We start from the raw sequence: 41,034 nt of genomic DNA on the forward strand, positions 1-41,034 counted from the left end.
GGTCGTGATCAGCGTCTCGACGGCGACCCGGGAGGTCGGGTCCTCGCGCAGGAGCGCGTCGAGAATGGTGTCGCTGATCTGGTCAGCGATCTTGTCGGGGTGACCCTCGGTCACGGACTCCGAGGTGAACAGGCGACGGGACACAACGCTCCCTGGGGTTGCAGCGGCTGCTGGCTGATCATTGGCGGACGACACGGGGAGCTGCGCCCGGCATCGTCCGAGAACAGTTTATCGGTCGTACCCTGCCCCAGGCCCACCTGTCTCGACACTCGGAAGGGCTGTGACCTGCGGCACGGGCATTCTGCCCAATGGGCGGCGGCGTTGAACAGAGCCCCCGCACCCTAATGTGGCGGGCGGGAAAGTTGACGGACGGCCGGAAAAAGTTAACCCAATCGGGCCGCGGCCAGATCCCACACGATGTCGGCCAGGGCCTCCTTGGGCCCGTGCGGCACCGGTGTCTCGCTGCCGTCGGCGCCGAGCACCACGGCCTCGTTCTCCTCGGAACCGAAGGTCTTGCGCTCGCCCACCTCGTTCACCACGAGCAGGTCGCAGCCCTTGCGGGCCAACTTCGCGCGGCCGTTGGCGAGGACGTCGTCGGTCTCCGCGGCGAAGCCGACGATCACCTGTCCGGGCCGCGCCCGATCGGCCGAGATCTCCGCGAGAATGTCCGGATTCCGCACCAGGGCGATCGGCTCGGGCTCCTGGCCGTCCTTCTTCTTGATCTTCCCGGTCGCGTAGACCGCGGGGCGGAAGTCGGCGACGGCGGCGGCCATGACCACGGCGTCGGCGTCGGCGGCCGCCTTCAGCACGGCCTCCCGCAGCTGCACGGCGGTGCCGACCGGGACGACGTCCACGCCGGCCGGGTCGGGCAGGCCGGTGGTGTTGGCGGCGACCAGCGTCACCCGGGCGCCACGCGCGGCGGCCGTGCGGGCGAGGGCGTAGCCCTGCTTGCCGGAGGAGCGGTTGCCGAGGAAGCGGACCGGGTCGAGGGGCTCGCGGGTACCGCCGGCGGAGACGACGACATGGCGGCCGGCCAGGTCGGGCTCGCGCACGCCGCGCGCGAGGACGCGGCGGCAGACCTCGAAGATCTCGGCCGGGTCGGGCAGCCGGCCCTTGCCGGTGTCGACGCCGGTGAGCCGGCCGACGGCCGGTTCGACCACGACGGCGCCGCGGCGGTGCAGGGTGGCCACGTTCTCCCGGGTGGCCGGGTGCTCCCACATCTCGGTGTGCATCGCGGGCGCGAACACGACCGGGCAGCGGGCCGTGAGGAGGGTGTTGGTCAGCAGGTCGTCGGCGAGGCCGTGGGCCGCCTTGGCGAGCAGGTCGGCGGTGGCGGGGGCGACCACGACCAGGTCGGCGTGCTGGCCGATCCGGACGTGCGGGACCTCTTCGACGTCGTCCCACACCTCGGTGGAGACGGGGTGGCCGGAGAGCGCGGACCAGGTGGCGGCGCCGACGAAGTGCAGCGCGGAGGCGGTGGGCACGACCCGGACGTCGTGGCCCGACTCGGAGAACCTTCTCAGCAGCTCGCAGGCCTTGTAGGCGGCGATCCCGCCGCTGACCCCCAGGACGACCTTCGGCTTGTCCACGTCACTCCCCGCACTCGGCTCCCGCACGCCGCCTTCGGCGTACGACTCCATCACACACCACAGGCCCGGCAGTCGGCCGCCGGGCCTGTGGATAAGTCAACCGCGATGCGAAGGTACTACTGCGCCGGGCCCTCGATGGCCTCGGAGGTCAGCAGACCCGCGTTGATCTCGCGCAGGGAGATGGAGAGCGGCTTCTCGTGGACGTGGGTGTCGACGAGCGGACCGACGTACTCCAGGAGACCCTCGCCGAGCTGCGAGTAGTACGCGTTGATCTGGCGGGCACGCTTGGCCGCGTAGATCACGAGGCTGTACTTCGAGTCGGTGGCCTCGAGGAGCTCGTCGATCGGAGGGTTGATGATGCCCTCGGGCGCGGTGATGGAAGAGGACACGCTCTGCCTTCCGATGGATGGAAAAGATTCAGTCTGAATGATCAGCGACGATCACACAACGTCCATCAAGGCTAGCAGCTCTCGCGCCACGTCCTCGACGGAGGTGTTGACCAGCGTCTCGTCGAACTCCGGCTCCGCGGCGAGTTCGATCTTCGCCGCGGCCAGACGGCGTTCGATCACCTCGGGCGGCTCGGTGCCCCGTCCGGTGAGCCGGCGCACCAGCTCCTCCCAGGAGGGCGGGGCCAGGAACACGAGCCGGCCGTCCGGCATGGACTCACGGACCTGGCGGGCGCCCTGGAGGTCGATCTCCAGCAGCACCGGCACACCGGACTCCAGGTGCTCCAGCACCGCCTGGCGCGGGGTGCCGTACCGGTTGCCCGCGAATTCGGCCCACTCCAGGAGTTCGCCGTTGGCGATGAGCTTGTCCATCTCCTCGTCGGAGACGAAGAAGTACTGCACTCCGTGCTTCTCGCCGGGGCGGGGCTTACGAGTGGTCGCGGACACCGAGAGCCAGACCTCGGGGTGTTCCTTGCGCATATGGGCGACGACCGTGCTCTTGCCGACCCCGGAGGGGCCGGAGAGCACGGTCAGCCGCGGACGTACGTCCGGGGGCTCGGGGGTCGTCCCCCGGAATGTTGCAGCCATGCAGCGATTATTCCAGCAATCGCGGACTGCCCGGGACGTCCGTCCCGGACTGCCCGGTGATCAGGAGCCGGTGCTGCCGAACTCGCGCTCAAGGGACGCGATCTGGTTGGAACCGAGACCACGCACCCGACGGCTCTCGGAGATCCCGAGTCGCTCCATGATCTGCTTGGCGCGGACCTTGCCCACGCCCGGGAGGGACTCGAGCAGGGCGGAGACCTTCATCTTGCCGATGACGTCGTTTTCCTGGCCCTGCTTGATGACCTCGTGGAGAGAGGCGCCGGAGTGCTTCAGTCGATTCTTGACCTCGGCCCGCTCCCGGCGAGCCGCGGCGGCCTTTTCGAGCGCGGCTGCGCGCTGTTCAGGGGTAAGGGGCGGAAGAGCCACGCCTACGTCACCTCGGATGTCGATCTGTCGGATACGGACCGGTGAGGAACCTAGTCGCCCCACACCTGGGGAGCTACGAGCAACACGCTTGCCCGTGACTCTGCTCGGAGACTAGCGGGCAAGTCCGCCGGAGTCAGCGAGAACAGCGGAAAAGTCCTGGTCAGCCTCCGTGAGGCCAGACTTTTCGGACATACTGCCCCGGATTTGAGGGTGTATTCACGCTCGGCGAAACACCGGAGCGCTCGCCGAGCCCCTCCTCCCCGTCCTCATCCACCTGCGACGACGTTCCTGATCTCGGCCGCGAACCGCTCGGCGGCCGCCCTGAGGGCCCCGGCATCGGGACCGTGACGCAAAACACCTCGGCTCACGTTTGGAACTACGTTGCGCACCGCCGCACCGAACACCGCGGGAAGGTCCGCCGCCGTCGCGCCCTGCGCTCCGACGCCCGGCGCGAGCAGCGGACCGTTGATGTCGAGGTCGTACGACGAGAGGTCGCCGACCGTGGCGCCGACCACGGCGCCGAAGGAGCCCAGCGGCTCCTCCCCGGTGTTCTCGGCGGCCAGGTGGGCCAGCATGGTCGCGCCGACCGTCCGGCCGTCGCCGCGCACCGCGTGCTGCACCTCCGCTCCCTCCGGGTTCGAGGTCAGCGCCAGCACGAAGAGGCCGGCCCCGCTCTCCCTGGCCAGGGCGACGGCCGGGCTGAGCGATCCGTAGCCGAGGTACGGCGAGACCGTCAGGGCGTCGGAGAACAGCGGCGCGTCCTTGCTGAGGAAGGCCTCCGCGTACCCGGCCATGGTGGAGCCGATGTCGCCCCGCTTGGCGTCCATGACGACCAGCGTCCCGGCGTCCCGTGCCTCCCGCACCACCCGCTCCAGGACGGCCACCCCGCGCGAGCCGAACCGCTCGAAGAACGCGCTCTGCGGCTTCATGACCGCGACCCGGTCGGCCACGGCCGCCACGACGGTGCGGCTGAACCGTTCGAGTCCCGCCACGTCGTCGTTCAGACCCCACGCGGAGAGCAGCGAGGCGTGCGGGTCGATGCCGACGCACAGCGGACCGCGCTCGTCCATGACGCGGCGCAGCCGGGCGCCGAAGGGCTCCAAGGGGCTCATACGGTCTTCCTCACATCGGCGCCGACCGCGTCGGCGAGCGTGGCGTACGGGCTGGTGCGCAGGCGGGCGGCCAGCCCCTTGTGGACGGCGCGGCACCAGAACGGCCCCTCGTAGACGAAGGCGCTGTAGCCCTGGACCAGCGTGGCACCGGCCAGGATGCGCTGCCAGGCGTCCTCGGCGCTCTCCACGCCGCCGACCCCGACCAGGACGATCTCCTCGCCCACGCGCGCGTACAGCCGCCGCAGCACCTCCAGGGACCGCGCCTTCAGCGGCGCCCCCGAGAGTCCCCCGGTCTCCCCCACCAGCTCGGCGCCGGAGCGCAGCCCGAGGCCCTCGCGCGCGATGGTGGTGTTGGTCGCGATGATGCCGTCGAGTCCCAGCTCGACGGCCAGGTCCGCGACGGCGTCGACGTCCTCGTCGGCGAGGTCCGGCGCGATCTTCACCAGCAGCGGCACCCGGCGGTTGGCCGCGACCCGGTCGGCCGCCTCGCGCACCGCCGTCAGGAGCGGACGGAGGTGGTCGACGGCCTGGAGGTCGCGCAGGCCGGGCGTGTTCGGCGAGGACACGTTCACGACCAGGTAGTCGGCGTACGGCGCGAGCCGCTCGGCGGACTTCACGTAGTCGCGGACCGCCTCGGCCTCCGGTACGGCCTTGGTCTTGCCGATGTTGACGCCGACGACGGTCCTGAAGACGGGCTCACGGGTGGCCAGGCGGGCGGCGACGGTGAGCGAGCCGTCGTTGTTGAAGCCCATGCGGTTGATCAGCGCCCGGTCGGCCACCAGCCGGAACAGGCGCTTCTTCGGGTTGCCGGGCTGCGCCTCGCCGGTGACGGTGCCGATCTCGACGTGGTCGAAGCCGAGCATCGACATCCCGTCGATCGCGACGGCGTTCTTGTCGAACCCGGCCGCGAGCCCGAACGGCCCGTGCATCCGCAGCCCGAAGGCCTCGGTGCGCAGCTCCTTGTACCGGGGCGCGAGCGCGGCGGCCACGAAGGTGCGCAGCACCGGGACGCGGGCGGCGAACCGGATCCACCGGAAGGCGAGGTGGTGGGCCCGCTCCGCGTCCATCCGCTTGAAAACGAGGTTGAAGAAGATCTTGTACATGAAGTCCTCACGCGAAGGGGGACACCGACGTACGGTGCCCCCCATGCCGACAGACGGGCAACGCGCCCCCAGGGGCGCGGGGAACTGCGCGACCAGCCGCAACCGGCCCGCAGCCGACAGACGGCCGGTCAGTCCCTCGCGGCCGTCAACGTCTCCGCGTGCTCCTGGAGCGACCGCACCCCGACGCCGCCGTGATTGAGCGCGTCGATCCCCTGCACGGCCGCCGCCAGCGCCTGAACGGTCGTCAGGCAGGGCACCGAGCGGGCGACCGCGGCCGTCCGGATCTCGTACCCGTCCAGGCGACCCCCCGTGCCGTACGGGGTGTTGACGATGAGGTCGACCTCGCCGTCGTGGATGAGCTGGACGATCGTGCGCTCTCCGTCGGGCCCGATGCCGTCGGACTGCTTGCGGACCACCGTCGCGTTGATGCCGTTGCGCTTGAGCACCTCGGCCGTGCCGGAGGTGGCCAGCAGCTCGAAGCCGTGGGCGACCAGCTCGCGCGCCGGGAAGATCATCGAGCGCTTGTCGCGGTTGGCGACCGAGATGAAGGCGCGCCCCTTGGTCGGCAGCGGGCCGTAGGCACCGGCCTGCGACTTGGCGTAGGCCGTGCCGAAGACGGAGTCGATGCCCATGACCTCGCCCGTGGAGCGCATCTCAGGGCCGAGCACGGTGTCCACACCGCGTCCCTGGATGTCCCGGAACCGCGACCACGGCATGACGGCCTCCTTGACGGAGATCGGCGCGTCGAAGGGCAGCTCGCCGCCGTCGCCGTGAGCCGGCAGCAGTCCCTCGGCACGGAGTTCGGCGACGGTCGCGCCGAGCGAGATCCGGGCCGCGGCCTTCGCCAGCGGCACCGCGGTCGCCTTGGAGGTGAAGGGGACGGTGCGGGACGCGCGCGGGTTGGCCTCCAGGACGTAGAGGATGTCCCCGGCCATCGCGAACTGGATGTTGATCAGGCCGCGGACCCCGACGCCCTTGGCGATGGCCTCCGTCGAGGCCCGCAGGCGCTTGATGTCGAAGCCGCCCAGGGTGATCGGCGGCAGGGCGCAGGCCGAGTCGCCGGAGTGGATGCCGGCCTCCTCGATGTGCTCCATGACGCCGCCGAGGTAGAGCTCCTCGCCGTCGTAGAGGGCGTCGACGTCGATCTCGATCGCGTCGTCGAGGAACCGGTCGACGAGGACCGGCCGGGACGGGCTGATCTCGGTCGACTCGGCGATGTAGGAGGCGAGGCGGGTCTCGTCGTAGACGATCTCCATGCCCCGGCCGCCCAGGACGTACGACGGCCGCACGAGCACCGGGTAGCCGATCTCGTCGGCGATGGCCTTGGCCTCGGCGAAGGTGGTGGCGGTGCCGTGCTTGGGCGCCGGCAGGCCGGCCTCCGCGAGGACCCGCCCGAAGGCGCCCCGGTCCTCGGCCGCGTGGATGGCCTCGGGGGACGTGCCGACGATCGGCACGCCGTTGTCCTTCAGCGCCTGCGCCAGGCCCAGCGGGGTCTGTCCGCCCAGCTGCACCACCACGCCGGCGACCGGTCCGGCCTGCTGCTCGGCGTGCACGATCTCCAGCACGTCCTCCAGGGTGAGCGGCTCGAAGTACAGCCGGTCGGAGGTGTCGTAGTCGGTGGAGACGGTCTCCGGGTTGCAGTTGACCATCACGGTCTCGTACCCGGCGTCCGACAGCGCGAAGGAGGCGTGCACGCAGGAGTAGTCGAACTCGATGCCCTGGCCGATGCGGTTGGGCCCGGAGCCGAGGATGATGACGGCCGGCTTCTCGCGGGGCGCGACCTCGGTCTCCTCGTCGTAGGAGGAGTAGAAGTACGGCGTCCGCGCGGCGAACTCGGCGGCGCAGGTGTCGACCGTCTTGTAGACCGGGCGGACGCCGAGCGCGTGCCTGACCTCGCGGACGACGTCCTCGCGCAGGCCGCGGATCTCGCCGATCTGCTGGTCGGAGAAGCCGTGCCGCTTGGCCTCGGCGAGCAGGACGGGGGTGAGTTCGGCGGCGGCCGCCAGCTCGTCGGCGATCTCCTTGATCAGGAACAGCTGGTCCACGAACCACGGGTCGATCTTCGTGTACGCGAAGACCTCCTCGGGCGTGGCACCGGCGCGGATGGCCTGCATGACGGCGTTGATCCGGCCGTCGGTGGGCCGCACCGCCTCGCGCAGCAGGGTCTCCTTGTCGCCGGGCTCGCCGACGAACGTGAACTGGCTGCCCTTCTTCTCCAGCGAGCGCAGCGCCTTCTGGAAGGCCTCGGGGAAGTTGCGGCCGATCGCCATCGCCTCGCCGACCGACTTCATGGTCGTGGTCAGCGTGGAGTCGGCCTGCGGGAACTTCTCGAACGCGAACCGCGGGGCCTTGACGACCACGTAGTCGAGCGTCGGCTCGAAGGAGGCCGGGGTCTCCTGCGTGATGTCGTTGGGGATCTCGTCGAGGGTGTAGCCGACGGCGAGCTTGGCGGCGATCTTGGCGATCGGGAAGCCGGTCGCCTTGGAGGCGAGCGCGGAGGACCGCGAGACCCGCGGGTTCATCTCGATGACGATGACCCGGCCGTCCTCGGGGTTCACCGCGAACTGGATGTTGCAGCCGCCGGTGTCCACGCCGACCTCGCGGATCACGGCGATGCCGATGTCCCGCAGGATCTGGTACTCGCGGTCGGTGAGCGTCATGGAGGGGGCGACGGTGATCGAGTCGCCGGTGTGGACGCCCATGGGGTCGAAGTTCTCGATGGAGCAGACGACCACGACGTTGTCGTTCTTGTCGCGCATCAGCTCCAGCTCGTACTCCTTCCAGCCGAGGATGGACTCCTCCAGGAGCACCTCGGTGGTCGGCGAGAGGGTCAGGCCCTGGCCGGCGATGCGGCGCAGCTCCTCCTCGTCGTGGGCGAAGCCGGAGCCGGCGCCGCCCATGGTGAAGGAGGGCCGCACCACGACGGGGTAGCCGCCGCCGAGTTCCTCGACGCCCGCGATGACCTCGTCCATGGTGTGGCAGATGACCGAGCGGGCGGACTCGCCGTACCCGATCTTGCGGCGGACCTCCTCCACGACCTCCTTGAACAGGTCGCGGTCCTCGCCCTTGTTGATGGCCTCGACGTTGGCGCCGATCAGCTCGACGCCGTACTTGGCGAGGACGCCGTTCTTGTCGAGCGAGATGGCGGTGTTCAGGGCCGTCTGGCCGCCCAGGGTGGGCAGCAGGGCGTCGGGGCGCTCCTTGGCGATGATCTTCTCGACGAACTCGGGCGTGATCGGCTCGACGTACGTGGCGTCGGCGATCTCCGGGTCGGTCATGATCGTCGCCGGGTTGGAGTTGACGAGGATGACCCGCAGGCCCTCGGCGCGCAGCACGCGGCAGGCCTGGGTGCCGGAGTAGTCGAACTCCGCGGCCTGGCCGATGACGATCGGGCCGGAGCCGATGACCAGGACGGACTGGATATCGGTGCGCTTAGGCACGCTGGCCCTCCATCAGAGAAACGAAGCGGTCGAACAGGTAGGCGGCGTCGTGCGGGCCGGCTGCCGCTTCGGGGTGGTACTGGACGGAGAAGGCCGGCTGGTCGAGCAGTTGCAGCCCCTCCACGACGTCGTCGTTCAGGCACACGTGCGAGACCTCGGCGCGGCCGAACTTCGTCTCGCTGACCTGGTCGAGCGGAGCGTCCACGGCGAAGCCGTGGTTGTGCGCGGTGACCTCGACCTTGCCGGTCGTACGGTCCTGGACCGGCTGGTTGATGCCCCGGTGGCCGTACTTCAGCTTGTAGGTGCCGAAGCCGAGCGCGCGGCCGAGGATCTGGTTGCCGAAGCAGATGCCGAACAGCGGGGTCCTGCGCGCGAGGACGGCGGTCATCAGGGCCACCGGTCCCTCGGCCGTGGCCGGGTCGCCGGGGCCGTTGGAGAAGAACACGCCGTCCGGGGAGAGCGCGTACACGTCCTCCTCGGTGGCGGTCGCCGGCAGCACGTGCACCTCGATGCCGCGCTCGGCCATCCGCTGCGGGGTCATGCCCTTGATGCCGAGGTCGACGGCGGCGACGGTGAACCGCTTCTCGCCGACCGCGGGGACGACGTACGCCTCCTTGGTCGCGACCTCCTCGTAGAGGCTCGCGCCCTTCATGTGCGGCTGGGCCTGCACGCGCGCGACCAGTTCGGCGTCGGCGGCGATCGCCTCGCCCGAGAAGATGCCGGAGCGCATCGAGCCGCGTTCGCGCAGGTGGCGGGTGAGAGCGCGGGTGTCGATCCCGGAGATGCCGACCACGCCCTGGGCGACCAGCTCGTCGTCCAGGGAGCGGCTGGCGCGCCAGTTGGACGGCACGCGCGCGGGGTCGCGCACGACGTAGCCGGAGACCCAGATGCGGCCGGACTCGTCGTCCTCGTCGTTCCAGCCGGTGTTGCCGATCTGCGGGGCGGTGGCCACCACGATCTGGCGGTCGTAGGAGGGGTCGGTGAGGGTCTCCTGGTAGCCGGTCATACCGGTGGAGAACACGGCCTCGCCGAAGGTCTCCCCCACGGCCCCGTAGGCGCGGCCGCGGAAGATGCGGCCGTCCTCCAGGACGAGTACGGCGGGAGCCTGGCCGGCTCCCCTGGTGGAGGTCGTCATCGTTCGGCGCCTTCCGTGCTGGGTGTCTTGATCATGGAGTTGATGGCGTCGACCCATTCGGTGTGCTCGGCCGCGTGGTCCGAGCGGAATCCGGAGTCGATCAGCCGGTCGCCGTGCTGCCAGGTCACCACGAGCAGTCCGCCCTCGGTGAGGACCTTGCCCGCGATGCCCTTGCCGAGCAGGGCCTCGCGCAGCGCGGCGGCGGGGATGAAGAAGTCGTCCGCCCCGGGGCGTACGACGTCCAGGCCCGCGTCGGTCAGGGTGAGCTCGGCCCGGCTGCGGGAGCCGAGGCCGCGGGCCACGATGCGGTCCAGCCACTGCCCCGCGGTGGTGGAGCCGTGGTAGCGGCCGCTCATCGTCAGTCTCGCCGGGCCCGGGTCGTCCGGCGCGGTGGGCAGCTCCGGCAGGTCGCCCTGGAGGGTGCCGCGCCATTTCCAGCCCTCGCGCATCAGCCAGTAGACGAGCGCGACGAACAGGGCGAGGCCGACCAGCCAGCCGATGCGGGCGGACCAGTCGGTGACCGCGGCCGACTTCTTGTCGTCGGCCAGCAGGATCAGAGGTGTCACGTCAGCTTCCCGTCCACGAGCGTCGCCTTGCCCCGCAGCCACGTGTGGGTGACACGGCCCGGCAGCTCGCGTCCCTCGTAGGGAGTGTTGCGGCTGCGCGAGGCGAAGCCCGCGGGGTCCACCCGGCCACGGTATTCCGTGTCGACGAGGACGAGGTTGGCGGGCTCACCAGCCGAGACGGGACGGCCGTGACCGGCGGCCTGCCCGATGACGGCGGGCTTGAAGGACATGCGGTCGGCGACGCCGGCCCAGGTCAGCAGGCCGGTGTCCACCATGGTCTCCTGGACCACCGACAGCGCGGTCTCCAGGCCCACCATGCCCATGGCGGCCGCGGCCCACTCGCAGTCCTTGTCCTCGTGCGGGTGCGGGGCGTGGTCGGTGGCCACGATGTCGATGGTGCCGTCGGCGAGCGCCTCGCGCAGGGCCAGGACGTCGCGTTCGGTGCGCAGCGGCGGGTTGACCTTGTAGACCGGGTTGTAGGACCGCACCAGTTCGTCGGTGAGGAGCAGGTGGTGGGGGGTGACCTCGGCGGTGACGTCGATGCCGCGGGACTTGGCCCAGCGCACGATCTCCACCGAGCCGGCGGTCGAGAGGTGGCAGATGTGGACGCGGGAGCCGACGTGCTCGGCGAGCAGGACGTCCCGTGCGATGACCGACTCCTCGGCGACGGCCGGCCAGCCGCCGAGTCCCAGCTCCGCGGAGACGACGCCCTCGTTCATCTGGGCGCCCTCGGTCAGCCGCGGCTCCTGCGCGTGCTGGGCGACGACTCCGCCGAACGCCTTCACGTACTCCAGGGCCCGGCGCATGATCACGGCGTCGTCGACGCACTTGCCGTCGTCGGAGAAGACGGTGACGCCCGCGGCCGACTCGTGCATGGCCCCGAGTTCGGCGAGCTTCCTGCCCTCCAGGCCGACGGTGACGGCGCCGATGGGCTGGACGTCGCAGTAGCCGTGCTCCCGGCCGAGCCGGTAGACCTGCTCGACCACGCCGGCGGTGTCCGCGACCGGGAAGGTGTTGGCCATGGCGAACACGGCCGTGTAGCCGCCGCTCGCCGCCGCGCGGGTGCCGGTCAGGACGGTCTCGGAGTCCTCGCGGCCGGGCTCGCGCAGGTGGGTGTGCAGGTCGACCAGGCCCGGCAGCAGCACCTTGCCCGCGGCCTCCACGACCTCGGCGCCCTCGGCGGACAGCCCGTCGCCCACCGCCTCGACGGTCTCGCCGTCGATCAGGACGTCCTGCGGGTCACCGCCGAGCACCTTCGCACCACGGATCAGGATCTTGCTCATGGGTGTTACTTCTCCTCGGTGGTGCGGGCGGGGCTGACGGCGGGCTCGTTGCCGCCGAGCAGGAGGTAGAGAACGGCCATCCGGATGGAGACTCCGTTTGCGACCTGCTCGACCACGGTGCAGCGGTCGGAGTCGGCGACCTCGGCGGTGATCTCCATGCCGCGGACCATCGGGCCGGGGTGCATCACGATGGCGTGCTCGGGCATCCGCGCCATGCGCTCGCCGTTCAGGCCGTACCGCCGCGAGTACTCGCGCTCGGTGGGGAAGAACGCGGCGTTCATGCGCTCGCGCTGGACGCGCAGCATCATCACCGCGTCGGACTTGGGCAGGACGGCGTCGAGGTCGTACGACACCTCGCAGGGCCAGTTCCCGACGCCGACCGGCACCAGGGTGGGCGGGGCGACCAGGGTGACCTCGGCGCCGAGGGTGTGCAGCAGGTCGACGTTGGAGCGGGCGACCCTGCTGTGCAGGACGTCGCCGACGATCGTGATGCGCCGGCCGGCCAGGTCCTGCCCTATCCCGGCGTCCCGGCCGACGAGCCGGCGGCGCATGGTGAAGGCGTCCAGGAGGGCCTGGGTGGGGTGCTGGTGCGTGCCGTCGCCCGCGTTGATCACGGCGGCGTCGATCCAGCCGGAGTTGGCGAGGCGGTAGGGGGCGCCGGAGGCGCCGTGCCGGATGACGACGGCGTCGACGCCCATCGCCTCCAGGGTCTGGGCGGTGTCCTTCAGGGACTCGCCCTTGGAGACGCTCGACCCCTTGGCGGTGAAGTTGATGACGTCCGCGGACAGCCGCTTCTCGGCGGCCTCGAAGGAGATCCGGGTCCGGGTCGAGTCCTCGAAGAAGAGGTTGACCACGGTGCGGCCGCGCAGGGTCGGCAGCTTCTTGATCGGCCGGTCGGCGACCCGGGCCATCTCCTCGGCGGTGTCGAGGATCAGGACGGCGTCGTCGCGGGTGAGGTCGGCGGCCGAGATGAGATGACGCTGCATCTGTCAGGCTCCGTAGGGAAGTTCACATACCGGGAGATTACGGGCGAGGGTGGACGCACCGGTGCGGTGCGGGTCCGCGGGCTCGCTACTGGGCCGGCTTCGCACCGAGCAGCACGGTGTCGCGACCGTCCTCCTCGGCGAGCAGGACCTTGACCGTCTCCCGCAGCGACGTGGGGAGGTTCTTGCCGACGTAGTCGGCGCGGATGGGCAGTTCACGGTGGCCGCGGTCGACGAGGACCGCGAGCTGGACCGCGCGCGGGCGCCCGATGTCGTTCAGGCCGTCCAGGGCGGCGCGGATGGTGCGGCCGGAGAACAGCACGTCGTCGACGAGGACGACCAGTCTGCCGTCGATGCCGTCACCGGGGATCTCGGTGCGGGCCAGCGCACGCGGCGGATGCATGCGCAGGTCGTCGCGGTACATGGTGATGTCGAGCGAACCGACGGGCACCTTGCGGTCGGTGATCTCCTCCAGCTTGGCGGCGAGCCGCCGGGCGAGGAAGACACCGCGGGTCGGGATGCCGAGGAGCACCACGTCGTCGGCGCCCTTGGCGCGCTCGACGATCTCGTGGGCGATGCGGGTGATCACCCGCGCGATGTCGGGCCCTTCGAGAACGGGCCGGGCGTCGGATGCCTGAAGCTCAGGCTTGACCTGCTTGTCCATACGAAACGGACCTCCTTCTCCGCCTCACGGGACGGACCTTAAAGGACGTCGGATTTGCGCCATCCACCGTATCAGGTGCCGTACGGGCCTCTCGTCACCCCCTTGGCCCAATCGGCCCCCGCGACCATGGAAGAGTCGGTGCGGACCATTCGGCTTGACGCGAGAGAGTAACGCTGCGTAACCTCACAGTGAGTTACCAGCCGCGCGGCGGGAACCCAAGGCCGGCCGCGTCGACACAGTGTCCGGGGAGCTATATGTCCAGCGAATACGCCAAACAGCTCGGGGCCAAGCTCCGGGCCATCCGCACCCAGCAGGGCCTTTCCCTCCACGGTGTCGAGGAGAAGTCCCAGGGTCGCTGGAAGGCCGTGGTGGTCGGTTCGTACGAGCGCGGCGACCGTGCCGTGACCGTGCAGCGCCTTGCCGAATTGGCGGATTTCTACGGGGTGCCGGTGCAGGAGCTGCTTCCGGGCACGACCCCCGGCGGTGCCGCCGAGCCCCCGCCGAAGCTGGTCCTGGACCTGGAGCGGCTGGCCACCGTGCCGGCCGAGAAGGCGGGCCCGCTCCAGCGCTACGCGGCGACGATCCAGTCCCAGCGCGGCGACTACAACGGCAAGGTGCTGTCGATCCGCCAGGACGACCTGCGCACGCTCGCCGTCATCTACGACCAGTCCCCCTCGGTCCTGACCGAGCAGCTGATCAGCTGGGGCGTCCTGGACGCGGACGCGCGCCGCGCGGTCGCCACCCACGAGGACGCCTGACCCCGCAGCGCTTGAGCAGAAACGTGCCGCCGGGGCGGCCGGAACTCGATGGTTCCGGTCGCCCCGGCGGCTTTTCCGCCTTCAGGGCGCGCGGGGCGGGCGACCGCGGGACCTCCTGGGGCGGGAGAGAAGCCCCTGGGGGCGCGGGAGAGCCCGTGGGGGCGCGAGAGGGGGCGCGGACAGGCCGCAGGAGCCCCGCTGGCGCCCTCCCGGCGCATCACCGGCCCCACTGGGCACACGCATGCCGGAGGGCCCGCAGCAGGCGCGCTGCGGGCCCTCCGGCATGGTGTCGGCTCACGCCTCCCGGCGCAGCGACGGCTTCAGCTCCTTCAGCCGTCCCAGCAGTCCGTTCACGAACGACGGCGACTCGTCCGTCGAGAACTCCTTCGCCAGCTGCACCATCTCGTCGAGGACGACCGCGTCCGGGGTCTCGTCGACCCAGATCAGCTCGTACGCCCCGAGGCGCAGGATGTTCCGGTCGACGACCGGCATCCGGTCGAGCGTCCAGCCGACCGCGTACTGGGCGATCAGCTCGTCGATCCGCCGCACCTGCTCGGCGTAGCCCTCGACCAGCTGCATCGTGTACTCGCTCACCGGCGGCTGCCGGGTGTCCTCCCGGGAGAGCCGGATCCAGTCGGCGAGAACGGTCAGCACGTCGGCTCCGCGCTGGTCGCCCTCGAAGAGGATCTGGAAGGCGCGCTTGCGGGCCGTGTTGCGGGCAGCCACGGTTAGCTGTTCACCCGGCCGAGGTAGTCGCTCGTACGGGTGTCGACCTTGATCTTCTCCCCGGTGGTGATGAAGAGCGGGACCTGGATCTGGTGACCGGTCTCCAGGGTCGCCGGCTTGGTGCCGCCGGTGGAGCGGTCGCCCTGGACGCCCGGCTCGGTCTCCTGGATGACCAGCTCGACGGCGGCCGGCAGCTCGACGAAGAGCACCTCGCCCTCGTGGCGGGCGACGGTGGCCTCGAAGCCCTCGATCAGGAAGTTCGCGGCGTCGCCGACGGTCTTCCGGTCGATGTGCAGCTGGTCGTAGGTCTCCATGTCCATGAAGACGAAGTACTCGCCGTCCATGTACGAGAACTGCATGTCGCTCTTGTCGACAGTGGCCGTCTCGACCTTGACGCCGGCGTTGAAGGTCTTGTCGACCACCTTGCCGGACAGCACGTTCTTCAGCTTGGTGCGCACGAAGGCCGGGCCCTTGCCGGGCTTGACGTGCTGGAACTCGACGACGGACCAGAGCTGGCCGCCTTCGAGCTTGAGCACCAGGCCGTTCTTGAGGTCGTTCGTGGAAGCCACGGTTGCGGAATCTCCTGGACTGACGTACGACCCCGGGTCACGCGCTACAGCGCGAGCAGCTCCTTGGTCGTGATGGTGAGTAGCTCGGGTCCGCCGTCCGCCTCAGGGCGTACGACGAGCGTGTCATCGATCCGGACACCGCCCCGGCCCGGGAGGTGGACCCCCGGTTCGACGGTGACCGGCACGCAAGCGTCCAGTTTACCCATGGACGACGGGGCGAGCTGCGGGTCCTCGTCGATTTCGAGTCCCACCCCGTGTCCCATGCCGGGCTCCAGCCCCTCGGCGTAGCCCGCGGAGCGCAGCACCTGGCGGGCCGCGCGGTCCACGTCACGGTAGGCGGCCCCGGGTACGAGACCTTCCCGGCCGGCCCGCTGAGCGGCGAAGACGAGGTCGTAGAGCTCGATCTGCCAGTCGGCGGGAGAGGTCCCGATGACGAACGTCCGGCCGATCTCGCACCGGTAGCCGTGGTAGGCGGCTCCGAGGCAGACGGAGAGGAAGTCGCCCTCCTCCACCCGCCGGTCGGTGGGACGGTGGCCGCGGCGGCCCGCGTGGGGGCCGGTCGCCACGGAGGTGCGGAAGGCCGGGCCGTCGGCGCCGTGGTCGACCAGGCGGCGCTCCAGCTCCAGCGCCAGGTGGCGTTCGGTGCGGCCGACGAGGATCGACTCCAGCAGCTCGCCGAGGGCCTGGTCGGCGATCTCGGCGCCGATCCGGAGGCAGGCGATCTCCTCCTCGTCCTTCACGACCCTCAGCTGCTCGACGGCGCTGCTCAGGTCGGTGAGGCGCAGGCGGGGCGCCACCGAGGACAGGGCGCGGTGCCGGGTCACCGTGAGGTGGTGCTCCTCGACGGCGAGGACGTCGGCGTCCTGGGCGGCGGCGAGGTCGGCGGCGGCGACGGCGGGGTCGCCGCCGGGTCCCTCGAGAAGGTGCTGGCGCAGGGAGTCGTCGGGACGGACCCCCTGGGAGCGGTCGTCCTGCGGACCCGGGCTGACGAGCAGGTCCTCGCGTCTGCCGAGCAGCAGGACGGAGCCGGCGGGAGCGGCGCCGGCGAGGTACCTCACGTTGGCGGGACGCGAGACGAGGGCGGAGGCGCTGCCGCTGGCTTGGCAGCGGTCCCGTAGGCGGGCTCGGCGGGTGGCGTACACCTCTGACATGAGTCGAGCGTAGGAGTCGCGGGCGATGTCCGCCGGTTGGAGAGGGCCGAGTGGGGTGGCGGCGGGGTCCTCCCCCGGCTTCCGGCGGGCGCGGACCGGGCGGACGCCTCGCCCCGTCCCGCGGCTGTCGGAACCCGGGAGCCGCGGGACGGCCGCTGTCACCAGTTCGGCGGGCTCGCTATCGCCCGTGCCAGCACCTCGTCCAGCACGCGGGCGGTGCTCGGCACGTCCAGCTGGGAGTTGTCGATGATCGGCAGGCCCGAGCCGTACCAGCCCGCCATGCGCCCGTGGATACGGGCCACCTCCTCGTCGGTGAGGCGGCGGTTGCCCGAGCGTTCGGCGTTGCGCTCCAGGACGACGTCGAGTCCGGGGAGCAGGACGACCGGGAGCAGGCCGGGGCCGACATGGCGCTTCCAGCCGCCGAGGCCGACGACCGGGCGGTCGGGGAAGACCGCGTCGTCGAGGATGCAGGAGATGCCGTTGGCCAGGAAGTTGCGCGCGGCGAAGCCGCAGGTGCGGCGGGCCAGGCGGTACTGGGCCTCGGAGTTGTCGTTCCAGCCGGACTGGGGGTCGGCGAAGCCGGAGCGGACCCATTCGCGGACGTCGTCGAGGCTGATGTGGGCGGTGGGGACCCTGCGGTGGTCGGCCCAGTACTTGGCCACGCTGGTCTTGCCCGCGCCGGCCGGGCCGATGAGCAGGACGGCCAGGGTGGTCCCGGTCGGGTCGGGCGCGGTGGCCGCGGCCGGGGGTGCCGCGGGGATGCCCACCGGGGCGCCCGGCGGCAGCGGGACATGGCCCGTGGCGTCGGCGGGCGGCGGAGCCGTGGGCAGCGGCGGTGGGGGAACCGGCGGGGGCGTGCCCGGCGGCGGCGGGACGGGGGCAGGCGCGGGCGCGGGGCCCTGCGGCGCTCCCGGGTGCTGTGCGGCCGGCGGCCAGCCGGCCGGTTGCTGCCCCGGCTGATGGGGCGGCGGCAGCGGAGATCCCACTGCGTGCTGCATCCGGTGCCACTCCGTCTCGTCATGTTCGGCTGCGCTCGTTACCGAACGGTACCGCCCCCGGTCGTCGTTTGGTGAAACGGCCGGAGGCGGTACGAAGTGCCCGTGCCGGGAGGCGAATCGGGCGAAGGGATCAGGTGCGGACCTACTGCCCGACCTCGCCGTAGGCGGCGAGCAGCACGGCCGGGTCCGGCCCCTCCAGGACGGTGGGCTTGGCGAGGCCGTCCAGGACGATGAAACGCAGCAGGTCCCCGCGGGACTTCTTGTCGACCTTCATCGTCTCGACCAGCTTGGGCCACTGGTCGTAGCGGTAGTGCAGCGGGAGGCCCACCGACTCCAGGACCGTGCGGTGGCGGTCCGCCGTCGCGTCGTCCAGGCGTCCGGCCAGCCGGCCCAGCTCGGCGGCGAAGTGCATGCCGACGGCGACCGCGGCGCCGTGCCGCCACTTGTAGCGCTCGTTCTTCTCGATGGCGTGGCCGAGGGTGTGGCCGTAGTTGAGGATCTCGCGCAGCCCCGACTCCCTGAGGTCGGAGGAGACGACCTCGGCCTTGACCCGGATGGAGCGCTCGATCAGCTCGGCCGTGTGCGGGCCGGCCGGGGTGCGCGCGGCCTCGGGGTCGGACTCGATGAGCTCCAGGATCGCCGGGTCGGCGATGAAGCCGGCCTTGATGACCTCGGCGAGCCCGGACACGTAGTCGTTGACCGGGAGGGAGTCGAGGGCGGCCAGGTCGCAGAGCACGCCGGCCGGCGGGTGGAAGGCGCCGACCAGGTTCTTGCCCTCGGCGGTGTTGATGCCGGTCTTGCCGCCGACCGCCGCGTCCACCATGGCCAGGACGGTGGTCGGGACGGCGATCCAGCGCACGCCCCGCAGCCAGGTGGCGGCCACGAAACCGGCGAGGTCCGTGGTCGCGCCGCCGCCCACGCCGACGATCACGTCGGAGCGGGTGAAGCCGGACTGGCCGAGCGCCTTCCAGCAGTAGGCGGCGACCTCGGCGGTCTTGGCCTCCTCGGCGTTGGGCACCTGGATGGCGATGGCCTCGAAGCCCTGGCCGGCCAGGTCGGCGCGGAGCGCGTCGCCGGTCTCGGCGAGCGCCTCGGGATGGATCACCGCGACCCGCTTGACCCGCTCGCCGATCAATCCGCCCAGTTCTCCGAGCAGCTGACGGCCCACCAGGACCTCGTACGGCTCGGTGCCCGCCGTGCCGCCGACCTGGATCCGGGTGACTGCCTCGCTCATGCTTCCTTCAACTCCAGTGCGTCCAGCGCTGCTTGGGTGACCTCTTCGGGGGTGCGGCCGTCGGTCGCGACGACGGCCGAGGCGACCTCCTCGTACAGGTGCCGCCGCGCCTCCATCAGCTCCCGCCACTGCTTGCGCGGGTTGACGGCGAGCAGCGGCCGGGCCACGTTGAGGCCGGTGCGCTTGACGGCCTCCTCGACGTCCATGGAGAGGTAGACCACCCGCCCGCCGGCGAGCAGCGCGCGCGTGTCCGCGTCGAGGATCGCGCCGCCGCCGAGCGCGAGGACGCCCTCGTGTTCGGCCAGCGCCTCCCGTACCGCGCGCTTCTCGATCTCCCGGAAGGCCGCCTCGCCGTCGGCGACGAAGATGTCGGCGATCTCGCGGCCCTCGGCGGCGACGATGTCCTCGTCGGTGTCCCGGTAGCCGATGCCGAGCCGCCGGGCGAGCAGCCCGCCGACCGTGGACTTGCCGACGCCCATCGGTCCGATCAGCACCACCCTCGGTGCGGGGGTCACCGGATGGCCAGGTTCTCGAGGTACGACCGGACGTTGCGGCGGGTCTCGGCGACCGAGTCGCCGCCGAACTTCTCCGCCACCGCGTCGGCGAGGACGAGCGCGACCATCGCCTCGGCGACGATGCCGGCGGCCGGCACCGCGGAGACGTCGGAGCGCTGGTGGTGGGCCTGGGTGGCCTCGCCGGTGACGACGTCGACGGTCTGCAGGGCCCGCGGCACGGTCGCGATCGGCTTCATCGCGGCCCGTACCCGCAGCAGCTCACCGGTGGACAGGCCGCCCTCGGTGCCGCCGGCCCGGCCGGAGGCGCGGCGGATGCCCTCGGGCGTGCCGACGATCTCGTCGTGGGCCTGGGAGCCGGGGACCCGGGCGAGGTCGAAGCCGTCGCCGATCTCGACGCCCTTGATCGCCTGGATGCCCATCAGGGCTCCGGCGAGCCGGGCGTCCAGCTTGCGGTCCCAGTGGACGTGCGAGCCGAGACCGACCGGGACGCCGTAGGCCAGGACCTCGACCACACCGCCGAGGGTGTCGCCGTCCTTGTGGGCCTGGTCGACCTCCGCGACCATCGCCTTGGAGGCGTCGGCGTCCAGGCAGCGCAGCGGGTCGGCGTCCAGCTTCTCGACGTCGGCCGGGGTCGGGTGGACGCCCTTCGGCGCCTTCACCGAGCACAGCTCGACGACATGCGAGACGATCTCGACGCCGGTCGTCTCCTTGAGGTACGACCGGGCGACCGCGCCGAGCGCCACCCGGGCCGCGGTCTCCCGCGCCGAGGCCCGCTCCAGCACCGGCCGGGCCTCGTCGAAGCCGTACTTCTGCATGCCGGCCAGGTCGGCGTGGCCGGGCCGGGGGCGGGTCAGCGGGGCGTTGCGAGCCAGCCCGGCGAGGATCTCCGGGTCGACCGGGTCGGCCGCCATGACCTGCTCCCACTTGGGCCACTCGGTGTTGCCCACCATGATCGCGACCGGGGAGCCGAGCGTGAGACCGTGCCGGACCCCGCCGAGGAAGGTGACCTGGTCCTGTTCGAACTTCATGCGGGCACCGCGTCCGTAACCGAGGCGCCGCCGCGCGAGATGGTCCGCGACCATCTCGGTCGTGATCGGCACGCCGGCGGGAAGGCCCTCCAGCGTCGCGACAAGTGCGGGACCGTGGGACTCCCCCGCGGTCAGCCAACGCAGCCTGCTCAACGTTGCTCCTCAGTGCTCGCGCTCTGGTACTGCCTGCGTACACGCGTCCTCGCGTACGGCGACGGCCCGACCGGGTGCGCGGCTCCGGTCCGCCGTCTCCGATCCTCCCACGTCCGCGCGGTGAACCCGGCCGCCGGTCCAGCAGACGGACGCGGACGCGCCGGCCCCGCGGGGGCCCGGACCAGCCGGCCGGGCGGACATCCCCGCGGTCCCGCGGCGCTCCGAGGGGGCGCGGGGAACCGCGCGACCAGCCACGACGAAGCCGCGGCCGGGCCTGTCGCCGGGGCGCGGGCGGAGCGCTCAGCGCTCGGAAAGCGCCTTCTCGCCCGCCCGGCGCATGACCTCCAGGGGCGCGGGCCCGCGGCCGGTCATCTGTTCGACCTGGAGAACGGCCTGGTGCACCAGGAGGTCGAGGCCGCTGACGACGGCCCCGCCGAACATGGACCAGCGGGCGGCCAGGGCCGTGGGCCAGGGGTGGTAGAGCACGTCGAACAGCGTGGCGGGGCGCTCCGGCACGGCGGCGGCGAGGCCGTCGGTCGTACCGGCGGGGGTCGTGGCGATCACCAGCGGGGCGTGCAGGGCCTGTTCGGCGTCGGCCCAGTCGGCGGTCCGCACCTCGACGTCGAGCCGCTCGCCCCAGTGCCGCATCTCGGCGGCGCGTTCCTCGCTGCGGACGTAGGCGACGACCTCGCCGGTGCAGATCCGGGCGAGCGCGGCCAGCGCGGAGGAGGCGGTCGCCCCGGCGCCGAGGACGGCGGCGGTCTCGACCTGCTCGATGCCGTGTTCCCGCAGCGCGGCGACCATGCCCGGGATGTCGGTGTTGTCCCCGAGCCGGCGGCCGTCCTCCGCGAGGACGACCGTGTTGACCGCGTCGACCGAGGCGGCTGTCTCGGTGATCTCGTCGACCAGCGGGATCACCGCCCGCTTCAGCGGCATGGTCAGCGACAGCCCCGCCCACTCGGGACCCAGCTGCCCGAGGAAGCCGGGCAGCGCGGCCTCGTCGACCTCGAAGCGCTCGTACGACCAGTCGGTGAGCCCGAGTTCGTCGTACGCGGCCCGGTGCAGCACCGGGGAGAGCGAGTGGGCGATGGGCTTACCGAGCACGGCGGCCCGACGGGCTTCAGTGGCCCGAGGTGGCATTGAACTTTTCCTTGAGCTGCTGGAATTCCTGATAGGTCTTCGCGAATTCGGTGTTGTTCTGGCCGTCGGTCGCCACGAAATAGATCCAGCCGTCGTCGGTCGGATCCAGTGCCGCCTTCAGCGCCTCGTCGCCGGGGTTGCCGATCGGACCGGGCGGGAGACCCTTCTGGGTGTACGTGTTGTACGGGTCCTGATTGCTGTTGATCTCCGACTCGCTGATATGGATGTTGCTGGTGCCCTTCAGATAGTTGAAGGTCGAGTCGAATTGCAGCTTCTGGTTGGTCTCGGTGTTCGTGGGCTGGAGACGGTTGTAGATGACTTCCGCCATCTTGCGGAAGTCGTCCTGCGTCTTGCCCTCGGCCTGCACGAGGCTCGCCACCGTGATCACCTGGAGCGGGTTGTCCAGGTCGAACTTCTTTGCCTGGGCCGCGAGATCGTAGGTCGCGTACTGCTCCTTGGCCGCGGCCACCATGCTCTTGAGGATCGCCTCGGGCTTCATGCCCTTGGCCGCGGGATAGGTGGTCGGGTAGAGGAAGCCTTCCAGCGGATCCTTGATCCGGCTGCCGCCGTTCGCCCACGAGGGCAGCCCGAGACTCTTGTATTCCTTCTTGGCGATCCTCTGGGTCGTACCGGCCCGCAGTTCCAGCCGTTTGTCGATCGCCTGGTACACGGAGGCATTGCGTTCGCCGGGTTTGACGACCACATTGCTCTGGCTCTGCGGATCCAGCATCAGCTTCACGGCGCTCGCCGCGGACATCTCCTTCTTCAGGAGATAGGCACCGGCCTGAATCGTTTTTCCGTTGGGATTCTGGGACTGGGCCGCCACGAACGCGTCCACGCTCTTGACGACGCCGGCGTCCTCCAGCCGACGGGCGATCTCGTACCCCCCGGCACCCTTCGGGATCTCGACCGTCACCGACCCGGTGCCGCCGCCGACGTAGTCGGGGGCCGGGCCGAAACGGTTCTGGTAGAAGTGCCAGCCGAAGTACCCGACCGTGGCCGCACCGCCTCCGAAGACCAGGCAGACCACCAGGCAGGCGCAGCCGTTGCGCCGTTTCTTGGCGCCCTTGCCGCCCTTCGCGTCCTTGCCGCGGCCACCACCGCGGCGCCCTTTCGGGTCGTCGTCATCGTCGCCGTCGTCGTCGGCACCCGTGAAGAAGGGGTGCTGCTCCTCCTCGACAGCGGGCTCCGCCTGCGATTCCGGTTCCGGTTCCGGCCGGCGGCGGCCGGGCGGCTCCGGCGGCGGGTAGGCGTCCTCGGTGCCGTAGAAGTCCGGCTGTTCACCGCCGTACGCCACCGGCTGCTGGCCGTAGGGATCGCCCGGGTCGGCCGCGTAGGGCACCTGGCCGTGGGTTCCGGTCGCGTCCCAGCCGCCGCCCTGGTGGTACTGCTGGGCTTGTCCGACGTACTGCTGGTCGTACTGCTGCTGCCCCTGTCCGTCGGTGTAGCGGAGCTGCCCCTGCTCGTCGTAGTACGCGTACTGCTGCGGGTCCTGGTGCTGGTCGTACCCGCCCTGCGGGTGCTGGCTCCAGCCGACGTAGTTCTGCTGCGACTGCTGCGGGTGGTGCTGCGGCTGGCCGCCGTAGGGGGACTGCTGGCCCACGTGGGCCTGCTGACCTCCCCACCCGTCGTCCCCGTACAACGGGTCCTCCGGGTGCCACGGTTCGGAGCCTGGGCCCCGGCCATACTCAGTCATCGATCCCCTAGAGCCGCGAGGCGGCGCGTCACGCGGCTGGTGGGCCGGCCGACCGTTCCGCCTCTTGCTGTGCGGTGGCTGTTCGAAAACCATCGCATCGCGCGGAACGTTACCGTATCGCGATCAGATGACCACTTCGACGCCCTCGCCGGGTGGCTTACCTGACACCCGTTCGGATTCCAGCGCCTGCTGAAGGATGATCACAGCGGCTGCCTGGTCGATCACCGCCCGGCCCTTCTTGGACTTCACCCCCGAGGCGCGCAGTCCCTGACTGGCCGTCACGGTCGTCATCCGCTCGTCGACCAGCCGGACCGGCACCGGACTGATGCCCTGGGCCAGCTCCTGCGCGAAGGCCCGGACCTTGACGGCGGCCGGACCCTCACCCCCCTTGAGGGAGCGCGGGAGTCCGACGACGACCTCGATCGGCTCGTACTCATCGGCCAGCTGCCGCAGCCGGCGGTGGGCGGCGGGGATGTCCCGGCCGGGGACGGTCTCGACCGGGGTGGCCAGGATCCCGTCGGGGTCGCACGAGGCGACCCCGATCCGGGCGTCCCCGACGTCGACGGCGAGTCGACGTCCTCTGCGCATCTTCTTACCGTCTCTTACTTGGCGGTCTCGGCCACGAGGCGCTCGACGGCGTCGATGGCCTCGCCCACGGCAGCCGGGTTCTGGCCGCCGCCCTGGGCCACGTCCGGCTTGCCGCCGCCACCGCCGCCGAGCGTCTTGGCGGCGGCGCGGACCAGGTCACCGGCCTTGAGGCCGCGGTCGCGCGCGGCGTCGTTGGTGGCGATGACCGTGAGCGGCTTGCCGTTGTTGACCGTGAACAGCGCGACCACGGCGGCACGCCCGCCCTGGATGCGGCCGCGCACGTCGAGGACGAGCTTGCGCAGGTCGTCCGCGGTCGTGCCGTCCGGCACCTGCCCGGTCACCACGGCGATCCCCCGGACGTCCTTCGCCGAGTCGGCGAGGCCGCCGGCGGCCTGCAGCACCTTCTCGGCGCGGAACTTCTCGATCTCCTTCTCGGCGTCCTTCAGCTTGCCGAGCATGGCGGAGACCTTCTCCGGAAGCTCCTCCGGGCGGCCCTTGATCAGTTCCTGGAGCTGGGCGACGACCGTGTGCTCGCGGGCCAGGAAGTTGTAGGCGTCCACACCGACGAGGGCCTCGATACGGCGGACACCCGAACCGATCGACGACTCGCCGAGCAGCTTCACCAGGCCCAGCTGGGCGGTGTTGTGCACGTGGGTGCCGCCGCACAGCTCCTTGGAGAAGTCGCCGATGGTCACCACACGCACCCGCTCGCCGTACTTCTCGCCGAACTCGGCGATGGCGCCCTGCTTCTTGGCCTCGTCGATGCCCATGATGTCGGCGCGCACGTCCAGGTCGCGGGCGAGCACCTCGTTGATCTTCTGCTCGACGTCGGTCATCACGGCCGTCGGGACGGCCGAGGGCGAACCGAAGTCGAAGCGGAAGCGGCCGGGCTGGTTCTCCGAACCGGCCTGGGCGGCCGTCGGCCCGAGGGCGTCGCGCAGCGCCTGGTGGGTGAGGTGGGTGGCCGAGTGGGCGCGGGCGATGGCGGTCCGGCGGCGCTGGTCGATCGCGGCGTGGGCCTTGGCGCCGACCGTCACCTCGCCGACCTGGACGACGCCCTTGTGGACGTAGACGCCCGGGACCGGCTTCTGGGTGTCGCGGATCTCGATGACGGCACCGGTGTCGACCTTGATCCGGCCGGTGTCGCCGATCTGGCCGCCGCCCTCGGCGTAGAACGGGGTGCGGTCCAGGACGATCTCGACCTCGTCGCCCTCGGTCGCGGCCGGCGAGGAGACGCCGTCGACGAGGATGCCGACGATGGTGGACTCGCCCTCGGTGTCGCTGTAGCCGATGAAGTCGGTGGCGCCGGTCCGGTCGGCGATCTCGCGGTAGGCGCCGGCGCCGGCGTGGCCGGTCTTCTTGGCCTGGGCGTCGGCCTTGGCGCGCTCCCGCTGCTCCTTCATCAGGCGGCGGAAGCCGTCCTCGTCCACCGCGAGGCCCTGCTCGGCGGCCATTTCGAGGGTGAGGTCGATCGGGAAGCCCCAGGTGTCGTGGAGCAGGAACGCCTTGTCGCCGGCGAGGATCGTGCCGCCGGACTCCTTGGTCTCGGTGACGGCGGTGTCGAGGATGTTGGTGCCGGCCTTCAGCGTCTTGAGGAAGGCGTTCTCCTCGGCGACGGCGACCTTCTCGATGCGCTCGCGGTCGGTGACCAGTTCGGGGTACTGCTGGCCCATCATCCGGATGACGGTGTCGACGAGGTCGAGGACGACCGGTCCGGTGGCGCCGAGGAGCCGCATGTTGCGGATGGCGCGGCGCATGATGCGGCGCAGCACGTAGCCGCGGCCCTCGTTGCCGGGGGTGACGCCGTCGCCGATGAGCATGACCGACGTGCGCATGTGGTCGGTGACCACGCGCAGCGAGACGTCCGAGGCGTGGGTGTCGCCGTAGTGGACGCCGGTCAGCTCGGTGGCCTTCTTGATGACGGCCATGGAGGTGTCGATCTCGTACATGTTCTGCACGCCCTGCAGAATCATGGCGAGGCGTTCCAGGCCGAGGCCGGTGTCGATGTTCTTGCTCGGCAGCTCTCCGAGGATCTCGAAGTTGTCCTTGCCGATGCCCTCGCCCCGCTCGTACTGCATGAAGACGAGGTTCCAGATCTCGACGTACCGCTCGTCGTTGACGGCGGGGCCGCCCTCGACGCCGAACTCGGGGCCGCGGTCGTAGTTGATCTCGGAGCAGGGGCCGCAGGGGCCGGGGACGCCCATGGACCAGTAGTTGTCCTTCATGCCGAGGCGCTGGATGCGCTCCTTCGGCACGCCCACGACCTCGTGCCAGATGCGCTCGGCCTCGTCGTCGTCCTTGTAGACGGTGATCCAGAGCTTCTCCGGCTCCAGGCCGTAACCGCCCTTGTCCTGGGGTGTGGTGAGCAGCTCCCAGGCGTACTTGATGGCGCCTTCCTTGAAGTAGTCGCCGAAGGAGAAGTTGCCGCACATCTGGAAGAAGGTGCCGTGCCGGGTGGTCTTGCCGACCTCTTCGATGTCAGGGGTGCGCACGCACTTCTGCACGCTGGTGGCGCGGGCCCACGGCGGCTTGACCTCGCCGAGGAAGTAGGGCTTGAAGGGCACCATGCCGGCCGGGACCAGGAGCAGAGTCGGGTCGTCCGCGATGAGCGACGCCGAAGGGACGACGGTGTGACCGCGCTCCTCGTAGAAGCTCAGCCAGCGGCGGCGGATCTCTGCCGACTCCATCAGTGGTCCTCATTCCGGTCGTACGAGTACGTCGTGTTCTCGATGTACTTCGGGTTGCTGCGGTGGTTCTCGATGGCGGCGAACCGCCGGGGCGCGGGGAGTTCGGGGTCCGCGTTGATGCCCAGCGCGTCTCCCAGCTCCTCCTCCCGCCGGGCCATGTTCTCGCGCACGTCGAGCGCGAAGCCGACCGCCCGGTCCTTGATCCGGTGGCCGGTCTCCAGCGCCTTGTTCGCGGCGGTGGCGGCAAGGCTCTCGGGGGTCAGCTGCCGGAGCTTGCGGTTGACCTTGGTGGTGGCCCAGACACCGGCGGCGACACCGGTGGTGAACCAGAAGGTTCGGCGGAACATCAGCCTGGCTCCTACTTTCCCCGGTTCTTCCGCCGTGCGGCGGACAGCGTCCGGCCCACGATCACGGTACGCCCGGCCTCCCGGGCGGGCACGTCCGCCTTGCGGCCGGACAGGGCCCGCCGCACGCCGTAGCCGAACGCGGCGACCTTGACCAGCGGCCCGCCGAAGGTGGAGGCGACGGTGGACGACAGCGCGGAGGCGTTGGAGGTGACCTCCTGGACGTCCGAGGCGATCGCGTCGACCCGTTCGATCTGGGTCTGCGCGGAGCGCACGGCCGCGGAGGCGTCGGCGAGCAGCGGGACGGCCTGGTCGGTCACGTCCGCCACCAGCTTGGTGGTCGCCCTGAGCGTCTGGGCCAGCCTCACGAGCGCCACCGCGAGGAAGGAGACCAGGATCGCCCAGAAGACGGCCACCAGGATCCCGGCCACCTCTCCACCGGACACTGTGCGCACCTGCTTCCCGCTCTTCCGCGAAAATCAATTGAGATCCGAGCCTATCGCGCGGGGCGTCGGGCTCCGTACCGGATTACCGCGCGCGGGCGGCGGAGTTGCCGGAACCGATTGTACGGACCGAACACGGTTAAGTACGCTCCGTGTCCCATGCGAGGTCCTCAGCGCCCCGGCCCCTCCGCGGACGGCAACCTGCCCCTGGAACTGACCGCGTTCGTGGGCCGCTCGGCCGAACTCGGCGAGCTGGCCCGGGCCCTGGAGTCGGACCGGCTGGTGACGGTGACCGGGGTCGGCGGGGTCGGCAAGTCCCGGCTCGCGGCCCGGGCGGCGGCCGCGGCGGCGCCCCGGGACGGGGTGTGGCGGGTGGAGCTGTCGGCGGTGCGCGATCCGGAGTTCGTCGAGTACGCCGTGGTGGAGGCGCTGGGCCTGACCGACCACACCACCCGGCAGCCGCGCCGGACGCTCCTGGACCACCTGGACGGCCGCCGCTGCCTGCTGCTCCTCGACGGTTACGAGCACCTGGTCGACGGATGCGCCGGGCTGGTGGCCGAGCTGCTGCGGCGGCTGCCGGACCTGACCGTGCTGGCGGCGGGGCGGCGGCCGCTGGGGGTCGCGGGCGAGCGGGTGTTCCCGCTGGCGCCGCTGGCCCGCGAGGAGGCGGAGGAGCTGTTCGCCGAGCGCGCGGAGCGGCAGGGGCTCGTGGTCCGGGACCACGCGCAGGTGCGGGAGGTGTGCCGGCGGCTGGACGGGATCCCGCTGGCGATCGAGCTGGCGGCGGGCCGGCTGCGGGTGTTGTCGCCCGCGCAGATCCTGGAGCGGCTCGACGACCGGTTCCGGCTGCTGACCGGCGGCGGCCGCGACGGCCTGCCGCGTCATCAGACGCTGCGCACGGCCATCGGCTGGAGCCACGAACTGTGCACTCCCGCCGAGCGGTTGCTGTGGGCGCGGCTGTCGGTGTTCGCGGGGACCTTCGACCTGGAGGCCGCCGAGTACGTGTGCGGCGGGGACGGGCTGCCGTCCGAGACCGTCCTGGACGTGCTGGCGGAGCTGCTCGCGCAGTCGGTGCTGTCCCGCGAGGACACCGCGGCCGGGGTGCGCTACCGGATGCTCGACACCGTGCGGGCGTACGGCGGCGAGTGGCTGGCGGCGGCGGGGGACGCGGGGCGGCTGCGGCGCCGGCACCGCGACTGGTTCATGGGGCTGGCGACCTGGTGCGAGCTGGACTGGTTCTCGCCGCGGCAGGGCGAGGTGGCGGCGCGTGTCGAGGCCGAGCTGCCGAACCTGCGGGCGGCGCTCGACCACTGTCTGACCGAGCCGGACGAGGCGCATCTGGGGCAGTACCTGGCGGCTTCGCTGTGGTTCCACTGGGCGGGCTGCGGGCGGCTCTCGGAGGGGCGGCGCTGGCTGGAGCTGAGCCTGGTACTGGACTCCCCGTATCCGCGGTCCCGGCTGAAGGCGCTGTGGGTGCTCGGTTACGTGGCGATCCTGCAGGGTGACGCGGTGGCCGCGCTGGCGGCGCTCCAGGAGTGCCGGGAGGAGGCCGAGCGGGCCGCGGACGCGACGGCGCTGGCGTACGCGGAGCACCGCGCCGGCTGTCTGGCCCTGGTCACCGACGACATGGCCCGCGCCGAGACGCTGCTGCGGTCGGCGCTCGGCCGCTACCGGGAGATCGGCGAGCTGAACAGCAACGTCCTGATGGGCCAGGTCGAGCTGGCGATGGCCAGGGCCTTCCTCGGCGATCTGCCGGAGGCGGTGCGGCTGTGCGAGGACGTGCGCCGGGTGTGCGAGGACCACGGCGAGCGCTGGGCCCGGTCGTACGCGCTGTACGTGCTGGCGTACGCGGCCTGGCGGGACGGGGATCCGGCGGGCGCCCGCGCGCTGCTGACCGACTGCCTGGGCCATGCGCACGGCTTCCGGGACCTGCTGGGTTCGGTGCTGTCGGTCGAGCTGCTGGCCCTGGTGACGGCGGCCGAGGGCGATCCGGCGGAGGCCGCGGTGCTGCAGGGCGCGGCGGGACGGATGTGGGCGTCGGTGGGGCTGCCGCTGTTCGGCTCCGCCCACTTCAACGCCCCGCACGAGCTGTGCGAGGCGACGGCCAGGCGGGCGCTGGGCGAGGAGCGGTACGCGCAGTGCGTGCGGCAGGGAGCGCTGCTGGACGGGGAGGCGGCGGTGGCCCGGGCCCTGGACGGCTCCGGGGAACGGCCGCTGGACGCGCTGCCGGCGCCGCGCGGCCCGGTACGGCGGCGCGAGGACGGTACCGGCATGCGAAAGCCCGCCGCCTCCCCCACCCGGAAGGGCGGGGAGACGGCGGGCTGACGCTGGAGTACCGCGCCGGAGCTGGGGTCAGCGGGCGTAGTACTCGACGACGAGCTGCTCGTCACAGATGATCGGGACTTCCTTGCGGTTCGGCTCGCGGTCCAGGCGGAACGCCAGGGCCTTGAGGTTCACCTGCAGGTAGCGCGGGATCTCGCCGTCGGGGGCGAAGCCGCCCTCACGGGCGATCTGGAAGAGCGTCTTGTCCTTCGAGCGGTCGCGGACCTGGACGACGTCGTCCGGACGCACGCGGTAGGACGGCTTGTCGACCTTCTGACCGTTGACCTGGATGTGGCCGTGCACGACCATCTGGCGGGCCTGGTAGATCGTGCGGGCGATGCCCGAACGCAGGACCAGCGCGTCGAGGCGGCGCTCCAGCTCGATGATCAGGGCCTCACCGGTCTTGCCCTGCACCTTGGAGGCACGCTCGTAGGCGCGGACGAGCTGACGCTCGGACACGTCGTACTGCGCGCGCAGACGCTGCTTCTCCAGCAGACGGACCTTGTAGTCCGAGTTCTGCTTGCGGCCGCGGCCGTGCTCACCCGGCGGGTAGGGACGGGCCTCGAAGTACTTGACGGCCTTCGGGGTCAGCGCGATGCCGAGGGCACGCGACTTCTTGACCTTGGGGCGGGACTGGTTCGCCACTTGTCTCTTTCTTCCTTCTGATATCCGGCTCGTCAGGGTTAAGGGAGGTCGCAATCCGCAGCCGGGGAAACCCGCCGGGACCCGTTGCCGGGCACTGGTGGGCAGCCGCTCCCCTGTTCTGGGCACATACGTGCAGCACGCGAGTGGCCCACCGACCGGTCCCGCCGTACGGCGAGTGGTGGTGGGCTGCCCGCGACACCGTTCGACGGTGCGCGACGCTCCTGGTGCCTCCTCGCGGAGACTCCGGCCGACTGTCCCGCTCTGACAGCGCGGGACTCAGCGCTTCGAGGGATTCTACAGGCCGCTCAGGACCGCCTGCGACCGAGGTGCTTCCTGGTCCACTCCACCGCGTCCGCGTACCGTGCCTCGGTGCCGTGCCGGGTCGGGCTGTAGTACTCGCGGTCCTTGATCGGGTCCGGGGCGTACTGCTGCTCGGCGATGCCCTCGGGCACGTCGTGCGGGTAGACGTACCCCTGCGCGTGGCCCAGCTTGGCGGCGCCCTTGTAGTGGCCGTCGCGCAGGTGCGCGGGCACCTGTCCGGCCAGTCCCTTGCGCACGTCCTCCAGGGCGGCGCCGATCGCCGTGGTCGCCGAGTTCGACTTGGGGGCCAGGGCCAGGGCGATGGTGGTGTGGCTGAGGGTGAGGGCGGCCTCGGGGAAGCCGATCATGGCCACGGCCTGGGCGGCGGCCACCGCCAGGGGCAGCGCGTTCGGGTCGGCGAGGCCGATGTCCTCGCTGGCGGAGATCATCAGGCGGCGGGCGATGAACCGGGGGTCCTCGCCGGCCTCGATCATCCGGGCCAGGTAGTGCAGGGCCGCGTCGACGTCGGAGCCGCGGATGGACTTGATGAGGGCGCTGGCGACGTCGTAGTGCTGGTCGCCGTCCCGGTCGTACTTGACCGCTGCCCGGTCGACGACCTCCTCCAGGGTCTCCAGGCCGATCTCCGCGGCGCCCTTGTCGAGGGCGGCGCCGGCGGCGGCCTCCAGGGCGGTCAGGGCCCGGCGGGCGTCGCCGCCGGCGATCCGCAGCAGGTGCTCCTCGGTGTCCGCGGGGAGGGCGACGGAGCCCTTGAGGCCGCGCTCGTCGGTCAGGGCCCGGCGCAGCAGGCCTCGGACGTCGTCGTCGGTGAGCGGTTCGAGGGTGAGCAGCAGGGACCGGGAGAGCAGCGGGGAGATCACCGAGAAGTACGGGTTCTCGGTGGTCGCCGCGATCAGGGTGACCCAGCGGTTCTCGACGGCCGGGAGCAGGGAGTCCTGCTGGGCCTTGCTGAAGCGGTGGATCTCGTCGAGGAAGAGGACGGTCTCCTTGCCGTAGCCGCCGGTGGCGCGGCGGGCGCCGTCGATGACCGCGCGGACCTCCTTGACGCCCGCGGTGATCGCGGAGAGCTCCACGAACCGCTTGTCGGTCGCCTTGGAGACGACGTAGGCGAGGGTCGTCTTGCCGGTGCCGGGCGGACCCCAGAGGATCACCGAGGAGGGCCCCGCCGGACCGCCGGAACCCTCGCCGACCAGTCTGCGCAGCGGGGAACCCGGCTTCAGCAGGTGCTGCTGGCCCACCACCTCGTCGAGGGTGCGCGGGCGCATCCGCACCGCCAGGGGGCTGCCGGCCGGATCCTTCTCCTGGCGTTCTTCTGCGGCTGCGGTGAACAGATCGGGTTCCACGCTGAAACCCTAGTTCACGGCACTGACAACGCGGCGCGCGCTGTCAGCTGGTCCAGAAGTCCCACCAGCGGGTCAGGATCAGCATGCCGATGACGCCGACGTGCAGGACCGGCAGGACCCAGGTGAACTCGCCGAAGAAGGACCTGAGCCAGGTCGGGGCCGGCAGGAAGCCCTTGCGGACGTTGAAGGAGGTCACGTACCAGAACATGGTGATCGTGGCGACCCAGGCCAGCGAGCACCACAGGCACAGCGCGTTGATCCGGTACAGGGACTGGAACTGCAGCCAGGTGCAGAACGCGACACCGAAGAGGGTGCCGAAGTTGAAGGTCAGCCAGTACCAGCGCGGGAAGCGGGCGCGGGCCAGCAGGCTCATGCCGACACAGACGACGATGCCGTAGCAGACCAGGCCGAGCATCGGGTTCGGGAAGCCGAAGGCGGCGGCCTGCTTGGACTCCATGACGCTGCCGCAGGAGACCACCGGGTTGAGGCTGCACCCGGGGGTGAAGGTCTTGCCCTCGACCTTGGCTTCCAGCAGCTTGAACTTGTCGATCGTGATGACCCAGGCGGCCAGCAGTCCGGCGGCGCCGGTGATGATCAGCAACAGCCCGAAGGCGATGCTGCCGCCCTCGGTGCGCGGCGCCGCGGAGGGGTGCTCGGGCCCGGGCTCGGTGGAGACGTCGTTGACTGTCGTCTTGCTCATCACGCCGATTCCGTCTGGTTGAGAGTGGGAACTCCTTCGGGCAGGGGCCATTGTGCCGCACGAGGTGCCCTGTGCACCGTTCGGTGGACATAAGGACGTACCCGCGACCGTCACGGAAAGTCCGGTTTTGGCCGATGATCGAGCCATGGCCGCACACGCGGACGACCCCGCGCTGGACGCCCGGGGGCCGGGCGAGCGGGACGGGGGCGTGACGGCGGTGGACGGCATCGACCTGGGCATACGGCACGGCGAGCTGTCCGGCCTGCTCGGATCCGACGGGGCGGGCAGGAGCACGACGGTGGAGATCCTCCGGGGGCCGGAGCCGGGACGGCGGCGAGGCCCAGGTCCTCGGCACGGATCCGGCGGCGGGCACGCGCGCGGGGCGGCCCCCGGACGGGAATCGTCCGGCAGGGCGAATCGGCAACCGCCGAGTTGACGGCCCGCGCTCGGGCGGACCGCGGGAGTGAGGGGGCGCCGGCCCCCTCACTCCCCCGGGCTCAGCCCAGCCTCGACTCCAGCTCCGCCACGATCTCGTTCACGCCGATCGACGTCTGCTCGCCGGACTCCATGTCCTTGAGCTGGACGACGCCCTCGGCGAGGTCGCGCTCGCCGGCGACGATCGTGTAGCGGGCCCCGCTGCGGTTGGCGTTCTTCATCGCGCCCTTGAGACCCTTGCCGCCGTAGGAGAAGTCCGCCGCGACGCCCGCCCGGCGCAACTCGGTGACCTTGGCGAACAGGATCCGGCGGGCCTCCTCGCCGAGCGGCACCGCGAAGACGCTGGTGGCGGAGGGCAGGTCCAGCTCGACGCCCTCGGCCTCCAGGGCGAGGACCGTGCGGTCGACGCCGAGCGCCCAGCCCACCGACGGCAGCGCGGGGCCGCCGATCATCTCGGAGAGGCCGTCGTAGCGGCCGCCGCCGCCCACCGCGGACTGGGAGCCCAGGCCGTCGTGGACGAACTCGAAGGTCGTACGCGTGTAGTAGTCCAGGCCGCGGACCAGCTTCGGGTCGTCCTCGAAGGCGACGCCCGCGGCCGTGATCAGCTCGCGGACCTCCTCGTGGTACGCCTTGCAGGCGTCGCAGAGGTAGTCGCGCAGCAGCGGGGCGTCGCCCAACTGCTTCTGCACCGACTCCCGTTTGTCGTCCAGGACCCGGAGCGGGTTGATCTCCGCGCGGCGCAGGGTGTCCTCGTCGAGGTCGAGGCCGCGCAGGAAGTCCTGGAGCGCGGCCCGGTACACCGGACGGCACTCCTTGTCGCCCAGGCTGTTCAGCAGGACGCGGAACGCGCGCAGACCGAGCGAGCGGTACGCCTGGTCGGCCAGGATGATCAGTTCGGCGTCGAGCGCCGGGTCCTCCGCGCCGATGGCCTCGGCACCGACCTGCGAGAAGTGGCGGTAACGGCCCTTCTGCGGACGCTCGTAGCGGTAGTACGAGCCGGAGTACCAGAGCTTGACGGGCAGGTTGCCGGTCTTGTGGAGGTTCGCCTCCAGGGCCGCGCGCAGGACGGACGCGGTGCCCTCGGGACGCAGGGCCAGCCTGTCGCCGCCCTTCGTCTCGAACGCGTACATCTCCTTGGTGACGATGTCGGTGGACTCGCCGACACCGCGCGCGAACAGCTCGACGTTCTCAAAACCAGGGGTCTCGATGTAGCCGTAGCCGGAGTTGCGCAGCGGCGCGGCGATCGCCTCGCGGACGGCCAGGTACTTGGCGCTGTCCGGCGGGATCAGGTCGTAGGTGCCCTTGGGGGCCTGGAAGGTGCTCACGGAAGTCTCGTCACATTCCTCGTCGGGGAGCGTCGGCGTGCGCTCCCTGGCCGGCGGCCGCCTGTCGCAGATGGGCGTTGGTGGCGCGCTCCTGGCCGATGGTCGTCTGGGGGCCGTGGCCGGACAGCACCACGGTGGAGTCGTCGAGCGGCAGGCAGACCCGGGCCAGTGAGGCCATCATGTCGTCCATGGAGCCGCCCGGCAGGTCCGTGCGTCCGATGGAGCCGGCGAAGAGCAGATCGCCCGAGAAGAAGACCGAGGGGATGTCGGCCGTCTCCGGCATCTGGAAGGTCACCGACCCCTTGGTATGACCCGGTGCGTGCGCGACGGAGAACTCGAGTCCGGCCAGCTCCAGCCGTGCGCCGTCGGTCAGTTCACGGACGTCGTCGGGCTCCCCCACCGTCAGCTCGCCCATCAGCGGCATGCCGATGGACCGGCCGAGCGCCTTCTCGGGGTCACTCATCATGTACCGGTCCTCGGGGTGGATCCAGGCCGGCACGTCGTGGGCGCCGCACACGGGGACGACCGAGGCCACGTGGTCGATGTGGCCGTGGGTGAGGACGACGGCGACGGGCTTGAGCCGATGCTTCTTCAGTGCTTCCTCGACGCCCTCGGCGGCCTGGTGGCCGGGGTCGATGATCACGCACTCCGCACCGGCGGCGGGGGCGACGAGATAACAGTTCGTCCCCCAGGCCCCGGCGGGGAACCCGGCAATGAGCACGATCGTCCTTCGTTGTGTCGGTTCGGGTGGCTACAAGCTGTGGTGCAGAGCCTACCGGCGCTGCCGTTTCCTCAGCGAACCCATATACGGTACGGGGCTACACGCAGTGGTCGGCTCACACAACGCACAGGACGCACGCGTACCGGTCGACATACGACACGCATGAGGAGAGAACCCGGTGGTCAGCCAGGAGCAGCGGCGGCGTCAGCTCGCCCGGGAGAAGTTCTTGCGGCAGCAGCAGCGGCGCACCAGCGCGCGTCGCAAGTCACGCATGCGCAATTCCGTGATCGCGTCCGTGCTCGGCGTGATCGTGATCGGCAGCGTCGCCCTGTACACGACCGGCGTGCTGAAGAACGACGACAAGGCCAACGTCGGCTCGGACACGACGCCGAGCGCGGCGCCCAGCGCCAGCAAGCCGGCGGACCCGTGCGGGAAGCCCGCCGCCGGCAAGGTGGCGAAGCTCAGCTGGAAGAAGGAGCCGGCGATGTCCATCGACACGTCGGCCGACTACACCATGAAGCTGGCGACGACGTGCGGTGACATCGGCATCGCGCTGAAGACGGCGGCCGCCCCGCACACGGTGAACTCCTTCGACTTCCTCGCGTCGAAGGGCTACTTCGACCACACGAAGTGCCACCGGCTCACCACCAACGGCATCTACGTGCTGCAGTGCGGCGACCCGACGGGCACCGGCAGCGGCGGTCCCGGCTACACGCTCCCCGACGAGAACCTGAAGGACAAGAGCCTCAAGGGCGGTGTCTACCCGGCGGGCACGATCGCGATGGCCAACACCGGCCAGAAGCACACCGGTGGCAGCCAGTTCTTCCTGGTCTACCAGGACAGCCAGTTGCCGCCCAGCTACGCCCCGTTCGGCACGGTGGACGCCGCCGGACTCAAGGTCCTGAAGAAGATCGCGGCCGCCGGTGAGAGCACCGGAGCGGGCGACGGGGCCCCGAACGCGACGGTCGTCATCAACAAGGCGACGGTCACGAAATCCTGAGGTCCGACTGCGTAATTTCGGTCGCGCGGGATGCGGACAGGCAACCCGCCGGTCGCCTATGTTGGCCGTGACGAAACTGTGGACGATGCCCGGGGGCGCTGAGGCCCCTCGCGGGCATCATGTGGAGGAGGCGCTGTGAGCAGCGACCCGTGGGGCCGCGTCGACGAGACGGGGACCGTGTACGTGCGTACGGCCGACGGCGAGCAGGTCGTCGGTTCCTGGCAGGCCGGCTCCCCTGACGAGGCGCTGGCCTACTTCGAGCGCAAGTACGAGGGCCTGGTTGTCGAGATCGGCCTCCTCGAGAAGCGAGTGCGCACCACCGACCTGTCCGCCAAGGACGCCCAGGTGGCCATCGACCACCTGCGCGAGCAGGTGGAGGCGCACCACGCGGTCGGTGACCTGCAGGCGCTGCGGGACCGGCTCGACGAGCTGGTGAAGACGGTGGAGTCGCGTCGCGAGGAGCGCCGGGCGCAGCGCGCCAAGCAGTCCGACGAGGCCCGCAAGGCCAAGGAGGACCTGGTCGTCGAGGCGGAGCAGCTGGCCCAGTCCGACCAGTGGCGGTCGGCCGGTGAGCGGCTGCGCGCGCTGGTGGACACCTGGAAGGGTCTGCCGCGCCTGGACCGCAAGTCGGACGACGAGCTGTGGCACCGCTTCTCGCACGCCCGGTCGGCGTTCTCCAAGCGCCGCAAGGCGCACTTCGCGCAGCTCGACTCGCAGCGCGAGGACGCCCGCAAGGCCAAGGAGAAGCTGGTCGCCGAGGCCGAGTCGCTCTCGGGCTCGACGGACTGGGGTCCGACGGCCGCGCGCTACCGCGAGCTGATGACGGAGTGGAAGGCCGCGGGCCGCGCCCAGCGCGAGCACGAGGACGACCTGTGGAACCGCTTCCGCGGCGCCCAGGACGTGTTCTTCGCGGCCCGCGGGTCCGCCTTCGCCGAGCGGGACGCGGAGCAGACCGAGAACCTGAAGCTGAAGGAGGAGCTGGCCGTCGAGGCCGAGCGGCTCCTGCCGATCACGGACCTGAAGTCCGCGCGGTCCGCCTTCCGCTCGATCAACGAGCGCTGGGAGGCCATCGGGCACGTGCCGCGCGACGCGCGTCCGAAGGTCGAGGGCCGGATGCACACGGTCGACCGGGCCATCCAGGAGGCCGAGGAGGCCGAGTGGCGGCGGACCAACCCGGAGGCGCGTGCGCGTGCCGCGGGTCTGACCGGCCAGCTGCAGGGCGCCGTGGACAAGCTGCGGACGCAGATCGACCAGGCCCGCGCGCAGGGCAACACGTCGAGGGCGGAGAAGCTGGAGCGTGAGCTGGAGGGCCGCCAGGCGCTCCTGGACCAGGCCCTGAAGGGCCTCCAGGAGTTCGGCGGCTGACGCGGGCCCGCGCAGGGCGGTAACGACGAGAGGGGCCCCGTACGCGTCGTACGGGGCCCCTCTCGTCGTGTGCGGCGCCGCCGGGAGCGGTTGCCGCCGCTAGGAGCGGTTGCGGGCCGACGTGACCCGGTAGACGTCGTAGACGCCCTCCACGCCGCGCACGGCCTTCAGGACGTGGCCCAGGTGCTTGGGGTCGCCCATCTCGAAGGTGAACCGCGAGGTGGCCACCCGGTCGCGGGACGTCTGGACGGCCGCGGACAGGATGTTGACGTGCTGGTCGGACAGGACGCGGGTGACGTCCGACAGGAGCCGGGAGCGGTCCAGCGCCTCGACCTGGATGGCGACCAGGAAGACCGAGGACTGGGTGGGTGCCCATTCGACGTCGAGGATCCGCTCGGGTTCCCTGGACAGTGAGTCCACGTTGACGCAGTCGCTGCGGTGAACCGACACACCGCTGCCGCGGGTGACGAACCCGATGATCGGGTCGCCGGGCACCGGGGTGCAGCAGCGGGCCAGCTTGACCCACACGTCGTCGACGCCCTTCACGACCACGCCGGGGTCCTGGTTGCTGCGCCGCTTGCGGCCGCGGGTCCGGGACGGCGGTACCGCCTCGTCGATCTCCTCGGTGGCGGCCTCCTCGCCGCCGAGCGCCTGCACCAGCTTCTGCACGACGTTCTGCGCGGCGACGTGGCCCTCGCCGATCGCCGCGTACAGCGAGGAGATGTCCGGGTAGCGCATCTCGTGCGCGAGCGTGACCAGCGAGTCCCCGGTGAGGATGCGCTGGATCGGCAGGTTCTGCTTGCGCATCGCGCGGACGATGGCGTCCTTGCCCTGCTCGATCGCCTCGTCCCGGCGCTCCTTGGAGAACCAGGCGCGGATCTTGTTGCGGGCCCGCGGCGACTTGACGAAGCCGAGCCAGTCCCGGGAGGGGCCGGCGCCCGGCGCCTTGGACGTGAAGACCTCGACCAGGTCGCCGTTGTCCAGGGTGGATTCGAGCGGGACCAGACGGCCGTTGACGCGGGCGCCTATCGTGCGGTGGCCGACCTCGGTGTGCACGGCGTACGCGAAGTCGACCGGGGTGGCCCCGGCGGGCAGCGCTATGACGTCGCCCTTGGGGGTGAAGACGAAGACCTCGTTGCGGGACAGGTCGAAGCGCAGGGACTCCAGGAACTCGCTGGGGTCCTCGGTCTCCTTCTGCCAGTCCAGCAACTGCCGCAGCCACGCCATGTCGTTGAGGTGGTCGTCCTTGCCCTTGCCGGACGACTTCGGCACGTCGGTGCGGACCTTGGAGGCGCCCGCGACGGCCTCCTGCTTGTACTTCCAGTGCGCGGCGATGCCGTACTCGGCGCGGCGGTGCATGTCGAACGTGCGGATCTGGAGTTCGACCGGCTTGCCGTTGGGGCCGATGACCGTCGTGTGCAGCGACTGGTACATGTTGAACTTGGGCATCGCGATGTAGTCCTTGAAGCGCCCCGGAACCGGGTTCCAGCGCGCGTGGACGGTGCCCAGGGCCGCGTAGCAGTCGCGGACGGTGTCCACCAGGACGCGGATGCCCACCAGGTCGTAGATCTCCGCGAAGTCCCGGCCGCGGACGATCATCTTCTGGTAGACGCTGTAGTAGTGCTTCGGGCGGCCGGTGACGGTGGCCTTGATGCGGGCGGCCCGCAGGTCGGCCTGGACCTCGTCGGTCACTATGGCCAGGTACTCGTCGCGCTTCGGTGCCCGCTCGGCCACCAGCCGGACGATCTCGTCGTACATCTTGGGGTAGAGGATCGCGAAGGCGAGGTCCTCCAGCTCCCACTTGATGGTGTTCATGCCCAGGCGGTGGGCGAGCGGCGCGTAGATCTCCAGGGTCTCGCGCGCCTTCTTCTCCTGCTTCTCGCGCTTGAGGTAGCGCATGGTGCGCATGTTGTGCAGGCGGTCGGCGAGCTTGATGACCAGGACGCGCGGGTCCTTGGCCATGGCGACGACCATCTTGCGCACGGTCTCGGCCTGCGCGGCCTCGCCGAACTTGACCTTGTCCAGCTTGGTCACGCCGTCCACGAGCAGCGCGACGACGTCGCCGAAGTCGCGGCGCAGGTCCTCCAGGCCGTACTCGGTGTCCTCGACGGTGTCGTGCAGCAGGCCGGCCATCAGGGTCGCCGGGTCCATGCCCAGCTCGGCGAGGATCGTGGTCACCGCGAGCGGGTGGGTGATGTAAGGGTCGCCGCTCTTGCGCTTCTGGCCGCGGTGCCAGCGCTCGGCGACCTGGTAGGCGCGCTCGATCTGGCGCAGCGTGGCGTTCTCGATCTTGGGGTCGTTGCTGCGGACTATGCGCAGCAGCGGCTCCAGGACCGGGTTGTACGGGTTGGCGCGCTGCACGCCGAGACGCGCCAGGCGGGCGCGGACGCGGTTGGAGGAGCCGGTGCGCGCGGGCTGGCCGCTGTTGGGCCGGGTCGTGGAACGCTCGGCCGGGGCCGGTTTGGGGCGCGAGGTCTCGGCCGACTTCTCGGCGGGCGCGGACTGGGCGTGCTCGACCGGCCCACGGGTGTCGTTCTTGGTCTGCGACACGTTCGGCGCGGGCTTGGCCGCGGGCGCCGAGGCGGGCTCGGGCTTGGCGGCGGTCAGTGGCTGGGCCTCGTCTGGCAAGAGGGCTCCTCGTGCGCGATCCGGGTCCCCCGGTCAGGCTCCGGAGTGCCCATGGTAGCGATCCTGGGCCAGGTCATCGCCTGCAGGCGGAACCGAGGAATGTATACGGGAGTAACACGCGAGGCCACAGAGGGATTCCGTGGCGGTGTCCTGGGGGTTGCGAGGGCCGGGTCGAATGCGCCCCCGAGCGCGCCCGGCCCCCTCGACGAGGGATGCCCGAAGTCACCGCTCGGCCACCGCTCCGCCGGAATGAACTCACATTATCCCTATCACGGAAAATGCCCATCAAATGGGTACAGAAGGCCGTGTATTAATTCCGTTGACCCGAACAGTGGGCGCCACCTAAGATCAACTTCGACCAGAAGCGGAAGAATTGACCTGCTTTCGCTTCAAAAGAACAGAAAAACGGGATGGGTAATGAAGATACTCGGAAAGTCTTTGGCGGCCGCTGTTCTGACAGTGGGCCTGGGGGCGGCTTTCACACTTCCCGCTCAGGCGGCGACCGTGTCGCCCCTGTCCACGCACCGGGGCAGCACGCCCTGTTTCAACTGGTCCTGGGCCGACGGGAACACCACGGCGACCATCTACTACCACAACACCTGCAGCACGACGAAGCACCTGTGCGTGTGGTGGAAGGACGGTCAGGAGAACAACATGCACCGCATCACCGCCGCGGGTGACGCGAAGGGCCACCTCAAGGAGCCCGGCACCATCAAGTCCCAGGACATCGAGGACTGCTGATCGGCCGGTCGTCCTGACGGCATGAACAGGGACGCATAAACGAGACAGCCCCGTGGGGGGGGGGGGGGGGGGCGGGGGGGGGGGGGGGGGGGGGGGGGGCCGCCCGGGGGGGGGGGGGGGGGCGGGGGGGCCCCCATTGGGCGGGGGGGCGGGGGGGGGGGGGCGCGC

37 protein-coding genes (1 of these 37 running past the window's edge) are annotated in these 41,034 nt (G+C 71.0%); 5 read left to right on the top strand and 32 right to left on the bottom strand.

The genetic code is table 11. From position 1 onward, the window contains the following. The 13 genes from metK to pyrR all read right to left on the bottom strand — a co-directional run. A protein-coding gene (gene metK, locus ACIRQ9_RS28795; RefSeq protein ID WP_404179594.1) for a methionine adenosyltransferase crosses the window boundary here: on the bottom strand, positions 1–144 show its 5' end (the start). It extends 1,065 nt beyond the left edge of the window; the window shows 144 of its 1,209 coding nt (coding positions 1–144); its start codon is at positions 142–144; its stop codon lies off the left edge, out of view. Positions 145–383: 239 nt separating this feature from the next. Next, on the bottom strand, positions 384–1,589 hold the full coding sequence (gene coaBC, locus ACIRQ9_RS28800; protein ID WP_404179597.1) for a bifunctional phosphopantothenoylcysteine decarboxylase/phosphopantothenate--cysteine ligase CoaBC: 1,206 nt from the start codon (positions 1,587–1,589) through the stop codon (positions 384–386). Positions 1,590–1,705: 116 nt separating this feature from the next. Next, positions 1,706–1,978, bottom strand: coding sequence for a DNA-directed RNA polymerase subunit omega (rpoZ, locus tag ACIRQ9_RS28805; protein WP_039649019.1), 273 nt, complete (start codon positions 1,976–1,978; stop codon positions 1,706–1,708). A 51-nt stretch (positions 1,979–2,029) separates the two neighbouring features. Continuing rightward, a complete protein-coding gene (gene gmk, locus ACIRQ9_RS28810) occupies positions 2,030–2,623 on the bottom strand; it encodes a guanylate kinase (protein ID WP_404179600.1) in 594 nt (197 codons plus the stop codon). Between the two features lie 60 nt (positions 2,624–2,683). Further along, positions 2,684–3,007 (bottom strand): integration host factor, encoded by a 324-nt coding sequence (locus tag ACIRQ9_RS28815; protein ID WP_003977346.1) that lies wholly within the window; start codon positions 3,005–3,007, stop codon positions 2,684–2,686. A 266-nt stretch (positions 3,008–3,273) separates the two neighbouring features. After that, entirely contained in the window at positions 3,274–4,119 is an 846-nt protein-coding gene (gene pyrF, locus ACIRQ9_RS28820) for an orotidine-5'-phosphate decarboxylase (RefSeq protein ID WP_404179603.1), read from the bottom strand. Further along, entirely contained in the window at positions 4,116–5,222 is a 1,107-nt protein-coding gene (locus tag ACIRQ9_RS28825; protein ID WP_404179606.1) for a quinone-dependent dihydroorotate dehydrogenase, read from the bottom strand. The genes pyrF and ACIRQ9_RS28825 overlap by 4 nt, the downstream gene beginning before the upstream one ends. 128 nt (positions 5,223–5,350) lie before the next feature. Further along, complete coding sequence (gene carB, locus ACIRQ9_RS28830; RefSeq protein ID WP_404179609.1) at positions 5,351–8,662, bottom strand: carbamoyl-phosphate synthase large subunit; 3,312 nt, start codon at positions 8,660–8,662, stop codon at positions 5,351–5,353. Beyond that, positions 8,655–9,797, bottom strand: a complete 1,143-nt coding sequence (gene carA, locus ACIRQ9_RS28835) for a glutamine-hydrolyzing carbamoyl-phosphate synthase small subunit (RefSeq protein WP_404179612.1) — start codon at positions 9,795–9,797, stop codon at positions 8,655–8,657. Before carA ends, carB begins: the two co-directional genes overlap by 8 nt. Then, entirely contained in the window at positions 9,794–10,363 is a 570-nt protein-coding gene (locus tag ACIRQ9_RS28840; RefSeq protein WP_404179615.1) for a hypothetical protein, read from the bottom strand. The genes carA and ACIRQ9_RS28840 overlap by 4 nt, the downstream gene beginning before the upstream one ends. Beyond that, a complete protein-coding gene (locus ACIRQ9_RS28845) occupies positions 10,360–11,646 on the bottom strand; it encodes a dihydroorotase (protein WP_404179618.1) in 1,287 nt (428 codons plus the stop codon). Before ACIRQ9_RS28845 ends, ACIRQ9_RS28840 begins: the two co-directional genes overlap by 4 nt. A 5-nt stretch (positions 11,647–11,651) precedes the next feature. Continuing rightward, positions 11,652–12,632 carry an aspartate carbamoyltransferase catalytic subunit gene (locus ACIRQ9_RS28850; protein ID WP_404179621.1) on the bottom strand — a complete coding sequence of 327 codons (981 nt, stop codon included), beginning with the start codon at positions 12,630–12,632 and terminating at the stop codon, positions 11,652–11,654. An 85-nt stretch (positions 12,633–12,717) separates the two neighbouring features. Beyond that, a complete protein-coding gene (gene pyrR, locus ACIRQ9_RS28855) occupies positions 12,718–13,293 on the bottom strand; it encodes a bifunctional pyr operon transcriptional regulator/uracil phosphoribosyltransferase PyrR (protein WP_404179624.1) in 576 nt (191 codons plus the stop codon). Between the two features lie 254 nt (positions 13,294–13,547). On the opposite strand from pyrR, the gene bldD reads away from it, so the two are divergent. Next, the gene (gene bldD, locus ACIRQ9_RS28860) at positions 13,548–14,051 is read left to right on the top strand and encodes a transcriptional regulator BldD (protein WP_020938842.1); all 504 of its coding nucleotides are present in this window, start codon (positions 13,548–13,550) and stop codon (positions 14,049–14,051) included. A gap of 294 nt (positions 14,052–14,345) precedes the next feature. Here the strand turns inward: bldD and nusB are convergent, their stop codons facing one another. From nusB to ACIRQ9_RS28925, 13 genes are all read right to left on the bottom strand, one after another. Next, entirely contained in the window at positions 14,346–14,777 is a 432-nt protein-coding gene (gene nusB, locus ACIRQ9_RS28865; protein ID WP_404179627.1) for a transcription antitermination factor NusB, read from the bottom strand. Between the two features lie 2 nt (positions 14,778–14,779). After that, positions 14,780–15,346 carry an elongation factor P gene (gene efp / locus ACIRQ9_RS28870; protein ID WP_351320118.1) on the bottom strand — a complete coding sequence of 189 codons (567 nt, stop codon included), beginning with the start codon at positions 15,344–15,346 and terminating at the stop codon, positions 14,780–14,782. Positions 15,347–15,390: 44 nt separating this feature from the next. Next, complete coding sequence (locus ACIRQ9_RS28875; RefSeq protein WP_404179631.1) at positions 15,391–16,497, bottom strand: aminopeptidase P family protein; 1,107 nt, start codon at positions 16,495–16,497, stop codon at positions 15,391–15,393. Positions 16,498–16,655: 158 nt separating this feature from the next. Next, positions 16,656–17,495: a Pro-rich N-terminal domain-containing protein gene (locus tag ACIRQ9_RS28880; protein ID WP_404179634.1), complete on the bottom strand. Its 840-nt coding sequence runs from the start codon at positions 17,493–17,495 to the stop codon at positions 16,656–16,658. Positions 17,496–17,637: 142 nt separating this feature from the next. Further along, positions 17,638–18,729, bottom strand: a complete 1,092-nt coding sequence (aroB, locus tag ACIRQ9_RS28885) for a 3-dehydroquinate synthase (RefSeq protein ID WP_404179637.1) — start codon at positions 18,727–18,729, stop codon at positions 17,638–17,640. Next, positions 18,726–19,208: a shikimate kinase gene (locus ACIRQ9_RS28890; RefSeq protein WP_404179698.1), complete on the bottom strand. Its 483-nt coding sequence runs from the start codon at positions 19,206–19,208 to the stop codon at positions 18,726–18,728. The genes aroB and ACIRQ9_RS28890 overlap by 4 nt, the downstream gene beginning before the upstream one ends. A gap of 32 nt (positions 19,209–19,240) precedes the next feature. Further along, positions 19,241–20,425 (bottom strand): chorismate synthase, encoded by a 1,185-nt coding sequence (gene aroC, locus ACIRQ9_RS28895; RefSeq protein ID WP_404179640.1) that lies wholly within the window; start codon positions 20,423–20,425, stop codon positions 19,241–19,243. 300 nt (positions 20,426–20,725) lie between these two features. Continuing rightward, positions 20,726–21,565 carry a shikimate dehydrogenase gene (locus ACIRQ9_RS28900; protein ID WP_404179643.1) on the bottom strand — a complete coding sequence of 280 codons (840 nt, stop codon included), beginning with the start codon at positions 21,563–21,565 and terminating at the stop codon, positions 20,726–20,728. After that, on the bottom strand, positions 21,546–23,261 hold the full coding sequence (mltG, locus tag ACIRQ9_RS28905) for an endolytic transglycosylase MltG (protein WP_404179646.1): 1,716 nt from the start codon (positions 23,259–23,261) through the stop codon (positions 21,546–21,548). The genes ACIRQ9_RS28900 and mltG overlap by 20 nt, the downstream gene beginning before the upstream one ends. Before the next feature lie 123 nt (positions 23,262–23,384). Further along, the gene (ruvX, locus tag ACIRQ9_RS28910; RefSeq protein ID WP_404179649.1) at positions 23,385–23,849 is read right to left on the bottom strand and encodes a Holliday junction resolvase RuvX; all 465 of its coding nucleotides are present in this window, start codon (positions 23,847–23,849) and stop codon (positions 23,385–23,387) included. Between the two features lie 14 nt (positions 23,850–23,863). Then, positions 23,864–26,536 (bottom strand): alanine--tRNA ligase, encoded by a 2,673-nt coding sequence (gene alaS, locus ACIRQ9_RS28915; RefSeq protein WP_404179652.1) that lies wholly within the window; start codon positions 26,534–26,536, stop codon positions 23,864–23,866. Beyond that, the gene (locus tag ACIRQ9_RS28920; protein WP_404179655.1) at positions 26,536–26,883 is read right to left on the bottom strand and encodes a hypothetical protein; all 348 of its coding nucleotides are present in this window, start codon (positions 26,881–26,883) and stop codon (positions 26,536–26,538) included. The genes alaS and ACIRQ9_RS28920 overlap by 1 nt, the downstream gene beginning before the upstream one ends. Before the next feature lie 11 nt (positions 26,884–26,894). After that, a complete protein-coding gene (locus ACIRQ9_RS28925; RefSeq protein WP_404179658.1) occupies positions 26,895–27,335 on the bottom strand; it encodes a DUF948 domain-containing protein in 441 nt (146 codons plus the stop codon). A 147-nt stretch (positions 27,336–27,482) separates the two neighbouring features. On the opposite strand from ACIRQ9_RS28925, the gene ACIRQ9_RS28930 reads away from it, so the two are divergent. Next, a complete protein-coding gene (locus tag ACIRQ9_RS28930) occupies positions 27,483–29,648 on the top strand; it encodes an ATP-binding protein (RefSeq protein WP_404179661.1) in 2,166 nt (721 codons plus the stop codon). Between the two features lie 27 nt (positions 29,649–29,675). Here ACIRQ9_RS28930 and rpsD read toward each other — a convergent pair whose 3' ends face one another. The 5 genes from rpsD to ACIRQ9_RS28955 form a co-directional block, all read right to left on the bottom strand. Further along, positions 29,676–30,290, bottom strand: coding sequence for a 30S ribosomal protein S4 (gene rpsD / locus ACIRQ9_RS28935; RefSeq protein WP_351320142.1), 615 nt, complete (start codon positions 30,288–30,290; stop codon positions 29,676–29,678). 305 nt (positions 30,291–30,595) lie between these two features. Continuing rightward, a complete protein-coding gene (locus ACIRQ9_RS28940) occupies positions 30,596–31,951 on the bottom strand; it encodes a replication-associated recombination protein A (RefSeq protein ID WP_404179664.1) in 1,356 nt (451 codons plus the stop codon). A 43-nt stretch (positions 31,952–31,994) separates the two neighbouring features. Beyond that, on the bottom strand, positions 31,995–32,651 hold the full coding sequence (locus ACIRQ9_RS28945) for a vitamin K epoxide reductase family protein (RefSeq protein ID WP_404179667.1): 657 nt from the start codon (positions 32,649–32,651) through the stop codon (positions 31,995–31,997). A 497-nt stretch (positions 32,652–33,148) separates the two neighbouring features. Next, complete coding sequence (gene hisS / locus ACIRQ9_RS28950) at positions 33,149–34,411, bottom strand: histidine--tRNA ligase (RefSeq protein ID WP_404179670.1); 1,263 nt, start codon at positions 34,409–34,411, stop codon at positions 33,149–33,151. Positions 34,412–34,421: 10 nt separating this feature from the next. Beyond that, positions 34,422–35,132, bottom strand: coding sequence for an MBL fold metallo-hydrolase (locus ACIRQ9_RS28955; protein ID WP_404179673.1), 711 nt, complete (start codon positions 35,130–35,132; stop codon positions 34,422–34,424). A gap of 178 nt (positions 35,133–35,310) precedes the next feature. On the opposite strand from ACIRQ9_RS28955, the gene ACIRQ9_RS28960 reads away from it, so the two are divergent. Beyond that, on the top strand, positions 35,311–36,132 hold the full coding sequence (locus ACIRQ9_RS28960) for a peptidylprolyl isomerase (RefSeq protein ID WP_404179676.1): 822 nt from the start codon (positions 35,311–35,313) through the stop codon (positions 36,130–36,132). A gap of 135 nt (positions 36,133–36,267) precedes the next feature. After that, a complete protein-coding gene (locus ACIRQ9_RS28965) occupies positions 36,268–37,497 on the top strand; it encodes a DUF349 domain-containing protein (RefSeq protein WP_404179679.1) in 1,230 nt (409 codons plus the stop codon). Positions 37,498–37,596: 99 nt separating this feature from the next. Here ACIRQ9_RS28965 and ACIRQ9_RS28970 read toward each other — a convergent pair whose 3' ends face one another. Further along, complete coding sequence (locus tag ACIRQ9_RS28970) at positions 37,597–40,125, bottom strand: RelA/SpoT family protein (protein ID WP_404179682.1); 2,529 nt, start codon at positions 40,123–40,125, stop codon at positions 37,597–37,599. A gap of 504 nt (positions 40,126–40,629) precedes the next feature. Here ACIRQ9_RS28970 and ACIRQ9_RS28975 point away from each other — a divergent pair. After that, positions 40,630–40,866: a hypothetical protein gene (locus ACIRQ9_RS28975; RefSeq protein ID WP_404179685.1), complete on the top strand. Its 237-nt coding sequence runs from the start codon at positions 40,630–40,632 to the stop codon at positions 40,864–40,866. The last annotated feature ends 168 nt before the right edge of the window (positions 40,867–41,034 follow it).

The organism is Streptomyces sp. NPDC101237 (genome assembly GCF_044767465.1).
GTDB lineage: Bacteria > Actinomycetota > Actinomycetes > Streptomycetales > Streptomycetaceae > Streptomyces > Streptomyces gramineus.

What these genes read in the sequence shown, in the direction of transcription:
- ACIRQ9_RS28875 (WP_404179631.1), bottom strand. Translation starts at nt 16,497, where the DNA reads ATGTCAGAGGTGTACGCCACCCGCCGAGCCCGCCTACGGGACCGCTGC.
- ACIRQ9_RS28845 (WP_404179618.1), bottom strand. Translation starts at nt 11,646, where the DNA reads ATGAGCAAGATCCTGATCCGTGGTGCGAAGGTGCTCGGCGGTGACCCG.
- mltG (WP_404179646.1), bottom strand. Translation starts at nt 23,261, where the DNA reads ATGACTGAGTATGGCCGGGGCCCAGGCTCCGAACCGTGGCACCCGGAG.
- ACIRQ9_RS28920 (WP_404179655.1), bottom strand. Translation starts at nt 26,883, where the DNA reads ATGTTCCGCCGAACCTTCTGGTTCACCACCGGTGTCGCCGCCGGTGTC.
- ruvX (WP_404179649.1), bottom strand. Translation starts at nt 23,849, where the DNA reads ATGCGCAGAGGACGTCGACTCGCCGTCGACGTCGGGGACGCCCGGATC.
- bldD (WP_020938842.1), top strand. Translation starts at nt 13,548, where the DNA reads ATGTCCAGCGAATACGCCAAACAGCTCGGGGCCAAGCTCCGGGCCATC.
- ACIRQ9_RS28825 (WP_404179606.1), bottom strand. Translation starts at nt 5,222, where the DNA reads ATGTACAAGATCTTCTTCAACCTCGTTTTCAAGCGGATGGACGCGGAG.
- pyrR (WP_404179624.1), bottom strand. Translation starts at nt 13,293, where the DNA reads ATGGACAAGCAGGTCAAGCCTGAGCTTCAGGCATCCGACGCCCGGCCC.
- ACIRQ9_RS28880 (WP_404179634.1), bottom strand. Translation starts at nt 17,495, where the DNA reads ATGCAGCACGCAGTGGGATCTCCGCTGCCGCCGCCCCATCAGCCGGGG.
- ACIRQ9_RS28900 (WP_404179643.1), bottom strand. Translation starts at nt 21,565, where the DNA reads ATGCCACCTCGGGCCACTGAAGCCCGTCGGGCCGCCGTGCTCGGTAAG.
- aroB (WP_404179637.1), bottom strand. Translation starts at nt 18,729, where the DNA reads ATGAGCGAGGCAGTCACCCGGATCCAGGTCGGCGGCACGGCGGGCACC.
- carA (WP_404179612.1), bottom strand. Translation starts at nt 9,797, where the DNA reads ATGACGACCTCCACCAGGGGAGCCGGCCAGGCTCCCGCCGTACTCGTC.
- pyrF (WP_404179603.1), bottom strand. Translation starts at nt 4,119, where the DNA reads ATGAGCCCCTTGGAGCCCTTCGGCGCCCGGCTGCGCCGCGTCATGGAC.
- ACIRQ9_RS28850 (WP_404179621.1), bottom strand. Translation starts at nt 12,632, where the DNA reads ATGCAGCGTCATCTCATCTCGGCCGCCGACCTCACCCGCGACGACGCC.
- ACIRQ9_RS28890 (WP_404179698.1), bottom strand. Translation starts at nt 19,208, where the DNA reads ATGGGCGTCGGCAAGTCCACGGTCGGCGGGCTGCTCGCCCGGCGGCTC.
- alaS (WP_404179652.1), bottom strand. Translation starts at nt 26,536, where the DNA reads ATGGAGTCGGCAGAGATCCGCCGCCGCTGGCTGAGCTTCTACGAGGAG.
- ACIRQ9_RS28930 (WP_404179661.1), top strand. Translation starts at nt 27,483, where the DNA reads ATGCGAGGTCCTCAGCGCCCCGGCCCCTCCGCGGACGGCAACCTGCCC.
- ACIRQ9_RS28945 (WP_404179667.1), bottom strand. Translation starts at nt 32,651, where the DNA reads ATGAGCAAGACGACAGTCAACGACGTCTCCACCGAGCCCGGGCCCGAG.
- gmk (WP_404179600.1), bottom strand. Translation starts at nt 2,623, where the DNA reads ATGGCTGCAACATTCCGGGGGACGACCCCCGAGCCCCCGGACGTACGT.